Origin of the sequence: Evansella sp. AB-P1, assembly GCF_029688925.1 — a bacterium.
Classification (GTDB): domain Bacteria; phylum Bacillota; class Bacilli; order Bacillales; family Salisediminibacteriaceae; genus Evansella.
In genome coordinates, this window is the sequence record NZ_JARUKY010000011.1 from 115343 (window position 1) to 158855 (window position 43513).

The window sequence follows — 43513 nt, forward strand, 5'->3', positions numbered from 1 at the left end:
GAGTTGATCCTCTTGTTCCTTTGGTACTTTCTTATTTGCTAGTTTTCCTACTTCTTGTATAATCTCTCGTACAGTTTTTTCATCCCTAAAATTAGCTCCTTTTATTGACTCAGCAAACTTAAACACTTCTTGCATATTAACCCCAGATTTTTTTTCTATATTTTTAAATAAATCGTTACTCATAATGCCCCTCCCTTCATACATAAAGTTATCTTTTATCATTTATTTTCAAAGTGTTTTCTTATATTCAATGTATGCTTGTTTGCTTCAGATTGATTAGACGTATCAATTAGTTTGATTAATAACGGTTGGATGAGAGGTTATATATCGTACTAGGGGAAGAAATCCCCACTAGCCACCACCTTCAACTTTGGATAAGAATATCATCATCCCCCCTAGTTGCTAATCGTTTTATATTGCTAATCAGTTATTTATAGAACTTTTAAAATCTAATTTAACCCAAAAAAACAGACCAAATTTTCATGGTCTGTTAAGTAACACTTTATTTACTGAAAATTTTCGATTATTCCACGGTGTTTTTCTCGGATTACTAAGGTCAAAATTAGTAATAGCTTTCCTTTATTAAAAAGCAAATACGTGATTACCAATTGTAGTAGACACTGTTCTACTCCTTACCCATTGATCATTTGTTTTGTCTGGGTTGTAAAAGAAAAGTGATCCATTTGTTGGATCTTCTCCATTTATAGCACGCATTGCCGCTTCCATATTAGTACTATTAGGTTTTGCTTGGTGTATGGAACCAGTTCCTGCAGGAGTAAATTGGTAATGGCCATGACTTTTTTCAAATATTACCTCTTTCACAGTATTTGGAAACAAGTCACTATTTACTCGATTCATAATAACAGCACCTACCGCTATTTGACCGTCTAATGACTCCCCTCTTGCTTCACTATAAATCATGTTGGCTAGCCATTGTAATTCCTCTTGATTTATAGCGGATTCACTTTCAGCAGCTCTATCGTCAGTTGATGGTGTTGATGCAACTCCATTAGTATTTGTTGAGGGTATTGTTAAAGCTTGTCCGACTCTTAAGAAGTCACTTGTAAGATTGTTTGCTGTTTTTATTGCATTTACTGTCGTTCCATATTTTACGGCTATTCCTGATAGGGTATCTCCTGAAATTACGGTATAGGTCGTTGCCCTTTCTTGCGTTGGTTTTTCGTAAGGAGACGCTGATACTTCTCCTCCTGGTATCGTTAAAGCTTGTCCGACTCTTAAGAAGTCACTTGTAAGATTGTTTGCTGTTTTTATTGCATTTACTGTCGTTCCATATTTTACGGCTATTCCTGATAGGGTATCTCCTGAAATTACGGTATAAGTCGTTGCCCTTTCTTGCGTTGGTTTTTCGTAAGGAGACGCTGATACTTCTCCTCCTGGTACTGTTAAAGTTTGTCCGACTCTTAAGAAGTCATTTGTAAGATTGTTTGCTGTTTTTATTGCATTCACTGTCGTACCATATTTTACGGCTATTCCTGATAGGGTATCTCCTGAAATTACGGTATAGGTCGTTGCCCTTTCTTGCGTTGGTTTTTCGTAAGGAGACGCTGATACTTCTCCTCCTGGTACTGTTAAAGCTTGTCCGACTCTTAAGAAGTCATTTGTAAGATTGTTTGCTGTTTTTATTGCATTCACTGTCGTACCATATTTTACGGCTATTCCTGATAGGGTATCTCCAGATACAACAGTATATGTTGTAGACAATTGTTCATTTTGCAACTGATTTGTAGTTGTTGTAGCAGTAGGTATGGTTAAGGTTTGACCTATTTGTAATATATCCGTGTTTAACTTATTGATAGCTTTTAAATCATTTACTGTAGTATTAAATCTAACGGCTAAATTCCAAAGGTTATCACCTGATTTTACTGTGTAGCTAGAAGTTACTGAATTTTGTTGAACTGTATTATTAGTATTTTCAGCAGCTTCAGCTGTATTTGTCTTAATGGGAGCAAAAGCCAATGTAGAAACTAATATAGCACCTCCCATAATTTTTACTAGCTTAACATTTATGTTTGTAAATTTAGCTTTAATATAGTGAGTAGCTTCTTCCTCAATTGATTCCTTTCTCTTTTCACTTAATTTCCCTAACTCATTTGAAAATTCATTAGAATAATTTAAATACAATGTAATTTCATAACCTTCTGGAGTTTTATTCATTTTATGATGACTGAAAATATCCATGTTGCCCTCCTTTAACCATTACTATGCCCTAAAAAATTTTTTTTAAGATTAATCAATTAGCAATGGTTATATATCGCAATATACGAATGAAAGGCAAACTGTTTTTTGTTCTTTGTAACATTATGTTATGATCATCTAAAAAATGGGAGGATTTTTTGTTATGGAAAAATTTTATAACATTGGTGATATTGTGACAGGTATTTATAAAACAGGTAAATATATAGGTGAAATAACTGAGGTGAAAAAAGATCGATATGTAATAAGTATATTAGCCGTTGTAAAGCATCCTCAACAAGGTGATTTACATCATCCAAAAGGGATTAATGTTCCATTCTTTCATGAACGTCGTGCCCTTGCATTCAAAGAAAAAACAAATATTCCAAAAGCATATATAAAAGAATATAAAAGTGAAATACCCTTATATGTAGAATCATTAAAAGACGCATTAAAGAAAGAAAAGGACGTGCTAATTTCTGATGAAAGTGAATGGGCTAAAAAATCTTTAGAGTTATTAAATAACCTCGAAAAAGAATATTTTAAACAAAAATAGGATAAATTGCTGAAAAGGGATCCCTACACAGAGATCCCCTTTACCAATGAATTTTTATCTCTTACCATAAAACATCTAGTACATCTCCACTATACCAATTCGTATCAATGTTACAGGTTTCTGCATCAATACCATATTGCCAACCAGCAATTAATGATCCTTCTGGAGCCTCAGGATTATATTCTGGGGCATTTTCTTCTGTCGTTATTCCTGCATCTGGTGACGACGTCCATACATAATAATTATCAAGTAGATCGGAATTCTCTTCTACTGCTGCTTCAAATGCAACATATAATTCTCGGTCAGGATGAAAGATTCCATATACTCCTGGGGTATACTCAGATTCTTCAATCGTATCATACCAACCTAATAAGAATGCAGAATCAATTGGATAAATTGGTTCTACATTTGCAAATAAAGCAACTTCTTCAGGAATACCGAAGTCTCTTGCCATTTCAATTGCTGCTTCCGCTTCACTTTGCCCTTTTTCATATCCAGTTGCATCAGTAAAGTGATTCCAAATAACTAAAATTTGGATGTCATTTTCATGTAATAACTCTACCTCTTCGTGCGTTAGACCGTAGGAGACACCTTCTTTATCTCCTAAGTAGCGTCCCCATATTTGAGGATCTCCAAAATTCTCTGTTACACATGCTAACATACTTTCTGTTGTTAAACTAGCTGAATCAACACCCCATACAGGTTCTGATGATTCACCATTTGTAGCATCTCCATTATCTTGCCCATTTCCGTTTGTATCGCCATTTGTATCTCCGTTATCTTGATCGTCTCCATTTCCATTTCCATTAGCAGGGTCGTCTACTTCTTCCCCTTCACCAACAACATTATTTTCTATGTTATTAATAAAATTATTTGTCACATTAACATCAATATTGTTTGAAACACTATTGTCAATATTAAATCCACTATAAATATTATTTAAAATAGCATTCCTTACATCAGCGAAGTCTCCTTCTATAATGTTTTCAATATTATTATTGACTTCAGCCGCATTACCATCAATTTCGTTTGTAATAGAATTATCTATGTTACCACTTTTCCCCGTAATATTATTCGTAATGGAATTATCCACAGTTCCATTATCCCCAATATTAATATTGTTTTCTATTGTACTATTTATCTGTGAATCTTCTCCTTCAATTTGGTTTTCTATGGAATTTTCCACAGTATTACTGCTTTCTCCATTTCCATCTGAAGTGCTGCTTTCCAATTCACTTTCAGTTAATTTTGCAGCAACAGGGTCATCTCGATCACTACTACCATACATATAAAAACTAAAAGCAGTAACGATGAACAGCATAAAGGCTGTAATAAAAGGAATTAGCCTCTTAACATACATCTTTCATACCTCCTTTGCACATATGCATTGTACGCAAGAGGGAAGAAAAATGTGAAAATTTAAAATATAAAAAGAATTGCCCATGAACACAATAGTTTAACAAAACAAATAAAAAGCCAATGCCCAGAGAATATTCCCTGTACATTGGCTAAATAGAATAATCGATTAAATAAACATAATTATATGCTTGTCAAGAAGGATTTATCTAAAGGCTGGAGGTACAAATCCTCATTCTTGCAATCCTTTACCTGGTGGTGTTCTACCTTAATCCGTCCATATTAAATCGAAAGCAATATTATTATCACATGTGCGACTGGCAAACCTTCTCCACCAACCTTAAATCCACAAATAAGGAAAATGAGAAGAAAAATGGAGAACTTAATGCACATGCTTAAATACACACAAGAAAAAATTTTCTAGTTGACTCTAAAACAAGAAAAATGGTAAACTTTTAATACCAACTAAACGCATAGGATTAATTAAAATAAATCAGCATATCCTTAATAAGATTGATAACGATGAAGGTTACAAGAAGCAAAAATTATAAATAAAATCATTAAGGAAGCTTTACATAATTAATGAAACATCTCTGTTTGCGGAAAGCGAAGGGGAACGAAATGAAATAAAAATTTTAATACATTTAGAGGTGTAAAATGAAAAACAACGAGTTCTTTAAAATCATTCAAGGTGCAGAGTCCTTCCATTATGACGGAAATAGCACCGGTATCTTAATATGTCATGGTTTTCTAGGAACACCACAAAGCATGGAATATTTAGGACAAGCTTTTGCTAATAAAGGTTATACAGTAAGAGCACCTCGATTAAGAGGTCATGGAACGCACTATTTTGATCTTGAAAAAGCTACCTTTACTGATTGGATACATGAACTTGAAGAAAATTATCTTCAGCTAAAGGACAAATGCTCACAAGTTTTTGTATTAGGTCAATCTATGGGGGGATTACTCTCTTTATTAATTGCTAGTAAGTTTAAAGACGTTTCTGGTGTTATTACGATTAATGTTGCATTCGAAGTTCCTGACTATGAACAATATAGAAATAAGCTTTTACCAAATTATATAGAGGAAGGCCCTCCCGATATAAATAACAAGGAAGTTAAAGAAATAACTTATCCTTATGTACCTTTAAAATCTATTAATGAGCTATTAAAGCTTATAGATTTCACGAAAGATCAAATAACTTCAATAAAAAGCCCTGTACTACTCATGCATTCTAAAGTAGATAATGTCGTCCCACCTATTAGTTCAAAAATTATCTATGAACGCTTAAAAACAACAAAAAAAGAGCTTGTACAATTAAATAATTCTTGTCATGTTGCTTCCATGGATTTTGATCAAGATAAGATTGTTATAGATACAGATCGTTTTATTACATCTATTGTAAATTTTCAATACGAATTAAATCATATCAGTACACCATAATGAATGTTAGAAGAAACTAGGTTCTTTACCTTGTTTCTTTTTCTATTATTAAGACAATATTTCGAAAAACACGGATCAATTTATCATATTGTCACATTTTATTTTATAAAAGAAATCAGACATATGATACCTTAAAAAGAGAGTGGTTTAGAAGTATAACTGGAGGTTTTACAGATGAGTCAAAAAGAAAAAACGGCGGATAAGATTTTATTAGCAGCAATAGATATTATGCAATTAAAAGGATTTTCAGCTACAACAACAAGAGAAATTGCCTTAGCTGCAGGGGTATCTGAAATGACATTATTTAGAACATTTCGTTCTAAACAAGAGATATTAGACGGAATTGTTGAAAAGTATTCATATGCTTTTACAATGAAAAGAGTTTTTAATGAAGAGTTAACATATGAACTAGAGCATGATCTTGCTACTGTTAGTAGAACCTATCAACTATTTATGGAAAAAAATAAAAAAATTGTCCTGTTAGCCTATAAAGAATGTAACGTACATGATCATATTTCTGAAAGATTAACGGCAAATCCACGACTAATCAAATCATATTTGATGGATTATTTTGAAGAAATGAAGAAAAAAAATAAAATAGGTAACATTAATATAGAATTACAAGTAATGAATTTTTTATGGATGAATTTAGGCTATTTTTCTGCACAATTTATTTCGGGAACTAAAGTAGCTCAAATTCCATTAGAAACCTTTATCGAACATAGTGTTAAAACTTTTGCTATTGGATTAAAAGGAGAGTAATTACTGACCACCTCCACATTCTATGATTTTAGGTAACTAACAATAAATTAATCATATTGTTTTTTGGAACATATTGGACATTAGATGAATACCTTATAGTTAGATATCCTTAGTATATTAAATTTGGTGAAGATTTTTTATGAAGGGATGAGGAGGGAAAATAATGCCAAAGTATAGGCAAAAACCAAAGGTGGTAGAGGCAATTAAAATTACTCGTCTTATGACGATTGAAACAGCTGAAGGTAGAGTTACTGGAAATCCCGGAGATTATCTCATTACTGATACAAATGGAGAGCAGTATCCTTTAGAGAGTCACATTTTCGAAAAAAACTATGAACCTATAAAAGATCGAATTAATATAAAGCTTTTTATTAGAAAATCCTTAAGGAAAGTAAAAGTGAAATCAAAAGAAATCATAGATAAAAGTAAATAACCCAATCTTTTATAATGTAAAAAAACATGTTCCACAGCAAATGGATACATGTTTTTTATTAGTTCATTTGTATAAAAGTAATTTATACATTTATATTTTTAGTATAGTTACTCATCCAACAATACTTTCTTTTTTTTCAACTGCTTTTTATTTATTTTGAACATTTTATTATACATAAAGAAACCGATAATCACACATAGTTCACTAAAGACACCGACAGATTGTGCTAAGGCTCCAATTGCCCCATTCCAGTAAGAAAAATAAGAAACAGAAATAAATAATACAATCAAAGTAACTGCTAAGTTAGTCATTTGAGAAAAAACCATAAAGCGTGTTTGACTTTTTAACATTAGTAGCCCATTACAGAAATCAAGGTAAGGAAATACAAGTGTAAAAATAACAAACACTCTTAATGCTTGTAAAGTGGCTTCTATTAATCTATCATTTAGACCCATTGCATGCTCAAGGAACCATGGTCCTATAATTGTATAGGTGAAAATAGTTAGAAGAATAGAAGGAAATAAACCCATAACAAAACTAAATTTCACAACTTTTTTTGCATCAATGTTGAAAAAGTTAAGTACTATTTGATGGGTATAGGAAAAAAAGCTTGAAACTAATTGAGTTATACTCAATGCAACTGCATATGAGGCAATTGATAACTCTATCATTGAAGTTTTACCTAAAAACACATTAATACTTGGACCAATTAAAACCGTGAATAATGATGACAAAACAAGTGGTGAATAAAAGGTGAAAATTTGCTTTTTCTTGCGAATGTGATGCTTTTCATACTCTTCTGGTAAAGACCTAACAACGTGTCTACCTTCCCACACACTAACACAACATTCAATAAACATACCAGCTAAGAAAATAATTGCTCCAGTTCTTCCAGTGATTGTTCCAAACGAAATAAAGTATAAAGATAGAAGATACATTAAGGTTAAACGAACACCCATTCCAATCGTAATCCACTTCGTTCTTCTATTTGAGATAATAATACCTTGATAAAGACAACGCAAAGCAGAGAAAATGGTAACGAATAATAGCACTTGATATGTATGTTTTACTTGAAAAGCCATTTCTTGATCAATACCAAATGTAGTACCAATAAGCCACGTACCTATTGGTGTAAAAGCAATGAGTGCAGAAAAGATAAACAAAAATAGGATAACATACATTGTAACCGCATACATTTGACTAAATGATATTTTATCTTTTACAAGAGCCGAACAACTCTGCCTAAGCAATACAGCTGTTTTTTCTGTAAATACAAATATACTCATTGCAATAGCATAGCTAGCAATAAGAAATTCAGCATTCTCTGCACGACCTAGTGTACTATTGATAATAACATGTGAAGTTGTTACCAAACTCGCAGAAATACCTAATGGAATAAAAAAGAAAAGTAATGTTTTTATTCTAATTTGTTCGTCTTCTTCATTTATCATACCCTTACCAACACCTTTTGCCATTAAATTTGGTACAACTCACCATAAATATTGAGGTTTACAAATAAACACTATGTGGATATATTATGAAAAAATGTTTAGGAGAATTTTTGAAGATTAATAATTTCGTCATCTTAATAATAACAACGTTGTTATTATAATGCAAGTAAAATTAATCCCCTATTTTCTTTTTATCTAACATACCTCTTTGTCCTGTTTGTTCAATCTCGACGTTCACACTTACATCATACTCCGCATCTCTCCAGCCAGTTTCGTTCCAATTTAATGTACTAAAGTACTCTGTATCCATCGCCCAAATACGATGACCTAATAGCCATGGTTCCACATTAAGTCGTTTCATTTTATTGATTGTATCTGTTATATCCTGCGAAATTTCCTTTTCAAGCTCACGTACTATTTTATTTAACGTTTCTTGTGAAGAATATATACCTTCAGGGTATAGGTAAACAAGTTCTCCTTTTCCATTTATATTAAAGTTCATTTTGACAGGATTAGTTTTATCATAGCTTATATTATTCACTAAGTTAACTCTAATAGACGCCTTCAAATTTGTATTTGGCTGTTCAATGTCTAATGAATAATTCATATGATCTACTTTTTTATCCTTTAAAAGCATACCAACACCAGCTTCATGTCCTTTAAGTTCACCAACAAGCTTAAAGTTATGAAACACGCCTAAATCTTCAATAAATATACTATCTTCATTACTGTATGCAAGCGGAATAGTAGCTGCGTGAGATACCATATCATGATCTCTACGAAACTGAAATAAACGTACTGATTTTGTTCTGGATACTTTTTGATCTGCTCCAAAAAAACGATCGATATACAAAGCTGGTAGTGAAATTAATGGAGATTCCTGATTTAAAAAATCATGTACATCATTCTGTTTTCTAATGATAAGCAAGAACACTTCATTTGCTAAAGGAGCACGTCGATCTAGTAGATCAATAATATGATCCATCCCTTCTGTAGCTAACCTTTCCCCTATAGCAATAGCTTTTAAATGTCCAAAGAATAAAACAGTTGGTGTGGATGCTTCAAGATTTGTAATCGCTTCCCAAACAAACTCCCCTTTTCCTGTAATCGTTTCAAAATCGTTGGTTCCACTTTCTGTGGCACCATTTGGAACTAATATTGGGACTTGTAATGTGACAATATATTCATCCTCTTCAGTTTTATCTAGTCCCATCCCAATAACAATCGTACGTTGATCAATTTCTCTCGTATCAGCACATCCAAATAAAGAGAGAGAAAACATAATTATTAAAATGATTAATGATATTTTTTTGAAATTTGTGTGTTTAATCATTTTAATCGTCCCTTCTTGTTCAAAGACTATACTGTGTAATTAGAATTCAAGCACAAGTAATTTAAACGTTTGTTTAATAAAAGCTCAATTTTCACTAAAATCTTGTTTTTTTCTTAATAGCATGTACACAAAAAGTACAATGGGAAGGGCCAATGTATAAATCACCATGTTTATATTATAGGGTTCCCATTTTAAATTGACGAAGCTCGGTGTGATCATAGTTATAACGCTTATTATTCCAACAATCACGGTTATAGGTATCCATTCTTTTTTCTCATTTAGTGGGATTACTCTTTGAAATAAATCTGCTGCAAACCAAACATAAATCATTGCAGCTTTATATAAAGCCCAAATCCATATAGTTAAGAAGAATAAGTCTAATCTTTCAAACAATGCTACATCGGCATATGTTGTTTGAATTAAAGCGGTAAGGGGAGATAATAGGGTTAATGTTTGCTCATATCCAAATGTCCCTAATGTGATTAAACTAACTAACGTATACATGACCATTACGAGTAATAAGGCACTACTTGTGCTTTTAAAAATGTTGGTATCTTTTTTTAATAATGGTAAAAAGGATAATAATGCAATGATCCCTCCGTATCTCGTCATTTCAGATAAAGAACTCTTCATAAACGTAAATATATCAACGGTAAATACAGGCGGTATATTTATCCATTTAAATTCTTCACTGAAAATTAAAATAACTACAGTAATCACAACAACAATATCACAAATAAACATAAGCACCACAACACGCGTTATGGCAGTTATACCGTATAAGGCAGAAACCCACAAAACTATGAAAAATACCGTCATTACAATCCACTGTTCTGTATTTTGTAATAAATATGTTTGAATAACAATAGCCAAGCTCTTTATACCCCAAAAGATAGAATATAACGTACTAACAAATAAATAAAACATAATTGGATAATATACCCAGTTAGTTGATAAATGGTCAAAAGTTTTAAATATATCTCTTTGATTAAACTTCTTAATCACCTTAAATAATAAATAAAGAAATAAGATATAAGGTACTACACCTATCATCACCTTTAACCATGCACTTCTTATTTCTGCATCAGAAATGTAAGGCAAGAAAATAAGCCCTAAAACAATTGTTGATGAATAAGTGAAAACAAATAGCTCCCAATTACCAAACTTATTTTCATTCTTTTCTAGTATCATGTTTCATCATCCTTACAAATTGTCACATAGGTAAATTACCTTTGTGGCTTAAAAAAATTTTTTAATTCCTTTCCATCAAAAGGTGTTAATGGGTATAAATAAGAACGGCCTAAAGAGTCCAATTTAGCTAAATGTAAGCATAAGAAGCCGATTGCTAAAACCAAACCGTACAAACCAAAACTAGCTGCCGATAGAACAAATGCGTATCGTACAATTCTCCAAGAAGATACAAATTCCCAATTTGGTAATGTAAAGATAGCAACTGCTGTTAGAGCAATAACAATTACCATGACATTGCTTACAATACCAGCTTCAACAGCAGCTGTACCAATAACAAGACCCCCAACAATACCAATTGTTTGTCCAACAAAACTAGGCAATCGAATACTCGCTTCAACTAACACATCTAAAGCAAAAAGCATAAGAAAAGCTTCGGCTGTTGCAGGCAAAGGTATTTGTGCCCGTGATTGTGCTACATTAATTGTTAATGTAGTAGGTATCAATTCTGGCTGAAAAGCGACTAAAGCAACATATAGAGCTGGTAATGAGGAACCAAAAAGTAAACTAATTAATCTTACTAACCTTATAAAGGTTAAGTTCCATGAAACTAAAAAAGAGTGATCCTCACTTGTTTCTAGCATATCCATAAATGTAATTGGTGCTAATAAACAAAATGTCGAGTTATCTACAAATAAAACTACCTTACCTTGTGTTAATGCATATGCTACGTGATCAGGTCGTTCCGTTTTTGACGCTTGTGGAAAGATAGAATTTGGATGCCTTGATACATATTTACTTAATTGACCTAATGAAAGCATATGTTTTTGATTAAATCCTTTTAAATATGAATCAATGGTCTCAACTGTTTTTACATCCACATACTGCTCTAAATATACTAACGAAGCATGTGTCTTACTTACTTTCCCTAACTGATACTCCTTTGTTTTTAAACGAGGATCTTGTATAAATTGACGTACTATCCCAACGTTCGTTCGACTGTCTTCAATAAACCCTAACTTCGAACCATATACCTGATATTCTGTTGTTGGGTCCGCAACATTACGTAAATTCTTTTCAGCTAAAAATAAAACTACTGGCTTAACTCCATTCACTATTAAAAGTACATTACCAGCCAAAATTAATTCAACTGTATTTTCCCACGTTGTGACAGGTTGGAAGCTTTTTAAAGTTAATATATTTTCGAAATCATCACTGACTTCAATATTTTCTTCTCTATGTAGTAAAGGTTTAATGACATTATCATCTAATAATTCTTCATTGATGAGTCCTGAAAGATAACACAAATAGCTTTTTTGTCCAGAAGGTAAGCTAAAATTCCTCTCACTAAAATCATAAGAATCTGAGAAAATAGCTTCCATTTTAGGCTTTAGGAGTGATACTGAAGAGGGTATTGACTCATAAACATTAATTACAGTAGTTAAGTAATCATCAAAAGAGAGAGTAACAGGTTCAACCGTTTCTTTTTTCTTAAACAACATATATGATTTACCTCCCTTTCTACATCTTATTATTTAATTTATTTCGTAAGATATACGGATGGTACTTATAAACTTCGTCTAAACACTCAAAAAAACGTATTATTTACCAAGTAAACACAAAAAAGTCAGGGACATGGTCCCTGACTTTTTTGTGAAAGATCACTATCTATATTGACTTTATATCATTTAGAATATTTTTTTCTTTCCTTTTTCATCTTGGAGTATTTCTACAGCTTCTCTGAAACGTTGGGAATGAATAATTTCTCTTTCTCGTAAGAACCTTAAACTATCGTTTAAATCTGGATCATCTGACATGTCAATAATCCATTGATACGTAGCGCGGGCTTTTTCCTCTGCAGCAATATCTTCGTATAAATCTGCTATTGGATCACCCTTTGCTTGAATATACGTTGCTGTAAAAGGATCACCTGCAGCATTCTGATAAAATAATGCTTTATCATGATTTACATAATGATCCTCTAAACCTGCTGCTTTCATTTGTTCTGGTGTAGCATCTTTTGTAAGTTTATAAATCATTGTGGCTATCATTTCCAAATGGGCAAATTCCTCTGTTCCAATATCTGTTAATAACCCTATAACCTTATCTGGAATCGTATATCTTTGATTTAAGTAACGCAATGCTGCTGCAAGCTCTCCATCTGCACCACCATATTGTTCAATTAAATATTTAGCTAACCTTGGATTACATTCCCTAACTTTGACAGGGTATTGAAGTTTTTTTTCATAGATCCACACAGAGATGATTCCCCCTTTAACTTTATATTTGCCACGGCCAAGGTGCATCATCCCAATTCCACGGATAACCACTGTAGCTATTACCATATTGCTGTAAAGGACCGAACTGCTGTTCAAAATGAATCTTTAATTGCTGCCTAGCTTGTGAATACTCATTAAATTGCTGAATTGCTTTATAATCATTTGGATGGGTGTCTAAGTATAATGTTAATTCAACTAATACAAAATCGATGGATTGAAGTTCTTCCATCATAGAATAGAATTCTTTAGGGAGTTGTTTATTTGTCATGATGTTCCCCTCCCTTTTTCTTTTGGACCATAATAAGGATCATAAAATGGTTTCCATAGTGTACCTGCATATAGAGCTTCCCTAGGTGTAAACTGTGGTAAATCCTCTGGTTGAAACCCTAAATATAAATGTGGTGGTGTTGAGTATTCTTTAACAGGAATGGGAGGACACGGATCAAATGGACTGGCATAAGGTTGCCACATTTTCTTAGGTGTATTTTTTTTACTCACAATCACTCCTCCTTTTATAAATAAAAACCATCATATATATATGAGTAAAAAAGAATGTCCAATGCATCCTTAACCCAAAATATTAAAAAAGACACAAAAAGTTCAGGAACATGGTCCCTGAACTTTTTGTGAACTTATAGTATTGTTTCTTCCTAAAAAAGTGTTGGATGATTGGATGACGATTCTAAACCGTTACTGTCATCACCTGGATTAGATTTATTATCACTGCTATTTTCTAGTTCTGCTTCTCCAATTTCATACCAAGATTCAATGACATCTCCACTATCCGTAGTATCAATTAAGAATGAACCGTTTGTATATCGATCATTCGTTCGTACAGAGTGAACGTCAATTCCTTCCACTAGTCCTTTTTCACTTTGCATCCATACTTTTCCACCATTATTAACAGCTAATAAAGCCACAACCCGATGAGGATGTCGTTTTAATTCTTTAAGCATAACTAATCCTCTTTTTGCTCGACTTGATTTTTCAAGAACATTTAATTTCATCTTTTTATAGGCTGCTCGTTGTGTTACTAAGAAAAGAAAAGGCTGTTCGTTCGTTTCGTTAAATGAAAGACAGCTAACCACAAAATCATCTTCCTTTAAATTAATGGCTTTTAAACCAGCTGTTCGTTGTCCTGTAATTGTCACTTCTTCCTCTGTAAACCAAAGTCCGTAACCTCTATGAGTAGCAACAATAATATCTTGCTGTCCATCCGTTAGACTGACTTGAATAACTTCATCATCTTTTTTAAGTTTGATAGCCATTAAAGATTTAGAATTACGCTGAGCTTTATAGTCTGACAGTAAAGATCGCTTAATCATTCCTTTTTTCGTAGTAAATAAAACATAGCGATCATCTCTAAATTCTCTTACAGGAATAACATTTATAATATCATCATCATTATCCATCGATATTAAATTTGCAACATGCTGTCCGCTATCCTTCCAACGTATTTCTGGTAGTTGATGTACTGGGAGGAATAAGAACGATCCTTTACGTGTAAAAAGTAATAACGTATCTGTCGTATTAATTTCTGTTGTATATAGAAGACGATCGGTATCCTTCATTCCAGGAGGTTCTCCATTTGAAGCGGTAAAAGATCGCATGCTTGACCTTTTCACATACCCCTCTTTTGTAACAGTTACCATTACATCTTCTGCTGGAATGACTACTTCTAAATTAATCTTTAAATCTTCTATTTCATGTTCAATGACAGTCCTACGATTCTCTACATACTTCTTTTTAATTTCCTTTAGTTCCCGCTTAATTTCTCCAATAAGTTTCTTCTCACTTGAGAGAATAGATTCAAGTATTTCAATTTGCTTTCTTAGTTCTTTCGCTTCATCTTGTAAAGTTGTAACATCCGTATTTGTAAGACGATAAAGCTGTAAAGTAACAATGGCTTCTGCTTGAGGTTCTGTAAAACCATATTTTTCTTGTAACCGATCCTTTGCATTCTTCTTATCTTTTGATGCACGAATGGTTTCAATTACTTCATCTAAAATAGAAATTGCTTTAATTAACCCTTCAACAATGTGAGCTCGTTCCTTCGCCTTATTCCAATCATGCTTTGTACGTCGGGTAACTACTTCCTTTTGATGGGAAATGTACGATTCAAGCATTGATTTTAAGCCCATAAGTTTAGGTGTTTTATTAGATATGGCAACCATATTAAAGTTATACGAAACTTGTAAATCAGTATTTTTATATAAATAATGTAAGATGCCTAGAGAATCTGCATCCTTTTTTAATTCAATGACAATACGCAAGCCAGTCCTATCTGTATCATCTCGGACTTCAGCAATACCCTCTACCTTTTTATCTATCCGTAGCTCGTCCATTTTTTTCACAAGGTTAGCTTTATTAACTTCATATGGAATTTCAGTTACAATAATTTGTAGCTTTCCACCACGGAGTTCCTCAACTTCAGCCTTCCCTCGTAAAACAATTTTTCCTTTACCTGTTTCATATGCTCTTTTAAGTCCTTCAACCCCTTGAATAGTACCACCTGTAGGGAAATCAGGTCCTTTTATATGCTTCATTAAATCATCTAAACTACAATTTTCATTTTCCATTTGAAGGATTGCTGCATCAATAACCTCTCCTAAATGGTGTGGAGGAATATCCGTTGCATACCCACTTGAAATTCCAGTGGAACCATTTACAAGAAGGTTAGGAAATCTAGCTGGTAATACAACAGGTTCATCCATAGAATCATCAAAGTTAGGCATAAAGTCAACTGTATCTTTTTCAATATCCTTCAGCATCTCAGATGAAATTGCCGATAAACGGGCTTCCGTATAACGCATAGCAGCTGGTGGATCTCCATCAATGGAACCGTTGTTTCCATGCATTTCAACTAATAGATGGCGCATTTTCCAATTTTGACTTTGGCGAATCATTGCATCGTAAACAGAGCTATCTCCATGGGGGTGATAGTTCCCAATTACGTTTCCTACTGTTTTTGCTGCTTTACGAAATGGTTTATCAGAAGTATTACGATCCATATGCATGGCAAATAAAATCCGTCGTTGAACTGGTTTTAGTCCATCCCGTGCATCTGGTAAAGCCCTATCTTGAATTATATATTTACTATAACGTCCAAACCTGTCTCCAATCACATCTTCTAAGGGCAGGTCCAAATAGCGATCTTTCTCCTGCAAGAATTACTCCTCCTCTGTGACTAGTAAATTTTCATTATCTAGAATATTTGTTTCTTCGTTTAAGCCAAATTCAACATTTCTTTCAATCCATTTTCTTCGAGGTTCTACTTTATCGCCCATTAACGTTGATACGTGACGTTCTGCTCTTGCAATATCATCAATACGAACTCTTACTAACGTCCGTGTTTCAGGATCCATCGTCGTTTCCCAAAGCTGTGTGGCATCCATTTCTCCTAAACCTTTATATCTTTGAATGATATAGCCTTTTCCAATTTTTATAATGGCAGCTTTTAAGCCTTCTTCATCCCATGCATATTCTAGTTTTTCCTTCTTTCCAGATCCTTTACTAACTTTATATAAAGGCGGTAATGCAATATAAACACGACCTGCTTCTACTAAAGGACGCATGTAACGATAGAAAAAGGTAAGTAATAGGACTTGTATATGTGCACCATCTGTATCTGCATCTGTCATGATGATAATCTTATCGTAATTAATGTTATCTATGTCAAAGTCGGCTCCTACATCGCCACCAATTGCGTAAATAATCGTTCGAATTTCTTCATTTTTCATAATATCAGCTAACTTAGCTTTTTCTGTGTTAATAACTTTCCCTCGTAATGGGAGAACTGCCTGAAACTTACGATCACGGCCTTGCTTTGCAGAACCACCAGCAGAATCACCTTCTACTAGATATAATTCATTTCGTTTTGGATTCTTCGATTGAGCTGGAGTTAGTTTACCGCTAAGCATGGCATCTTTTCTTCTGTTCTTCTTGCCACTTCTAGCATCTTCACGGGCCTTACGAGCAGCTTCTCTTGCCTGTGACGCTTTTATTGCCTTACGTATAAGATTATTGCTTAGATCAGGATTCTCTTCTAAAAAGAAGCTTAACTTCTCTGAAATAATACTATCAACAGCTGAACGTGCAACTGGTGTACCTAGCTTCCCTTTCGTTTGACCTTCAAATTGAAGCTTATCTTCTGGAACCCTAACAGAAATTATAGCTGTAAATCCTTCTCTTATATCATTTCCATCTAAATTTTTGTCACGATCCTTTAACAACTGTAGCTTCCTTGCATGCTCATTAACAATACGGGTAACTGCAGTTTTTGCACCTAGTTCGTGAGTACCACCATCTTTTGTACGAACATTATTCACAAAAGAAAGCATATTTTCTGTAAAGGCATCATTATATTGAAAAGCAAAATCAATCTCAATATCGTCTTGCGTTCCTTCAAAAGATACTACAGGATGCAAAGTTTCTTTTTCTTCATTTAAATATTCAACAAATGCCTTTAACCCAGTGTCATACTGAAAGATTTCTTGTTCTGTATCTCTGTTTATCCTTAAATCAATTAATTCTATTTTTAACCCTTTCAATAAAAAAGCAGCTTCTCTTAATCGTTCTGCTAAAATTTCATGATGGTAAGTAGTAGTGCTAAAAATACTCGGATCAGGTTTAAAATGTATAATTGTCCCAGTTTTCTTAGTTTTACCAACCGTTTCTAATGTGGTAACGGGCTTCCCACCATTTTCAAAGCGTTGCTGGTAGATTGTTCCTTCACGATGTATCGTTACTTCAAGCCATTCTGATAGTGCATTAACGACAGAGGCACCTACTCCATGTAAACCACCACTTGTTTTATAACCACCTTGACCAAATTTTCCTCCAGCATGCAAAACCGTCAATATTACTTCTGGTGTTGGTTTTCCAGTACTGTGCATGCCAGTTGGAAAACCTCGACCATTATCTTTTACACTTATGCTTTCATCTTTATGTATGGTGACAGTAATTTCATTACCGTAACCTGCTAAGGATTCATCTACTGCATTATCTACAATTTCGAAGACGAGATGATGAAGCCCTCGGTGATCGGTACTTCCAATATACATTCCTGGACGTTTTCTGACTGCTTCTAGTCCTTCTAAAACTTGTATGGAATCATCATTGTATTCATAGGTTTGTTTAATCGCCAATGATTTCTTCTCCTTTCCATATGAGAACATGTAGGCTATTATATAACATAACACAACTTTTCATGGGTTTCGATAAGTAATAATGAATAATATAACATATAACTAGTACCATTTGTGGGTCGTACTCAATACAATATAGCTTGTTTTACGTATTTGTCAATTCTAGAATGCGTGTTTCCGATATAAATTAACGAAAAAAGCGATCGGGAAAATGGTCCGATCGCTTCGATATTTTTTATCTGGTTAATGCATGCTCTACCTTAATACATCTATCCATAATTACTGTCATACCGGCATTTTTAGCAATTTCATATGCCTTTTCATTTTCTAATCCTAGCTGACACCAAAATACTTTCGCCTCGACATTAGATGCCTCTTCAGCTACCTCTTCTAGATATTCACTTCTACGAAATACATTAATAATATCCACTGGTTCAGATAAATGCTCTAAAGAAGGAATTGATTTAATTCCAAATACCTCAGTTATAGTTGGATTCACTGGTATTACCTCATACCCTGCACTTTGTAGTGCTGCTCCTATTTGATAAGAGGTTCGATCTGGGTTATCTGAAAGCCCTACAATAGCGATCTTTTTTGCTTCATCTAAAATTTGTTTAATTTCTGGTCGACTTGGATTTTCCATTATCCTACTCTCCTTTCTTCTAAAAAAATACCCATATTTAGCACTTTTATAACCCCAGAAATTTAAAGGGAGCTATTTAACAATCATAACAGGACATTGCACCCGTTTTGCTACTTTATGGCTTACACTTCCTAATACAAATTGTTGAAAAGGATTAAGTCCTCGACTTCCTATCACAACGAGATTATAAATTCCTTCATTTGCTTCCTTCACTATAGAAGGGCCAGGCTCACCAAATACGTGCTTTACTTTAAATGAAACATTTTCATTTATTAAGTATTTTTCTAATTCAGCTGTATCTGCTTTTCTTTCCTCAGGTATATCCTTCCGCATCGTCATATTTTCATCCATTACATCACTTCTGCTAGGAATTGAATCTACTACATGAATAACAGTTATCTCTGCACCTTCCCTTTGCTTCGCAATGTAAATAGCTTTTTCTGCAGCTCTCATTGAATGTTTGGATCCATCAGCAGCCAATAATATTTTATCAAACATGGTTAATTCCCCCTCATGAATAATGTAGAAACTCTTTTTTCTGCTCTACTCCCATTACTATTCATATGTTTTATTCCACTTGTACAATGGAGTATTTAAAAATAGATTAATGAAGGGAGTGACTTCGAATGTATCCGCTTACAAAATGCAATTGCACCCGTTTTTGTGATTATTTTCACAAAAATATAAAATTAGATCTTACTATTTATATATTCAACACTGTATACTTTAAAATCCTTTTTTTGCTTTATATTTTTTGTATCTACTACGGTACGTGAAAAATTATGACATTGAGTGTCCTTGTTTCCTCCAAGTCTTATAGGAAAAGAGGTAATTCTACCTTCTATCTCGCCCCCTTGCAGGATCTCATTTGTGTCGTTATATCGCTTAAAAGACTATCCTGAAAATTAAAGGTGTCAGGAGTGTAAGGCGGTGACTCCAGCGACGGGCATGTGCTTCACGAATAAACTTCGAGTTGTCTCGACGCTGATGCGTTGCCCGCGGTAAAGAAGACACTGCGAAGCATGAACAGATGTCGCACTTATGCCTGTGGTGAAAGCGTCCGCAAGAAACGTATGAACCCCCTTGATGAGTATTTTCATCCCCCATGGTGCAAATCTCCACTTGCATGGGAGGTCTAATATAACAAAGAAACTCGGCATTTATCTACCAAGTTTCTTAAAGATATCAATTTAATTGATACACATCAGTGTACTTTGATTTTAAATAATTAATTAAATAACTTGCATCAACGCCTTGCCCAGTTATATCCTTTAATATTTCAAGAGGCTCTTTACTCTTACCAAATTGATGAATATGTTTTGTTAACCATTCTTTAATTGGTGCTAAATTACCGTCTCGAAGTAAAGTTTCAAACTCCGGAATATCTTTATCCATCTCTGCTTTTAACTGAGCAGCATAGACGTATCCTAATGCGTAGGACGGGAAGTAGCCAAAAGATCCTCCAGACCAATGAACATCTTGTAGAACACCTTCACTATCGTTAGAGGGTCTCACCCCAAGGAGCTCTTCCATTTTATCATTCCAAGCAGTTGGAAGATCCTTTACTTCTAATTCCCCATTAATCAATGCTTTTTCTAGTTCGTAACGTAATATAATGTGAAGGGAATAAGTCATTTCATCTGCTTCAATTCGAATTAAAGAAGGCCCAGCTACATTAATTCCACGATAGAACGTATTTAAGTCAACTAATTCAAACTGTCCCGAAGAATATTCCTTTAATTTTGTATAGTGCTTTTCCCAAAAAGCTATATTTCGACCTACAAAATTTTCCCAAAATAGTGACTGTGATTCATGAATACCCATGGATGTACCAGTGCACAACGGTGTTCCAACGAATTTCTTATCTATGTTTTGTTCGTATAACGCATGTCCACCTTCATGTATCGTTCCAAAAACTGCAGTACGGAAATCCTTTTCATCATACTTCGTTGTTACCCTTACATCCCCAGGATTTAATCCAATGGCAAAAGGATGTACAGTAGTATCTAAACGTCCTGCATCAAAATCATATTTCATACTTTTCAATATTTCTTTACTTAACGCTTCCTGATTTTGAACTGGAAAATGTTCAAATAAGAAACTTGTTTCCGGTTGATTAGGGGCTTCTGTCACTTTTTTTACAAGTGGAACAATTTCTTCCCGTAACTGTCCAAATACACGATCAATAATATCCACTGTCAGACCTGGTTCATAATCATCTAAAAGCGTGTTATATTTATTTCCTTCGTAACCAACCCATTCTACATAGTTACGATTAAATTCTACAATCTTTTCTAAATATGGTTGAAATGATGAAAAATCATTGTTTTGTTTCGCTAATTCCCATGCTGATTCCGCTTGTGCAGTAAGAATAACGTAGTTTTCATACTCTTTCTCAGGTACATTCGTTAGTTTTTTATATTCCTTTTCACAAATTTTCAAAGATCCTTTTGTAACATCATCTAGTGATTCCCATACCTCTTCTTTCCGTAATGTATTAATATATTGTTTCATTTCATCAGATGTACTCATACGAAAAACTTCAGAAGATAATGTTCCTAATACTTGTGATCTTTGCTCTACTCCCTTTTTAGGAGCACCTGTTCTTAAATCCCAAGCTAATAAACCGATAGCTTCATTATAATTTCTCATCTTATGCAAGTATTCTCTAAATTCCTTTTCAATCGATTTAATATTTTTTCCCACTAATAATGCCTCCTACTTATAAAATTGATTACTTACTAAAATATACCAAATGTTTTCAATCAATTATACCTTTAAATTAAAAATTTAGGAAACTCACACATCTTATCCTATGTACCAATAGTCCATTCTTATTGATTCTCGTAATTATTTCCTTTACGATATGGTTAATGACGGAAAGGAGGCTTCCATTTATGAATTTTGTTATAACAGAAAAAGCTGCACAATTTTATAAACGGGATATGCATCTAAATAATCATGAATATGTAACGTTTTACGTAAGAGTCGGAGGGGTTGGTTCAGGAGGCTTCTCGGTCGGCATTCGTAAAGGACGTCCACCATTTGATTTTCAGGTTTTTCCTAAAGCCACTATTTACTTTTGTATTTTAGAGGAAGAAAAATGGTATTTTGATGGAATGACAATCGATTTTAATGAAGACATGGGAGAAATGACATTTAACAATCCGAATATAGAAGATGTTACAAATCCTAAATAAATGAAGCCCACCTCTCAGTTACAAATATTGAGAAGTGGACCAATAACTTATCCCCCTATATGGGACATTTCAATTTTACGAATCGCTTTTTTATCTGTTTGCTGGAGTCTTTCTTCCGAATACCGATCATTTCGAGAAACCCATATATCCTTTATTCTTTCAACTAATTGATCTTCAGAAGCACCAGTTCGTATAAGCTCCTTTAGATCATGTCCTTTTGTTGCAAATAAACATGTTACGAGCTTCCCATCAGCTGAAAGCCTAGCTCGAGAACAAGTTGAACAAAAAGTATCTGTTACAGAAGAAATAATACCTATTTCATTATTGTTATCTTTGTATTTAAAGCGACTTGCTACTTCACCTTCATAATTAGCTTCAATTGGTTCAATAGGCATTTCCTTATTAATAATAGAGAAAATTTCTTTTTTGCTTACCACGTGGTCCAGTTTCCAACCATTTGTATTACCTACATCCATATATTCTATAAAGCGAAGGATAATTCCAGAATCCTTAAAATACTTTGCCATAGGCAATATATCTTCCTCATTCATACCTCGTTTAACAACCATATTAATTTTGACCTTTAGTCCCGCTTCCACAGCAGAATCTATACCCGTTAATACTGACTGTACACCGATGTTTCTTCCATTTATATAACGAAATTTCTCGTCATCTAAACAATCTAAACTTATCGTTACTCGATTTAAACCCACAGCTTTTAAGGATTTTGCATATTTCGGTAATAACGTTCCGTTCGTGGTCATAGCTATATCTTCAATTCCCTTAATTTCATTTAGCAATGTAATTAAATGAGTTACATTTTGCCGTAGGAGTGGTTCTCCACCAGTTATTCGAACTTTTTTTATACCCGATGCCTTTACGAATAAAGTAGTTAAATGAGCAATTTCTTCCAGTGTAAGTACATCATTTCTTGGTAAGAATTTAAAATCTTTATCAAAAATCTCTGGAGGCATACAGTAACGACAACGGAAATTACAACGATCTGTTACTGAAATACGTAAATCCGTCAACGGCCTTCCTAAACGATCTTGGATGTGTGTATTCATAATACTCTCCCCCTAGTTAAGTCCATTATACGTTGATTAATTTTCTTAATACAAGGGGAATACATCAGTGTTCGTTATTTGTTAACTTTTTATAATATTATATTTAAAATATTTATGTTGATTCTCCGTTCTAACTTGAGCTGATGCATTAATACTTCCCATTCTATAGCAAATCCGTGATCAATTTAATGACAATTGGTCCTAACAATACGATAAATAAAGTAGGGAAAATAAAGATAACCATCGGGATTAGCATCTTTATTGGCGCCTTCATAGCTAGTTCTTTTGAACGCTGACGCATCGATTCTCTCATTCGAATCGTTTGCGCCCTCAATACCTTTGTCATGCTAATCCCCATTTGATCCGCTTGTATAATTGCATTTATCATTCCTTGAAAAGACTCCAAAGGTACTCTATCTCTTAATTCTTGCATCGCTTGTTTTTTTGTTTTACCTAATTTAATATCATCTAACAATTGTAAAAATTCATAAGCTAAAGGACCATTCACTTGCATGGATACCTTTTTTATAGCAGCATCAAGCCCGAGACCAGCTTCTACAGATAAATTAAGCATATCAAAGAAATCTGGCATCATTTTTTGAATTTGTATAATACGCTGATTTGTTTTTCCCTTAATGTAATATAAAGGGAGATAAACTCCTATAGCTCCAAGAACTGTCGCGAAAAAAAAGACATTAACACGATTTTCCCCATTCGGTAATAAAAGAAAAAGGACAACTGTAAATAAGCCTAAACCTAAAAGCCCTTGTAATAAGACTAAATCTTCTACCTTTAATTGGTTAGGTCTTCCCGCATTTATTAATCTTTTATCTAATTCGCGATATTTCTCAGCTGAAATAATATTTTTAATTAAACTTTTAAAAAAATGATCTTTTTTTATCGTCGTATTTGAACTATCTGCAGCCTGCTTTCCCTTTTCTCGTATTGAATCCTGAACAGTGTTCTCTACTAACGATGCAATACGTTTTTCTAACTGAATTTTGCGTTGAAAAAAGGTTGAGAACAGTATTACAAATAATAAAGTTAAAAAAGCAGTAACAGATATAAATAAAAGGATAGAAATCATGAAACTCACACCTCAATTTTTACAATCTTTTGAATCATGACCCAACCCATAATCCCAGAAAATACACCAGCTATTAAAAGTACTAAGCCAAGGGGATGTTGAAACATTGGTAGAAAATATGTTGGATCCATCAAATTTAGTAAAAATGCAATCCCTAAAGGTAATAAAGAGATGACGATTGCAGACATTTTCCCTTGAGCAGTTAGTGCTTTCAATTCTTCTCGAAAGCGAACTCTTTCTCGTAATGTTTCTTGCATAACTTCTAAAATGTCCGTTAAATTCCCACCTGTAGTCCGTTGAATAAGGATAGCATTCACCATCAACTCCATGTCTTGGTTCGGCAGGCGATCCAACAGTTGTTTAAAAGCATCCTCCATCGTCACACCTAAGTTAATTTGACGTATTGTACGCATAAACTCTGTCCCTAATGGATCGGGAATTTCTTTGCCGACTAACTGCATTGCTTGAATAAAACTAAAGCCTGATTTCATTGCTGATGACATTGTCCCTAACGCTTGTGGCAATTGTTTTTCAGATAAAACAAGCCGTACTCTAATTCTTCGATCTACATATGCGGCTGGTAATAAAAATCCAACAAATACTAATAGGAATGCAAATAAAAATTGCTGAAAAATAAACCCTAATAGTAAACCAATAATACAAAAAGTAAATCTATAAGCAATAAATTCCTCTGGTTTGATAGGGACGTTTGCCTGGTCAAGTTTTTGCTTCCATTTCAAAGCAACTTTTTTCCCAACAAAGAGCTTTGATATTTTTATAATGAATCCTTTGAAAGCATTTTTAGGAGATTTTTTCCCTGTATTTTGATGCTTGACTTGCTCATTTCGTTCCCCTTGACGTGGTAAATACTTTTCTACTCTTTTTTCAAATCTATTTTTTCGCTTAAAAACAAGGAATTGAATTGCTGCAAATAGTATGGTGAAAATTAACATTAACAGGAAGAACATTTTTATTCCTCCTCTACAAACCACTCTGAAGGTAAGTGTATACCGTAGCGTTCTAGTTTATCTGCACAATATGGTCTAATACCTGTGGAAACAAAGGATCCCTCTATTTTTCCATCAGCACCTATCCCTGTTTGTTTAAAAACAAATAAGTCCTGAAGAACGATCGTATCCCCTTCCATCCCCACAACTTCCGTGATATGGGTTATTTTTCTACTACCATCCTTTAAACGAGATTGCTGAATAATAAGGTCTACAGCACCAGCAATTTGATCACGAATCGCACGTAGAGGTAAATCAACGCCTGCCATCAACACCATCGTTTCTAATCTCGCGACCATGTCTCGTGGTGTATTGGAGTGACCCGTTGCTAAGGAACCATCGTGTCCTGTATTCATCGCTTGAAGCATGTCCAACGCTTCAGCACTTCGGACCTCACCAATAATCACACGATCTGGTCGCATACGTAAGGAGTTACGAACAAGGTCCCGAATAGATACCTCTCCTTTCCCTTCAATATTCGGTGGTCTCGTTTCTAAAGAAACGACATGCTCCTGTCCTAGCTGTAGTTCCGCTGCGTCTTCAATCGTGATAATTCGTTCATTATCTGGAATAAAATTAGAAAGGACATTTAGTAATGTCGTCTTCCCAGACCCTGTCCCTCCACTAATAAAAACATTTAAACGTCCCTTTACACAGCCATCTAAAAATTGACTCATTTCTCTACTTAATGTACCAAAGCCAATTAAGTTTTCTATATTTAAACGACTTTCTGGAAATTTTCGAATCGTTAAACTAGGACCTACTAAGGATAATGGAGGAATGATTGCATTCACACGACTCCCATCCTCTAACCTTGCATCTACCATCGGACTACTTTCATCAATTCTTCTTCCTAGAGGAGAGACAATTTTTTCAATTACTTGTAAAACGTGTTCATTATCACGGAAGTGCGCTTCACTTTTGATAATTTTCCCCTTTTTCTCAACATAGATATGGTATGGACCATTCACCATTATTTCTGTTACATCTTTATCCTTTAAGAGTGATGTAATCGGTCCGTATCCAGTAAGTTCATCAACGACTTTTTTTATGACCTGCTGCTTCGCTTCAAAAGTCAGGCGTTCTCCTTCCTTTTCAAAAAAGCTTTCAGCCATCGTTGGAATAAACTCCATGAGCTTCTCATCTTCAATACTAATATTGTTATTTAATTCATTCATAACATATTTTCGAAAGTTTTCAAAAACACTTATTTCATGGCGATATGGAACAACCTTTTCATGACGTGTTGGTGCTTCCTTTTCAGTGATTACTGACTGTTCATTTAAGCGTTTTAAAAGAGACAAATAACATCCTCCTCTCTCACTTTATTTGTTTTTCTTCAACAAACGTGAAATGAAACGATTTCCTTCAGATTTATTATCTGATTTATCAATAATTTTTAGAGCCAATTGCTTCATTCCCTTAGATACAGATGCTTTAGGATCAGTTAAAACAAAAGGTTGTCCTTGATTTAACGATGTAACAACAATTTTGTAGTCACTTGGTATTCTTGAATATACAGATAATCCAAGTATTTTTTCCACTGTATCAAGGGTCATTTCATCCATCGGCGTATCTCGATTTAATACAACCTTTATTCTGTCTTTCAAACCTAATAATTCAAGTGTATCTATGGCTATTTTCCCATTTTTAATGGTCGGTAAGTCCATCGATGTAATGAGAAAAATCGTGCTTGACTGCTCTAGTGCTACAAGAGAGGTTTCAATTAAAGCTGGTGGTGTATCAATGATGATATAATCATAATGCTGTTTTAATCTTTCCAGTAAAAATGAAACACTTTCTCCTGTCACGATATCTGCAAACTCAGGAAGTGTTGGGGCAGACATAATTTCAATCCCTGTTTGATGCTTTGTCATAAAACTTAAAACATCCCCACGATTTACTTCATACGATTCCTTAATCCAGTCATAAATCGTTTTTTTGGGCTGAAGATCCAGTGAAATGGAAATATCACCAAATTGTAAATCTAAATCTACAATGGCAACTTTCACATTTCCCTTAGCTAATGACACCGCTAAATTTACGCTAATCGTCGTTTTACCAACGCCGCCCTTCGTACTACATACGGTAATAATGTTTCCATCTGCTTCTTCCACTTCTTTTGGCGGTAGCTTCTCTAGTTTAAATTCAATCACATTTTTAGCCTTCGTAGCAGCTTCAATAATTTCAATTTCCTTTAACGGAGCTTGAAGCACATCCACAGCCCCAACGTACATAGCACTTTTCAAATCGACATGTTCCGTAATTAATATGATAGATGTGAGTGGAAATGTATATGTTAGTTCTCCACATAATTCGTATATATCGTATGTTTCACTTTCATGCAGAAAAATAACTGCTGCCTCTTCCGGCTTTAGCTCTTTCTTCAAGTTTTTCTCAGTTAAATAATATTTAATGGAACTTCCCATTTTCCTTATATTTACTTTTAACGGATAAATCAAGCTTTCATTTTCAGATAAAACATACCACTTCATTTTCATGTTGGGTTACACCCCTTTATTGAAGCTGTTCAATCGTTATTTTTTTCATTCGTTCAACCTCATTATCTCCTTCTCCCCTCAGCATGAAAACGATGTAACCGTTCTCAACTGAAAGAGACAAGGCAACCCCTTCCTCAGGGGTAACCTCTAGTGTAACTGTTCCATATGAAGCATATTCCTCTCCAAACACTTGTGGTCTACCTACAGACAATACTCTGACGTTTTGTAGGAGGAGTTGCGCCATTGGAATTCCTTCATCAATGGAAGGTAGGTGGGAGATGATGTCAACATAATCACCAGAACGGATAAAACCAGAAACCCCTTGAACATCATTCACCGACACTGACATTGCTCGATTACCTTCTTCGATTTCCAAAAGGGATTGCTGTTCTTTTTCTAATTCAAATTCTTGTTCCATTTCTTCGCTTAACAGATCTTCATTTTCAACGTCAGCCAAGTCATTCGTGGAATTAGAAATGAATATCATGAATAATGTAGCTGATAACGTACCGAATATTAATGCAATAATCCATATCCTTTTTGTATTCATTATCATTTTCTTCCTTTATGCAAAAATTTACTCCACTAATTTATACGCATAGGCCCCATAAGGATTGATTTCCGGTGTGAATTCCCCAGAAAAGGAATATCGGATAAATCTTCCCGTAATCGGTGCCCCTTCATTTGCTCTTCCGACACTATCAATAAAAAATGAACCAAAGCCGACAATTTGTACTTTAGTAAAATCATTTGGTACAACTTCTTTATAGATAGGGATAATAACCACTAAAGGGCAATTATCAGGGTGATCCATATATGTTGGTATTTTCCCAACTTGATGGTATGGACAATCTTTTCTTCTTTCGCCGATTGCTCGAAAAGTGGGATTCGCTATCGTACCTGATCTTGTTTCCACGATATCCCCGATTGATAATATCCCTGAATATCCTTCTGTTAAATCCTTTTCGTACTCGCTTGCACCTTGTCCACTTAATTCAAGTGCCCCAAATGCTCCAGTGTCATTTCCCCCAGAACCTACTCTTAATGTAACTTGTGTACCGAAGGAAAAGGTTCGATTTCCATACGCCCCAAGTGGAACAGCACCTTGAACCCCCGCTAAGGATCCTACTTGAGCTTTTGCTGAAGCCTGTACAACCTGCTCATGAAAACCTAACACTTTTGCAAAGGTCAATGGGACGGTTCGTTGCCCTTCTCCATAAAAAACAGTTCCACCCTCTTGTAATGTAATAGATAATTCATTTCCAGAGAGTCCATTTTCGTTTGCTACTCTCGTTGCAGCATCTAATGCTGCTTGCGGCCGATCAGGTAGGTTTTGCATCCCAGCAAGTACAGCAAGATCGATTCCTTTTTGTAACCGGGATTTTTCTAGGTACAATGATCCTGCATCCACTACCAATGCCAGCATCCCTAAAACAACAGTCATAAATAATGCAACTAATACGAGAACTGCTCCCTTTTCATCTTTTTTGAATTTTTTCATTATTTATTCAATCCTTGCTACCGTTTTATTATTTATAACAAAAGGGGTTGGAAAGATAGATGATACAAATGGAGTTAACGTTTCAAACTGATACGTAATATGAATCGTCCCATACGTTCCCCGTTTTCTATTATTAGTTCCAGGAGTAATCGACACATCCACTTTAGAAGAATCTAAGCCTGAGAACTGACTTCGTATAATAGAAACAATTTCCGTGTCCGTTGAACCAACACTCATTACCCTAGCCCCCTCTCTTCCAGCATGGTTTAACGCAATATTTGCGTGAAATAGTCTACCGAAATCGATGATTCCAAAAAGGATAATGAGTAATAAAACGAGAGAAATAGCTAGTTCCACTGTTCCTTGTCCTTTTTCAGACTTTAATATTTTCATTTAGACCCCTCCTAAATAAAATGCACAGAAGGTCCCAATAAATATTGCTACTCCATAAGGGAAGGCATGATGTAGATCTTCATCATTTATTATCTTTACCGATTTTAATGTCACTGCATTCATCATTCGATGATAAAGTCCCTTACCTTGTTTCTTTTTTATAATGAGAATTATAGCGATAATTCCTCCAGCTATACACGTATATAAAAACGTATAAAATACAAAACTAGTTCCCATTAATGCTCCAATCGCTGCCAAAAGCTTCACATCACCAGCACCAATTCCCCCTAATACAAAGGGAATAAATAATAATCCTATCCCGACGAGAAATCCTAGGCCACTGAATAGGAACCCATTCCAACCATCGGTCCATATATAATAAATGAACCCAAACACCATCGCAGGGAATGTAATCGTGTTATAAATCTTACGGTACATTAAATCAGTAACTAAACTGATCAGTAATACTACACCAAGTAAAAAATGAATGATCATTACACCACCCCCTAATTTACATCTATTTATTTGTATCGTTAACAGTTTCTTATTTTTTATGAAGTAAAGCTACATTTGTTAAAAAAATAAGCTCTACTTCTCATAGCTAGAATGAAAAGAAGAGCTTATTTTTCTATATATATTTCATACTAATTTGTTTTTTCTGGAGTAAATGCATCTTTAATGTTTTCAAAAATCTCTTCTACTTGGCCACCTAATGCCATTAGTGCTCCTACTGCTACTACTGCAATTAAGCCAAGGATTAAACCGTACTCCGTCATTCCTTGTCCTTCTTCTTCACGCACTAATTTTGTAAATAAATTTTTCATTTATAAAAACCCACCTTTTATATTATATTTTGCTCGTCGATTACAATTGAAAAAATATATAATTGCGGGTTGGTTCTTTCGTAATCGTCTTGCTACATGAATAATATCACCTATCAAACTGTTATACTACAGGGAGTTAATGGGAAAAATAATGCATAAATTTGGGTTGAAAACCAGGTTTACATCTAAAAAAACAATTAAAAAAGCTCAACATTTCATGAGTATGAAAAGTGAGCTTCTGAATATATATTATCCAATTATTTATCTGGAGTAAATGATTCTTTAATGTTTTCAAAAATTTCTTCCACTTGACCACCTAATGCCATTAATGCTCCTACTGCTACAACTGCAATTAAACCAAGGATTAAACCGTACTCCGTCATTCCTTGTCCTTCTTCACCACGTACTAATTTCGTAAATAAATTTTTCATTTATAAAAACCCACCTTTTTATATAATTTTGCTCGTCGATTACAATTAAAAAATATATAATTGCGGGGTTTATTTTCGTAATCGTCTTGCTACATGAATAATATCACCTCTATTACTATTATACTATAGGGAGTTAATGGTAACACAAGAAAGGATATACGACATGAAAATCAAAAAAAATAACAAGACAATCGAAACATCAATATATATAAAAGTGGCGGATCGATTTTCAACGAGGTTGCGAGGTTTCATGTTTAGAAAACAGAAATTACATAATGAAGGTTTACTTATTACTCCTTGTAATTCTATTCATATGTTTTTTATGTACATAACCATCGACGTTGTTTTTATAGACAATGAAAATAAAGTCGTCAAAGTAAAAGAGTCTCTAAAGCCTTGGAAATTTGTTTTGCCTGTTAAGCATGCAAAAGCTGCAGTTGAATTACCTGTAGGCACTATAAAGGAATACAACCTTAAAGTAGGAGATAAGCTTGTTTTTTAAATATTGTTATTTCTTTAACAACACCACAGAAAAAAGCTGTGACAAGTCACAGCTTTTTTCTTTATTCCTTTGCTTCTTCCACTTGATGCTCTAATTTTTCTATGAGACCTGATGAATACTCTAGAAACTCTGAAGACATTTCATGTTTATAGGCATTATTCAATTGATTTTTTGCATCATTAATAGCCTTCATCGCAGTATTTAACTGTTCTGGGTCCATATTCATTGTTGCATTTCCAACTGTTTTTTGAGCTGCTTTAATAGCCATTTCCACTTGATGTAGTTCATCAAACGGTTCAGACATCTGCCATACACCCTTTCATACAATACTTTTACATATAGCTCTATTTGGAGCTTGTTCTTATTACATGTAATAATATGTGTAGAAAGTGCCTTTTCCATTCGTATTAGTCAGAAAGAGGAAGAAGGAAGACTACTGCTATCTAATCTTGATCGTCGTTTCGAATCTGTCTTAGTTACTCTCCCCGCTGTACTTAAAATTTGCATGCAAGAGTAATCCCAATTGGAATAAAATTATTTTCATTCTCCATGGTGCAAATCATCACTTGCATGGGCGGTCTACCCTAAAGAATCATTGAATAATAACTTAGGACAGCTTCTCTTTTTTATCGTTTTTATTTTTTTGGTGGTCTCTTACCCCAGAATTGATAAAAGTCAGTACGTATATTTCCATTATAAAGCTTCCTCTTTTTCGTAGCTTTTGCACCATAAAGCTTTTCAAAATGTTCATTAGAAGTAATAAAATAAATTGACCACGTTTCAAGTGGTCGAAACGTCCTTCCTAACTCACGATACAGGTTTTCGACGTATCCTTTCTCATTCAGCCGTTCTCCATACGGAGGATTCCCAACAACAACTCCATACTCATCCTTCGTTGTAAAATCCTTTGCCTGCATTTGTTTAAAGTTGATTTGGTCAGGAAATCCAGCCTCTGTTGCATTATTTGTGGCTAATTCAATCATTTTATGGTCAATATCTGATCCTAGTATATTTAAAGGCTGGTCATATTTTGCTAGGTCTTCTGCTTCTTGTAATGCGAAATCGAACCATTCTTTTTTATACCAATCCCAATGTTCAAAAGCAAACTCCCGGTTAACACCAGGTGCGATATTTTGACCAATCATAGCTGCCTCAATAGGTAACGTCCCAGAACCACAGAAAGGATCTACAAATGGTTTGTCGGCATTCCAATTCGTTAATTTAATCATTGCTGCAGCTAACGTTTCTTTTAAAGGAGCTTCATTATGTAAATACCGATAACCTCTTTTATGTAATCCAGTTCCTGAAGTATCAATTGTCAAGGTAACAATATCCTTTAGAATAGCCACTTCAATTCGTTGAAGAGGACCATTTTCCTCAAACCATTCGATTTTGTGACTTTGCTTTAAGCTTTCTACAACAGCTTTTTTTACGATAGCCTGACAATCAGGAACACTATATAAAGTGGATTTTACTGATTTTCCTATAACAGGAAATTCAGCGTCCTTTGATATATAGTTTGTCCACGGTAAAGCTTTCGTTTGTTCAAATAATTCCTCGAAGCTAGTGGCCTTGAATTCTCCTACGAGAAGTTTTACCCGATCTGCCGTTCTTAGCCATAAATTTGTCCGAGCAATTCCTGAAGGATCTGCTTCAAAAATTACCTTCCCATTTTCTACACGTAAGTCTGTATATCCTAAATCCCGAACCTCATCAGCTACAATTGATTCCAATCCCATCGCAGCAGTAGCAATTAATGTAACAGCATTCAACTTTCAATCACCTTTCCCTCTCTAATTATATCTTATATCAAGCCATACTATTGCCAATAAATACTACTATACCGATTCCTTGCAATACTTTCAACAAATTAAGAAAAGCGCAAGGCGCCCTCTCATCACCGATATGCAAATGTTCTGGCCGTTAAAAAGTGCCTTTTACTTTTTATGCGGACAGGTTATTTGACACGAGGTGATGGCGCATGGAGCTAGCCGCTGTTTTGACAAGTTATCCACATTAGGAAATTTTATAATTTCCTAAACAACGAAAAAACTCCACGATTAACTCGTGAAGTTATTTTTAATAATTTATGACGCCATTCATGTTTTGTAAGCCATGTTCTGTACCTTTGTACTGCAAACGGGTGTCAAGCCTCGTACTAAGGTAGTAATCATCTGTCTACAGACAAAAGTCTGTTCCCCATTCCGTTCAATTCCTTCCCGGGGATGCCCCTACCTAATTTTGGGTTTCTCGCTCGTGGGGTTTACCTCGTTCCACTCTTTCTATTTCTAGAAAGACTACGTCACTGTGGCACTTTCAAGGTATTCACACCATATGCATCTATAAGATACACGTAGGTGTTTTCCCTGCCGTTAATCCAGTCGAAACCAAACTACCCTAGCTTATGACTTCGCTAGGCACGAACACTACAGTCATCTCAGACTGTGCGAGCATGGACTTTCCTCTACAGCTTTAAAAAAGCTGCAGCGATTACTCAAACATTAAATGGTTGTCTTAAAGCGACAAGATTCATTGTAACATACAAAAATCACTGTGATCAAGAACTAAATTTTTCCATCGATATGCGTATTGCTCTTTTTGCTAATTGGTCTGCTTCTTTGTTTTGCTTACTTGGAATCCATTTTACAAAAACAAAATCAAAATTTTCTCTTATCAGCTGAAGTGATTGATCAAGTAAAGTTCGGAATCGTTCCTTCTTTACATATTCTTTGTCAACTGCATCTGCAAGAATTTGAGAATCAGTTCGAATCGATAGAATTTTAAACTCATGTTCCTTACATACCAATAGTGCTTCAATTAGAGCATGAAACTCAGCTTCATGATTAGACATTGTTGGAAGAGGAATAGACTTCCTAATTAACTGCCCTTGATTGTTTATAAATACACCGGCACCAGATGGACCAGGATCACCAGCACTTCCACCATCAATATATACTTCTATCAATGTCACTGCTCCTTTAAAATGAAAATCATTGCTCTGACTAATTTAGTATGTTTAACAAAAAAATCTGTTAAAACAATGGGTAGGATAACTAAAATACTTTCTTAAGGTTATTTATTCGTTCTTTTACTCATAAAGTTTACTTCCGAAAACATGTTTTTCTAAATTAGACAGTCTTCTTAAAATATCGTAATTTGTATTACCTGACTGTTGTTGTGCAGGCTGCTGACGTTTTGTATGTTCACTTAACGTGACTGCTTCCTTCTTTAATCTTTCTACTTCCTTTTCAAGCCAATCAATTCGATTTTGAAATGCATCATAATCTTTAATAATTTGATCTAAAAATTGATCTACCTCTTCTTGGCTATAACCGCGAAGACCCGTTTTAAAATCTTTCTCTAATATATCTTTTTGCGTTAATCGGGAAATTCTTTTTTGAGTCATCTATGCTCACCTCTATTAATCGATCATTTCTTCTATTTTTTCAAAAAGCTATGGCATTGTCAATTCCAATTATTATTATTGATAGATTCTCTTATTACTTCCTCAATTTCATCAGGTGTTAAATATATAATTGGATAGTCCATGGCATCACCCTTTTTCTTTGCATATGTTAAATAGTATGTAGGTGACCCCTCTGTATATTCATCAAAAAGGACAAGAAATGCATCGCTTTTTTCTATAATAAATTGATTTTTTTGACGAAGCTGCATTGGATTATCATATTTTCGTTTTGTTATGTAATCTTTATAATCACTTTTTTCCCATATTGAACGATACAGCTCTTTAACTGGATCACTCCACCTTTCTTCTTGTTCATAAAATGGTGCTAAAGTTGATAGTTTAAGATGATTATACTCATTTTTAAGCTGGATTGTCGCTTCAGCAGCCCATAACTCTACGCCAGGTTGTCCACTCGTTATAATCCATTGAATATCATAAGATTCTATTAATTGTTGAAGCTTTTTCTTTATTGCATACTTTAAATATGGAAGATGGTCGTGCTTTTCATTAAAAATACCTAATTCATGTGGCTTATACCCGGAAACAGCTAATACTTTATACAAAGTTCATAACCTCCTTTTCATTTTAACTCACAGAAGTTATGCTCCATGAGCAATATTGACTAACATGAAAGTAGTGAAAGCCAAATAAGATTAAGTATTCATTGGCATAATGAATTGAAAAGGACAAGACGAATCAGCAATAATGCTGATTCGCCTTTCTATCTATACCTTAGTAACGATGTCTAGGTGGGCACATATAGTCCTGACACGTTGTACGGCATACAGTTGATTCTGTATGAGGGAAGTTGTGGAAATACTTCCAGTTATTATTCACAACGTTTGTTGTATGACTTGGGTGAACAACTGGTACTACATGATCAACGTTCATTTGTCTAACATTATGACGAGTAGGTGCCACTCTTGGCGGGTAATATTGTGCTGTTCTAGGTCCAACAGCAGGTGCAACTCCTGGTCCTGCAGGAACTCCTGGTCTTGGGCTAAACATAATGTTGTTTCCTCCTTTATTTTTTATTCAATAACAACCTATGTTCAAAATGCCATTCCCGTACTAGTGTTAGTACCTATTTTTGTCCCTAATTTTTCGATTTATAGTTTATTAGCCTAATTTTGTAACAAAAAATTATTGAAACGCCCAAAAAGTTGTACCGATAACGACAAAAAATAATACGAGAAATAATTTAATCATTACTCTCATCCTTTCGATTATAACATTGATATTAGTTTAAAAATAAATTTACACATTGGCAAGATGTAGATTATTTCCTTTTTTTAAAAAACAAAATTCGTCAAATAGCAATAAATTTCATTCGTTATATAGAAAAAAGGAGGTGAAAAAACTCGAAAAACACGACTTCATGCGCTTGCCTGGGAAATAGGATATGTTTATTCTTTCATTAGTTAGGGAAATAAGGAACAGATGGATACAAAAGGAGGGATTAAATTGCCAAAAGTAACAATACCTAATGTTGATTCATTTGACGTGGAAGAAGGAACAAAGCTTGTATTAGCTTTAGAAGACAACGGAGTAGATGTATTACATCGGTGTGGCGGAAAAGCAAAATGCACTACATGTCGCGTTGAAGTAATTGAAGGTAACTTCGGTCCACTTACAGACATAGAAAAAGATGCATTTAAACGGAAGGGATTAGATGATTCTAGTAGATTGTCATGTCAAGTCCGCGTTCACGAAGATGTAACGGTATTACCTTTGAAAACTGCATCCTCAACAGGTCTAGACCCAGGTCCTCGACCAGAAAAATAAATGAAAGGAGAATGGTTTATACTTACCATTCTCCTTTTTGAAGGGACAAGAATTTATAAGTTTTTTTACTAACGTTGTCTAGCTCCAGGAGCCTCGCCCTTTCTTATCTATCCTTATAGCTTATTCATTAATCTTTCTATCCTTTTTTCTACCCCATTTTTCTGATTAGCATCCTTTGCTGTAAGCCTTGATTTTTTTTTGATTTGATCTAATGCATGACAAGAAAAAGTATAAGCCTCTCTAAAATCCTTCAGTTGATGTTCAGCTATTTTTGCCATTTCAATAAACACTTCTGGTTTTGGAAATGAGCTAATAGATATACATTTTTGAAAATAGTCCATTGCAGAATTTATTTGACCTTCCTTCTTAAGAAGTATTGCTAGTTTATAGTAAGCCTCATCTCGATGATTCCCTGTACTTTCAATAGCCATTTTATAATGTTCTTTTGCATGGTCTATCCATTTTAATTGCTCAAACCAATGTCCTATTTGAATACTTTCTTTAGGTGACAGCTTCATTAATTTTCTATCCATAAATGCTAAACGTTTCGACAGTTGAACATAAAGGGAAACCAATGATCTCACATCTTGATCATTATGATCAATAATTCCTGCTAAGTAGTCTGGTTCCTTTTCTTGAATGTAATCAAAGTATAATAGTGGAGCCATACTTCCAGGCGTATCATTTTTCCTAAAGATAGATAGTTTTTCCTTTTCCACTATAGATAAACGACACGATGGCAGCTCATGCTTCCATAATCGTCTTGCTGCATGCAATAAGTCAATATGTCCAAATTGTGGGAGCTTTGGAACCCTGTTTCTAACAAATGCATGTCTTGATTTTACATGGGGCCAATCAAAAGATTTCCCATTATAGCTAACGAGATAATCCTCTTCATGAAAATCCTCTAGAAAACCGTACATGAAAGGAACTTCATCAGAAGGATCCCCTAAAACATGTTGAATAACCTCGATACCATTATCTATCATTCTGGCATATCCAATGAGAAAAATTGTGTTCCCAACCCCTGTAGAAAGTCCAGTTGTTTCCGTATCAAAAAACATAAGACGATTTAATGGAACCCCTTTACAGGATAATGGATGATCCTTCTCTGTCTTTTGCCACCAATCGTATACATTAACTATCTCTGTCTCTACCTCTTTTTGAAAAGGGTAAAATGTTCGTTTTTGATAAGAGACTTGGTCTTCATAGGCATAAGGAAAGAACCCTAACTGTCTCCATTTTTCCTCTAAAGTTATTTCTTCTGAGGATTTTTGTGGGTTATTTTCAACTAGCCGGTCTTTCTCATTAAGATTGATGGCATTTGATTCCTTTTCAAGCTGAAGATGCCCTTTCATTCGATTTAATTTTGATTTTAATCCCATCTAATTCACTACCTTCTTTAAAACCTTTAACTTAAAACTGAAGTAATTGCATTTAAAACAATTTTTTTCATGGATTCCTTCTCATTAATCGGACTAGTTACTCCAGCAATACCAATACAAGAGGGACATCCATCCTCACAAGGACAACGTCGAATAAAATCCTCTGAATCATTTAATATGTCATTAAACTGTTTAAACACGCTATCACTTAAACCAATTCCACCCGGATAACGATCATACAAAAAGACAGTAGGTTTCTCCGAATGAATCGCTTTTACTTCAGGGACAGCATGTAGATCATTTTTGTCACACATGACTCGTACACAAGCTACATGCTGTAAAACGTGACTCAATCCCATAAGCATTTGCTCTAGCGTTTTTTCTTCCATTTTCAGAAACATTTCAGAAGTAAAAGTTAGAGCAATTCCATTTGTATGGAGTTCTTGTTCTGGTAAATGGATTTGTCCAGACCCTATATTCTCAAAAGTTTCCAGCTTAATTTTTTTAAAAATAGTGGCCATGGCTGTAACCATCATATCTCCATATTGCAAAACACATTCTCTGTACGTTTGCTCTTTGTCGATTTCAAGAACCTTTAATTGTACTGCTAAATTAGCGTCTGTAAAATATTCCACATCCACTTCTCTTACATATGCCTTCTTCTCATCCCAATCTAAATATTCTACTTGAAACTGTGTTCCTTCATGTAAGTAAATGGCTTCATCGTGTAAGAGTGTCAGTGCACTAAACGTATCCATTTCACCAATTACACGATGCTTTTCTACTTGAGATTGGTCAATGATAATAACATTTTCCTGTGCTGCTGAACGCAAGCTTATATTATGGGCTGGAAATGCATCGTTCATCCAATACCATTTATTTCTTTGCTCATGAAGAACTCTTTCCTCTGTTAAATATTCTAGAATTTCTTCTATTTCTGTTCCATCAAAGGTTTCTCCACGTTCAAAGGGCAATTCATACGCTGCACATTTTAAATGATCCACTAGTATTATTAAATTATCTTTGTTTATTCTTGCTGTTTCAGGGGAACCTTCAAAGAAAAATTCTGGATGTTGAAATAAATATTGATCTAGGGGATTTGAATTAGCAACCATAATAACAATGGATTCATCCTTTCGTCTCCCAGCACGCCCTGCTTGTTGCCAGCTCGATGCAATTGAACCAGGGTACCCATTCATGACACATACTTGAAGCTGGCCAATATCTACACCAAGCTCTAACGCATTTGTACTGACTACCCCAACGGTTTCTCCATTTCTTAAGTTTCGTTCAATTTCACGTCGTTGATTTGGTAAGTAACCACCACGGTAGCCACGAATCGATTTTTTGTTTAACTCCCCTTTTACGAGTTCCTGAAGGTGACTAAGTATGATTTCTACACTAACACGACTACGTGAAAAAACGATTGTTTGAATTTTCTCCTTTAAAAACCTTGCCGCAATCTCATTTACCACTTTTGTAGATGGCTTACGAATATTCAATTGTTTATTGACAATTGGAGGATTATATAAAACAAAGTGCTTCTTTCCCTTTGGTGCACCGTTATTATCAATAAGTTTAATGTATCGTTCTCCAGTTAATTCTGAACATAACTCTTTTGGGTTCGCTATCGTTGCTGACGTACAAATAAAAGTAGGGTTACTCCCATAATAACGACAAATTCGTTTTAATCTACGAATAACGTTAGCTACATGGGATCCAAAGACACCTCGATACGTGTGAAGCTCATCAATCACAATCGTTTCTAGGTTTTCAAATAAGGATATCCATTTCGTGTGATGGGGCAATATTGCAGAATGTAGCATATCTGGATTAGTAATAACAATATGTCCCGCTTTTCTAACAACCTGTCTTATATTAGCTGGAGTATCTCCATCGTACGTATAGCTGTTAATATTTACTTCCATATCATCAATAAATTCATTTATTTCACTTTTTTGGTCTTGTGCTAATGCTTTAGTAGGAAAAATATAAAGGGCTCTAGAATTCGATCGATTAAGATGTCGCTGAATGACAGGTAAGTTATAGCAGAATGTTTTTCCAGAAGCTGTTGGAGTTACTGCTACAATATTTTCCCCTTTTAGTACAGCATCGAAAGAACTCGCTTGATGAGTATAAATGCCTTCTATCCCTCTCTTATGTAATGCTTGTTTAATTCTATCGTCCATTAAATTTGGAAAAGGAACGATGGAAGCTTCTTGCTCCTCTATTTCGTGCCAAAATGTTATATGTTTGTCATTCCTTAACTCTTCAATTAGCTGTTGCAATGGTTTTTTTCCAAACATGTCATCTCCTCCACATTACACATTATACCGAATATACGTTTGCTTTACAAAGGCATTTAAGGAGTTTCATAGATCTCTATTTTAGTTTACATAACATATTTTATGTAAATAAACTGTTTGCATCTCAATCAATTATTGTTGCTGTAATAATTTCTAATATGTGGCACAATAGTCAGTAATAGAAAATAAGGAGGTATTTTATATGTCAGAAGAAGTGTTAAAGTATTTAAAAGAAAATCAAGACAACTTGCTAGAAAAATTATCTCAATTTTTAACAATACGTAGTATAAGTACCGATTCCGTACATATAGAAGATATAGCACAAGCAGCAAATTTTGTCGTAGACTATTTAAAAGACATTGGCTTTCAATCCGTTCAATTGCATGAAACAACAGGTCACCCTATTGTATACGGAGAGTGGCTAGGAGCAGAAAATGGACCGACGGTGTTGTTATACGGTCACTATGATGTACAGCCAGCAGATCCCATAGAGTTATGGGATAGTGAACCCTTCACTCCTGAAATTCGAAATGAACGTATTTACGCAAGAGGATCGAGTGATGATAAAGGACAAGTATTTATGCATTTAGCAGTTTTTGAAGCATATATGAAAACAATCAAGGAACTACCAATAAATGTAAAGATATGTGTTGAAGGGGAAGAAGAGATTGGAAGTTCAAATTTATATGAGGTTCTTAAAGAAAAAAAAGAACTATATAATGCTGATTTTGTCGTCATCTCTGATTCAGGAATGGTTGAATCGGGTCAACCTACAATACTTTATGGATTAAAGGGCTTTACGGGCTTAGAAGTGTCTGTCACAGGTCCAAATCGAGATTTACATTCAGGATTATATGGTGGCGCTGCGAAAAACCCTGCCATGGCCCTGAGTCATATGATTGCTTCTTTAAAAAACAATGATGAAGTAGTTACTGTCCCAGGCTTTTACGACAACGCAGAAGAGCTTTCTGCAGAGGAACGTCAGTTAATGAATGAATCTCCAGGTGAAGATTACACAAAAACAATTGGGATTATTGAGGAAACACCGGAAAAGGGCTTTACTGCAAAAGAGCATACGATGGCAAGACCAACGCTAGAAATTAATGGGTTTTATAGTGGCTATTCAGGAGAAGGTATTAAAACCATTATCCCTTCTACTGCAACAGCTAAAATTTCCTGTCGCCTAGTACCTGGCCAAGATCCAGATCGTGTACAAAAGCTCATAGCAACTCACCTGGAAAAGGTTGCACCTGTAGGAGTTAACGTAAAAGTAAACCGCTTTCCATTGTCTGGGAAGGCGTATAAAATGGATCCAAATCACCCACTTTTAAAAATAGCAGCAAAGAGCTTATATAATGGCTTCGGAAAAGAAGCTGTATTTGTTCGATTAGGTGGATCTATACCAGTAGTTGAAATGATTGATCGTATTTTTAAAATACCAGTTATTCTACTAGGTTTCGGAACACCGGAAGATAATCTACATTCGCCTAATGAAAGCTTCCCTTTAGAAAGCTTTTATAAAGGAATGAAGGTACTCGTTTCTTATTGGGATGAAGTGGCAAAATATAATTCCTAAGTAAATGGGATTTGGTGCAGCGAATGAATAAAGAAATTTAATGACAAAGGGGGAAACAACGTGATTAAAGAACCGTTTTCATTAGATAACGAACATTACCTCCTTCTTGATGGGTGGAATGATCTCATTGGTGATGAAAGAATCATTGCTGGCTTTACAACCAAAAATGGTGGAGATAGTAATTCTTCTTTTTCAACTTTTAATTTAGGACTACATGTAAATGACGATGAAAAAGCTGTTGCTCGTAATCGAAATAAATTAGCCAACCTTCTTTCATACCCTACTTCTCAATGGGCCTGTGCCGAACAAGTTCATGATAACAAAATCGTAAAAGTTACAAAAGAACTTGTTGGAAAAGGAGTGTACGACTATTCTAATAGCATTAAAGGAACAGATGGCTTATATACGGCAGAGTCAAATTTGTTATTAACATTATGTTATGCTGATTGTGTTCCCCTTTACTTTTTTGAGAAAAAACACCAATTAGTTGGAGGAGCTCATGCTGGCTGGAAAGGAACAGTAAAAAATATTGCAGGTGAAATGGTGAGAACTTGGGTAGAGGTTGAAGGTGCAAATCCAAATGATATTATGGCAGCTATAGGTCCCTCCATCGGTCCATGTTGCTATGTTGTAGATGATTACGTGATTAATTTTGTACATGATGCATTAGAGAATACTGATACTCTTCCATACAAGGTTATTTCTAAAGGGCAATATGCACTAGATTTAAAAAAATTAAATATGCTGTTGATGATTCAATCAGGAATTTCTAGGCAAAATATTGTCATATCTAACCATTGTACTAGCTGTGAAGATAACATCTTCTTCTCTCACAGACGAGATAAAGGAAATACAGGTCGTATGATGAGTTTTATTGGAAAAAAAGGGGGATAACCCCTTTTTTTATATAATTGAAATTTTTTAGCTCATGTATTTTTGCATATTTACAGTTAAAACTATTATTAAAAGGAGGAAAGATATGAAGAATACAGATAACCATTCAACAGATAAAGACCTTGTAACGGTAACTCCACAACAATCTATTGAAGAAGTAACAAAATTAATGAAAGAACACGACATTGGTGCAATTCCAGTAATAGAAAATGGACAAATATCCAGTATTGTTACCATTGCCTTAACTAAAAGCCAAGAATTGGACGAATAAGGATGAATAACAATCATCAATCATTAACACGGTTTCGTAACCTCTAACAATAACGAAAATAACAATCAAAATATGTTTATACTCGTCTATCGACCTATAAATTACTTAAATAAAAAATAGCTCAGTTCAAAGCTGAGCTATTTTTTAAAATTTGATAATTTCTTCCTATTCTAATGCATCTAACTTCACAATAAACAAGATTAAGCAACTGGTTCATTAAAAATTGTCATGATACCTAAAACTATCAAGATAATTTGAAAAACAAGTCCAACTATACTTAAAATTAAACCTGAGTTTGCAATCCCTCTTCCACTCTCAAGTGTTTTCTCTATTTCCTTCTTTGCCTGAACCTCCACACGAATGAATTCGGTGGGTTCTAAGGTACTTAAAGGCACTTCCTCTAAAACTATGGTATCTGTTTTAGAGACTAATGCTGTTCCCCTAAACTTTCATGGACAACGCTTGTCCTATTGGACTACGTTACCGTCCTGTCGGCTCGGTTCAAAACCTTATTGTTAATGAATTGTTTATAG

45 protein-coding genes and 1 other RNA gene (1 of these 46 only partly in view) are annotated in these 43513 nt (G+C 34.5%); 10 read left to right on the forward strand and 36 right to left on the reverse strand.

From position 1 onward, the window contains the following. Positions 1-183, reverse strand: partial view of a stage VI sporulation protein F gene (locus QA612_RS13230; protein WP_278284290.1) — the 5' portion only. Its footprint begins 81 nt before the window's first position; 183 of the gene's 264 nt are visible here — the first part of the coding sequence; the start codon lies at positions 181-183; its stop codon lies beyond the left edge, outside the window. Positions 184-582: 399 nt separating this feature from the next. Next, the gene (locus tag QA612_RS13235; protein ID WP_278284291.1) at positions 583-2199 is read right to left on the reverse strand and encodes a LysM peptidoglycan-binding domain-containing protein; all 1617 of its coding nucleotides are present in this window, start codon (positions 2197-2199) and stop codon (positions 583-585) included. A gap of 160 nt (positions 2200-2359) precedes the next feature. Here QA612_RS13235 and kapB point away from each other — a divergent pair, with 160 nt between their 5' ends. Next, positions 2360-2749: a kinase-associated lipoprotein KapB gene (gene kapB, locus QA612_RS13240; RefSeq protein ID WP_278284292.1), complete on the forward strand. Its 390-nt coding sequence runs from the start codon at positions 2360-2362 to the stop codon at positions 2747-2749. 61 nt (positions 2750-2810) lie between these two features. Here kapB and QA612_RS13245 read toward each other — a convergent pair whose 3' ends face one another. Beyond that, positions 2811-4109 carry a glycoside hydrolase domain-containing protein gene (locus QA612_RS13245; RefSeq protein ID WP_278284293.1) on the reverse strand — a complete coding sequence of 433 codons (1299 nt, stop codon included), beginning with the start codon at positions 4107-4109 and terminating at the stop codon, positions 2811-2813. Between the two features lie 653 nt (positions 4110-4762). Between QA612_RS13245 and QA612_RS13250 the strand changes: the two genes are divergently transcribed. From QA612_RS13250 to QA612_RS13260, 3 genes are all read left to right on the forward strand, one after another. Next, complete coding sequence (locus QA612_RS13250) at positions 4763-5548, forward strand: alpha/beta hydrolase (protein WP_278284294.1); 786 nt, start codon at positions 4763-4765, stop codon at positions 5546-5548. Between the two features lie 174 nt (positions 5549-5722). Further along, entirely contained in the window at positions 5723-6310 is a 588-nt protein-coding gene (locus QA612_RS13255; protein WP_278284295.1) for a TetR/AcrR family transcriptional regulator, read from the forward strand. Positions 6311-6473: 163 nt separating this feature from the next. Further along, a complete protein-coding gene (locus QA612_RS13260) occupies positions 6474-6743 on the forward strand; it encodes a hypothetical protein (RefSeq protein ID WP_278284296.1) in 270 nt (89 codons plus the stop codon). A gap of 107 nt (positions 6744-6850) precedes the next feature. Here the strand turns inward: QA612_RS13260 and QA612_RS13265 are convergent, their stop codons facing one another. The 12 genes from QA612_RS13265 to QA612_RS13320 all read right to left on the reverse strand — a co-directional run bounded on the left by QA612_RS13265 (position 6851) and on the right by QA612_RS13320 (position 21490). Next, positions 6851-8194 carry a multi antimicrobial extrusion protein MatE gene (locus tag QA612_RS13265; RefSeq protein WP_278284297.1) on the reverse strand — a complete coding sequence of 448 codons (1344 nt, stop codon included), beginning with the start codon at positions 8192-8194 and terminating at the stop codon, positions 6851-6853. Between the two features lie 172 nt (positions 8195-8366). Continuing rightward, complete coding sequence (locus QA612_RS13270) at positions 8367-9527, reverse strand: Ger(x)C family spore germination protein (RefSeq protein WP_278284298.1); 1161 nt, start codon at positions 9525-9527, stop codon at positions 8367-8369. Positions 9528-9611: 84 nt separating this feature from the next. Then, entirely contained in the window at positions 9612-10718 is a 1107-nt protein-coding gene (locus QA612_RS13275) for a GerAB/ArcD/ProY family transporter (protein WP_278284299.1), read from the reverse strand. Positions 10719-10753: 35 nt separating this feature from the next. Beyond that, complete coding sequence (locus QA612_RS13280) at positions 10754-12217, reverse strand: spore germination protein (protein WP_278284300.1); 1464 nt, start codon at positions 12215-12217, stop codon at positions 10754-10756. Positions 12218-12403: 186 nt separating this feature from the next. Continuing rightward, on the reverse strand, positions 12404-12973 hold the full coding sequence (locus QA612_RS13285) for a manganese catalase family protein (protein ID WP_278284301.1): 570 nt from the start codon (positions 12971-12973) through the stop codon (positions 12404-12406). 22 nt (positions 12974-12995) lie between these two features. Further along, a complete protein-coding gene (locus QA612_RS13290; RefSeq protein WP_278284302.1) occupies positions 12996-13262 on the reverse strand; it encodes a spore coat protein CotJB in 267 nt (88 codons plus the stop codon). Then, on the reverse strand, positions 13259-13465 hold the full coding sequence (locus tag QA612_RS13295; protein ID WP_278284337.1) for a spore coat associated protein CotJA: 207 nt from the start codon (positions 13463-13465) through the stop codon (positions 13259-13261). The genes QA612_RS13290 and QA612_RS13295 overlap by 4 nt, the downstream gene beginning before the upstream one ends. 179 nt (positions 13466-13644) lie before the next feature. Further along, positions 13645-16161 (reverse strand): DNA topoisomerase IV subunit A, encoded by a 2517-nt coding sequence (gene parC / locus QA612_RS13300; RefSeq protein WP_278284303.1) that lies wholly within the window; start codon positions 16159-16161, stop codon positions 13645-13647. 3 nt (positions 16162-16164) lie between these two features. After that, on the reverse strand, positions 16165-18171 hold the full coding sequence (parE, locus tag QA612_RS13305) for a DNA topoisomerase IV subunit B (protein WP_481804441.1): 2007 nt from the start codon (positions 18169-18171) through the stop codon (positions 16165-16167). Between the two features lie 205 nt (positions 18172-18376). Further along, positions 18377-18784 (reverse strand): CoA-binding protein, encoded by a 408-nt coding sequence (locus QA612_RS13310; protein WP_278284305.1) that lies wholly within the window; start codon positions 18782-18784, stop codon positions 18377-18379. A gap of 72 nt (positions 18785-18856) precedes the next feature. Beyond that, positions 18857-19282: a universal stress protein gene (locus QA612_RS13315; protein WP_278284306.1), complete on the reverse strand. Its 426-nt coding sequence runs from the start codon at positions 19280-19282 to the stop codon at positions 18857-18859. A 687-nt stretch (positions 19283-19969) separates the two neighbouring features. Further along, entirely contained in the window at positions 19970-21490 is a 1521-nt protein-coding gene (locus QA612_RS13320) for a carboxypeptidase M32 (protein ID WP_278284307.1), read from the reverse strand. 191 nt (positions 21491-21681) lie between these two features. On the opposite strand from QA612_RS13320, the gene QA612_RS13325 reads away from it, so the two are divergent. Then, positions 21682-21984, forward strand: coding sequence for an iron-sulfur cluster biosynthesis family protein (locus QA612_RS13325; RefSeq protein WP_278284308.1), 303 nt, complete (start codon positions 21682-21684; stop codon positions 21982-21984). Positions 21985-22031: 47 nt separating this feature from the next. Here QA612_RS13325 and moaA read toward each other — a convergent pair whose 3' ends face one another. The 11 genes from moaA to QA612_RS13380 form a co-directional block, all read right to left on the reverse strand. Further along, on the reverse strand, positions 22032-23051 hold the full coding sequence (moaA, locus tag QA612_RS13330) for a GTP 3',8-cyclase MoaA (RefSeq protein ID WP_278284309.1): 1020 nt from the start codon (positions 23049-23051) through the stop codon (positions 22032-22034). A gap of 163 nt (positions 23052-23214) precedes the next feature. Continuing rightward, positions 23215-24138, reverse strand: a complete 924-nt coding sequence (locus QA612_RS13335; RefSeq protein WP_278284310.1) for a type II secretion system F family protein — start codon at positions 24136-24138, stop codon at positions 23215-23217. Between the two features lie 5 nt (positions 24139-24143). Next, positions 24144-25106, reverse strand: coding sequence for a type II secretion system F family protein (locus QA612_RS13340; RefSeq protein ID WP_278284311.1), 963 nt, complete (start codon positions 25104-25106; stop codon positions 24144-24146). A gap of 2 nt (positions 25107-25108) precedes the next feature. Continuing rightward, entirely contained in the window at positions 25109-26449 is a 1341-nt protein-coding gene (locus tag QA612_RS13345; protein ID WP_278284312.1) for a TadA family conjugal transfer-associated ATPase, read from the reverse strand. Positions 26450-26470: 21 nt separating this feature from the next. Continuing rightward, positions 26471-27646, reverse strand: coding sequence for a CpaE/TadZ family protein (locus QA612_RS13350; RefSeq protein ID WP_278284313.1), 1176 nt, complete (start codon positions 27644-27646; stop codon positions 26471-26473). Between the two features lie 16 nt (positions 27647-27662). Further along, entirely contained in the window at positions 27663-28196 is a 534-nt protein-coding gene (gene cpaB / locus QA612_RS13355) for a Flp pilus assembly protein CpaB (RefSeq protein WP_278284314.1), read from the reverse strand. A 27-nt stretch (positions 28197-28223) separates the two neighbouring features. Beyond that, positions 28224-29147: a pilus assembly protein TadG-related protein gene (locus QA612_RS13360; protein WP_278284315.1), complete on the reverse strand. Its 924-nt coding sequence runs from the start codon at positions 29145-29147 to the stop codon at positions 28224-28226. 3 nt (positions 29148-29150) lie between these two features. Beyond that, positions 29151-29540 carry a TadE/TadG family type IV pilus assembly protein gene (locus QA612_RS13365; protein ID WP_278284316.1) on the reverse strand — a complete coding sequence of 130 codons (390 nt, stop codon included), beginning with the start codon at positions 29538-29540 and terminating at the stop codon, positions 29151-29153. Further along, on the reverse strand, positions 29541-30035 hold the full coding sequence (locus QA612_RS13370) for an A24 family peptidase (protein WP_278284317.1): 495 nt from the start codon (positions 30033-30035) through the stop codon (positions 29541-29543). Positions 30036-30184: 149 nt separating this feature from the next. Then, positions 30185-30364 carry a Flp family type IVb pilin gene (locus QA612_RS13375; RefSeq protein ID WP_278284318.1) on the reverse strand — a complete coding sequence of 60 codons (180 nt, stop codon included), beginning with the start codon at positions 30362-30364 and terminating at the stop codon, positions 30185-30187. A 257-nt stretch (positions 30365-30621) separates the two neighbouring features. Beyond that, the gene (locus QA612_RS13380; protein ID WP_278284319.1) at positions 30622-30795 is read right to left on the reverse strand and encodes a Flp family type IVb pilin; all 174 of its coding nucleotides are present in this window, start codon (positions 30793-30795) and stop codon (positions 30622-30624) included. A gap of 163 nt (positions 30796-30958) precedes the next feature. Between QA612_RS13380 and QA612_RS13385 the strand changes: the two genes are divergently transcribed. Continuing rightward, a complete protein-coding gene (locus QA612_RS13385; RefSeq protein ID WP_278284320.1) occupies positions 30959-31297 on the forward strand; it encodes a DUF192 domain-containing protein in 339 nt (112 codons plus the stop codon). Between the two features lie 61 nt (positions 31298-31358). Here QA612_RS13385 and QA612_RS13390 read toward each other — a convergent pair whose 3' ends face one another. From QA612_RS13390 to QA612_RS13420, 7 genes are all read right to left on the reverse strand, one after another. Beyond that, the gene (locus QA612_RS13390; protein WP_278284321.1) at positions 31359-31601 is read right to left on the reverse strand and encodes a DUF2564 family protein; all 243 of its coding nucleotides are present in this window, start codon (positions 31599-31601) and stop codon (positions 31359-31361) included. 331 nt (positions 31602-31932) lie between these two features. After that, positions 31933-33069 (reverse strand): THUMP domain-containing class I SAM-dependent RNA methyltransferase, encoded by a 1137-nt coding sequence (locus tag QA612_RS13395; RefSeq protein WP_278284322.1) that lies wholly within the window; start codon positions 33067-33069, stop codon positions 31933-31935. A gap of 332 nt (positions 33070-33401) precedes the next feature. After that, an RNA gene (gene rnpB, locus QA612_RS13400) (RNase P RNA component class B) lies at positions 33402-33799 on the reverse strand. Positions 33800-33854: 55 nt separating this feature from the next. Continuing rightward, positions 33855-34262, reverse strand: a complete 408-nt coding sequence (locus QA612_RS13405) for a reverse transcriptase-like protein (RefSeq protein WP_278284323.1) — start codon at positions 34260-34262, stop codon at positions 33855-33857. A gap of 123 nt (positions 34263-34385) precedes the next feature. Further along, positions 34386-34703, reverse strand: a complete 318-nt coding sequence (gene gpsB / locus QA612_RS13410; protein WP_278284324.1) for a cell division regulator GpsB — start codon at positions 34701-34703, stop codon at positions 34386-34388. A gap of 59 nt (positions 34704-34762) precedes the next feature. Beyond that, complete coding sequence (locus QA612_RS13415) at positions 34763-35326, reverse strand: SLOG family protein (RefSeq protein ID WP_278284325.1); 564 nt, start codon at positions 35324-35326, stop codon at positions 34763-34765. Positions 35327-35495: 169 nt separating this feature from the next. Further along, the gene (locus QA612_RS13420) at positions 35496-35771 is read right to left on the reverse strand and encodes a CotD family spore coat protein (protein WP_278284326.1); all 276 of its coding nucleotides are present in this window, start codon (positions 35769-35771) and stop codon (positions 35496-35498) included. Positions 35772-36227: 456 nt separating this feature from the next. On the opposite strand from QA612_RS13420, the gene QA612_RS13425 reads away from it, so the two are divergent. Continuing rightward, on the forward strand, positions 36228-36548 hold the full coding sequence (locus tag QA612_RS13425) for a 2Fe-2S iron-sulfur cluster-binding protein (protein WP_278284327.1): 321 nt from the start codon (positions 36228-36230) through the stop codon (positions 36546-36548). Positions 36549-36661: 113 nt separating this feature from the next. Here QA612_RS13425 and QA612_RS13430 read toward each other — a convergent pair whose 3' ends face one another. Together QA612_RS13430 and QA612_RS13435 are read right to left on the reverse strand one after the other, a co-directional pair. Then, positions 36662-37933: a ribonuclease H-like domain-containing protein gene (locus QA612_RS13430; RefSeq protein ID WP_278284328.1), complete on the reverse strand. Its 1272-nt coding sequence runs from the start codon at positions 37931-37933 to the stop codon at positions 36662-36664. A gap of 26 nt (positions 37934-37959) precedes the next feature. Further along, a complete protein-coding gene (locus tag QA612_RS13435; RefSeq protein WP_278284329.1) occupies positions 37960-40239 on the reverse strand; it encodes a DEAD/DEAH box helicase in 2280 nt (759 codons plus the stop codon). 202 nt (positions 40240-40441) lie between these two features. Between QA612_RS13435 and QA612_RS13440 the strand changes: the two genes are divergently transcribed. The 3 genes from QA612_RS13440 to QA612_RS13450 all read left to right on the forward strand — a co-directional run bounded on the left by QA612_RS13440 (position 40442) and on the right by QA612_RS13450 (position 42980). Further along, positions 40442-41815: a dipeptidase gene (locus QA612_RS13440; protein ID WP_278284330.1), complete on the forward strand. Its 1374-nt coding sequence runs from the start codon at positions 40442-40444 to the stop codon at positions 41813-41815. Positions 41816-41878: 63 nt separating this feature from the next. Continuing rightward, positions 41879-42709 carry a peptidoglycan editing factor PgeF gene (pgeF, locus tag QA612_RS13445; protein WP_481804442.1) on the forward strand — a complete coding sequence of 277 codons (831 nt, stop codon included), beginning with the start codon at positions 41879-41881 and terminating at the stop codon, positions 42707-42709. Positions 42710-42794: 85 nt separating this feature from the next. Next, positions 42795-42980: a CBS domain-containing protein gene (locus QA612_RS13450; protein WP_278284334.1), complete on the forward strand. Its 186-nt coding sequence runs from the start codon at positions 42795-42797 to the stop codon at positions 42978-42980. Positions 42981-43180: 200 nt separating this feature from the next. On the opposite strand, the gene QA612_RS13455 is transcribed toward QA612_RS13450, so the two are convergent. Further along, positions 43181-43375 carry a hypothetical protein gene (locus QA612_RS13455; protein ID WP_278284335.1) on the reverse strand — a complete coding sequence of 65 codons (195 nt, stop codon included), beginning with the start codon at positions 43373-43375 and terminating at the stop codon, positions 43181-43183. Positions 43376-43513: the final 138 nt, after the last annotated feature.

Bases quoted from the DNA above. Each gene is read 5' to 3' on its own strand.
- QA612_RS13290 (WP_278284302.1), bottom strand. From the start codon at position 13,262: ATGACAAATAAACAACTCCCTAAAGAATTCTATTCTATGATGGAAGAA.
- QA612_RS13245 (WP_278284293.1), bottom strand. From the start codon at position 4,109: ATGTATGTTAAGAGGCTAATTCCTTTTATTACAGCCTTTATGCTGTTC.
- QA612_RS13350 (WP_278284313.1), bottom strand. From the start codon at position 27,646: ATGAAAATGAAGTGGTATGTTTTATCTGAAAATGAAAGCTTGATTTAT.
- parE (WP_481804441.1), bottom strand. From the start codon at position 18,171: ATGTTCTCATATGGAAAGGAGAAGAAATCATTGGCGATTAAACAAACC.
- gpsB (WP_278284324.1), bottom strand. From the start codon at position 34,703: ATGACTCAAAAAAGAATTTCCCGATTAACGCAAAAAGATATATTAGAG.
- QA612_RS13270 (WP_278284298.1), bottom strand. From the start codon at position 9,527: ATGATTAAACACACAAATTTCAAAAAAATATCATTAATCATTTTAATA.
- QA612_RS13375 (WP_278284318.1), bottom strand. From the start codon at position 30,364: ATGAAAAATTTATTTACAAAATTAGTGCGTGAAGAAGAAGGACAAGGA.
- QA612_RS13250 (WP_278284294.1), top strand. From the start codon at position 4,763: ATGAAAAACAACGAGTTCTTTAAAATCATTCAAGGTGCAGAGTCCTTC.
- QA612_RS13435 (WP_278284329.1), bottom strand. From the start codon at position 40,239: ATGTTTGGAAAAAAACCATTGCAACAGCTAATTGAAGAGTTAAGGAAT.
- QA612_RS13430 (WP_278284328.1), bottom strand. From the start codon at position 37,933: ATGGGATTAAAATCAAAATTAAATCGAATGAAAGGGCATCTTCAGCTT.
- QA612_RS13255 (WP_278284295.1), top strand. From the start codon at position 5,723: ATGAGTCAAAAAGAAAAAACGGCGGATAAGATTTTATTAGCAGCAATA.
- QA612_RS13385 (WP_278284320.1), top strand. From the start codon at position 30,959: ATGAAAATCAAAAAAAATAACAAGACAATCGAAACATCAATATATATA.
- QA612_RS13335 (WP_278284310.1), bottom strand. From the start codon at position 24,138: ATGATTTCTATCCTTTTATTTATATCTGTTACTGCTTTTTTAACTTTA.
- QA612_RS13295 (WP_278284337.1), bottom strand. From the start codon at position 13,465: ATGTGGCAACCTTATGCCAGTCCATTTGATCCGTGTCCTCCCATTCCT.
- QA612_RS13370 (WP_278284317.1), bottom strand. From the start codon at position 30,035: ATGATCATTCATTTTTTACTTGGTGTAGTATTACTGATCAGTTTAGTT.
- QA612_RS13260 (WP_278284296.1), top strand. From the start codon at position 6,474: ATGCCAAAGTATAGGCAAAAACCAAAGGTGGTAGAGGCAATTAAAATT.
- QA612_RS13360 (WP_278284315.1), bottom strand. From the start codon at position 29,147: ATGAAAAAATTCAAAAAAGATGAAAAGGGAGCAGTTCTCGTATTAGTT.
- QA612_RS13235 (WP_278284291.1), bottom strand. From the start codon at position 2,199: ATGGATATTTTCAGTCATCATAAAATGAATAAAACTCCAGAAGGTTAT.
- QA612_RS13390 (WP_278284321.1), bottom strand. From the start codon at position 31,601: ATGTCTGAACCGTTTGATGAACTACATCAAGTGGAAATGGCTATTAAA.
- QA612_RS13265 (WP_278284297.1), bottom strand. From the start codon at position 8,194: ATGATAAATGAAGAAGACGAACAAATTAGAATAAAAACATTACTTTTC.
- QA612_RS13280 (WP_278284300.1), bottom strand. From the start codon at position 12,217: ATGTTGTTTAAGAAAAAAGAAACGGTTGAACCTGTTACTCTCTCTTTT.
- kapB (WP_278284292.1), top strand. From the start codon at position 2,360: ATGGAAAAATTTTATAACATTGGTGATATTGTGACAGGTATTTATAAA.
- QA612_RS13365 (WP_278284316.1), bottom strand. From the start codon at position 29,540: ATGAAAATATTAAAGTCTGAAAAAGGACAAGGAACAGTGGAACTAGCT.
- QA612_RS13310 (WP_278284305.1), bottom strand. From the start codon at position 18,784: ATGGAAAATCCAAGTCGACCAGAAATTAAACAAATTTTAGATGAAGCA.
- QA612_RS13315 (WP_278284306.1), bottom strand. From the start codon at position 19,282: ATGTTTGATAAAATATTATTGGCTGCTGATGGATCCAAACATTCAATG.
- QA612_RS13275 (WP_278284299.1), bottom strand. From the start codon at position 10,718: ATGATACTAGAAAAGAATGAAAATAAGTTTGGTAATTGGGAGCTATTT.
- QA612_RS13380 (WP_278284319.1), bottom strand. From the start codon at position 30,795: ATGAAAAATTTATTTACGAAATTAGTACGTGGTGAAGAAGGACAAGGA.
- moaA (WP_278284309.1), bottom strand. From the start codon at position 23,051: ATGAATACACACATCCAAGATCGTTTAGGAAGGCCGTTGACGGATTTA.
- QA612_RS13440 (WP_278284330.1), top strand. From the start codon at position 40,442: ATGTCAGAAGAAGTGTTAAAGTATTTAAAAGAAAATCAAGACAACTTG.
- QA612_RS13325 (WP_278284308.1), top strand. From the start codon at position 21,682: ATGAATTTTGTTATAACAGAAAAAGCTGCACAATTTTATAAACGGGAT.
- QA612_RS13420 (WP_278284326.1), bottom strand. From the start codon at position 35,771: ATGTTTAGCCCAAGACCAGGAGTTCCTGCAGGACCAGGAGTTGCACCT.
- QA612_RS13340 (WP_278284311.1), bottom strand. From the start codon at position 25,106: ATGTTCTTCCTGTTAATGTTAATTTTCACCATACTATTTGCAGCAATT.
- QA612_RS13450 (WP_278284334.1), top strand. From the start codon at position 42,795: ATGAAGAATACAGATAACCATTCAACAGATAAAGACCTTGTAACGGTA.
- cpaB (WP_278284314.1), bottom strand. From the start codon at position 28,196: ATGAATACAAAAAGGATATGGATTATTGCATTAATATTCGGTACGTTA.